Source organism: Acidobacteriota bacterium (genome assembly GCA_033549365.1).
GTDB lineage: Bacteria > Acidobacteriota > Aminicenantia > Aminicenantales > Saccharicenantaceae > JAWSUF01.
This window is the reverse complement of record JAWSUF010000002.1, coordinates 1-57,671: the sequence shown is the minus strand read 5'-3', so window position 1 is coordinate 57,671 and position 57,671 is coordinate 1. Positions and strand designations below refer to the sequence as shown.

The 57,671-nt window shown below is 59.3% G+C and carries 47 protein-coding genes and 1 riboswitch (1 of these 48 running past the window's edge); of the genes, 16 read left to right on the top strand and 31 right to left on the bottom strand.

Annotated elements, in window-relative coordinates:
• The 3 genes in view from SCM96_02995 to SCM96_02985 are tightly spaced (at most 5 nt apart) and all read left to right on the top strand, a layout consistent with a single transcriptional unit that may run on beyond the window.
• Positions 1–892 carry the 3' portion of a pitrilysin family protein gene (locus tag SCM96_02995; protein ID MDW7759588.1) on the top strand. The gene continues 449 nt to the left of window position 1, outside the view, so only the last 892 of its 1,341 coding nucleotides appear in the window; its start codon lies off the left edge, out of view; the stop codon is at positions 890–892.
• Positions 889–2,424, top strand: a complete 1,536-nt coding sequence (locus SCM96_02990; protein MDW7759587.1) for a pitrilysin family protein — start codon at positions 889–891, stop codon at positions 2,422–2,424. The genes SCM96_02995 and SCM96_02990 overlap by 4 nt, the downstream gene beginning before the upstream one ends.
• 5 nt (positions 2,425–2,429) lie before the next feature.
• The gene (locus SCM96_02985) at positions 2,430–4,454 is read left to right on the top strand and encodes a glycoside hydrolase family 172 protein (GenBank protein ID MDW7759586.1); all 2,025 of its coding nucleotides are present in this window, start codon (positions 2,430–2,432) and stop codon (positions 4,452–4,454) included.
• A gap of 271 nt (positions 4,455–4,725) precedes the next feature.
• Here SCM96_02985 and SCM96_02980 read toward each other — a convergent pair whose 3' ends face one another.
• Positions 4,726–6,171: a pyridoxal-dependent decarboxylase gene (locus tag SCM96_02980; GenBank protein ID MDW7759585.1), complete on the bottom strand. Its 1,446-nt coding sequence runs from the start codon at positions 6,169–6,171 to the stop codon at positions 4,726–4,728.
• Positions 6,172–6,686: 515 nt separating this feature from the next.
• A riboswitch (cobalamin riboswitch) is annotated at positions 6,687–6,883 on the top strand.
• Between the two features lie 67 nt (positions 6,884–6,950).
• On the opposite strand from SCM96_02980, the gene SCM96_02975 reads away from it, so the two are divergent.
• The 7 genes from SCM96_02975 (at position 6,951) to SCM96_02945 (ending at position 19,650) form a co-directional block, all read left to right on the top strand.
• Entirely contained in the window at positions 6,951–8,888 is a 1,938-nt protein-coding gene (locus SCM96_02975; GenBank protein ID MDW7759584.1) for a TonB-dependent receptor, read from the top strand.
• Between the two features lie 88 nt (positions 8,889–8,976).
• Positions 8,977–10,002 (top strand): DHH family phosphoesterase, encoded by a 1,026-nt coding sequence (locus SCM96_02970; protein MDW7759583.1) that lies wholly within the window; start codon positions 8,977–8,979, stop codon positions 10,000–10,002.
• Between the two features lie 33 nt (positions 10,003–10,035).
• Entirely contained in the window at positions 10,036–12,117 is a 2,082-nt protein-coding gene (locus SCM96_02965; GenBank protein ID MDW7759582.1) for an alkaline phosphatase family protein, read from the top strand.
• Positions 12,118–12,172: 55 nt separating this feature from the next.
• A complete protein-coding gene (locus SCM96_02960; GenBank protein ID MDW7759581.1) occupies positions 12,173–12,829 on the top strand; it encodes a GWxTD domain-containing protein in 657 nt (218 codons plus the stop codon).
• Between the two features lie 83 nt (positions 12,830–12,912).
• Positions 12,913–14,184: a Gfo/Idh/MocA family oxidoreductase gene (locus SCM96_02955; protein ID MDW7759580.1), complete on the top strand. Its 1,272-nt coding sequence runs from the start codon at positions 12,913–12,915 to the stop codon at positions 14,182–14,184.
• A 22-nt stretch (positions 14,185–14,206) separates the two neighbouring features.
• Positions 14,207–17,623, top strand: coding sequence for a family 16 glycoside hydrolase (locus SCM96_02950; GenBank protein ID MDW7759579.1), 3,417 nt, complete (start codon positions 14,207–14,209; stop codon positions 17,621–17,623).
• A complete protein-coding gene (locus SCM96_02945; protein MDW7759578.1) occupies positions 17,620–19,650 on the top strand; it encodes an MEDS domain-containing protein in 2,031 nt (676 codons plus the stop codon). Before SCM96_02950 ends, SCM96_02945 begins: the two co-directional genes overlap by 4 nt.
• Before the next feature lie 26 nt (positions 19,651–19,676).
• On the opposite strand, the gene SCM96_02940 is transcribed toward SCM96_02945, so the two are convergent.
• From SCM96_02940 to SCM96_02900, 9 genes are all read right to left on the bottom strand, one after another.
• Complete coding sequence (locus SCM96_02940; protein ID MDW7759577.1) at positions 19,677–21,488, bottom strand: M14 family metallopeptidase; 1,812 nt, start codon at positions 21,486–21,488, stop codon at positions 19,677–19,679.
• A 13-nt stretch (positions 21,489–21,501) separates the two neighbouring features.
• Positions 21,502–23,520, bottom strand: a complete 2,019-nt coding sequence (locus SCM96_02935) for a M14 family metallopeptidase (GenBank protein MDW7759576.1) — start codon at positions 23,518–23,520, stop codon at positions 21,502–21,504.
• 319 nt (positions 23,521–23,839) lie between these two features.
• Positions 23,840–25,963: a M28 family peptidase gene (locus SCM96_02930; protein ID MDW7759575.1), complete on the bottom strand. Its 2,124-nt coding sequence runs from the start codon at positions 25,961–25,963 to the stop codon at positions 23,840–23,842.
• Positions 25,964–25,991: 28 nt separating this feature from the next.
• Positions 25,992–27,239: a glycine C-acetyltransferase gene (gene kbl, locus SCM96_02925; GenBank protein ID MDW7759574.1), complete on the bottom strand. Its 1,248-nt coding sequence runs from the start codon at positions 27,237–27,239 to the stop codon at positions 25,992–25,994.
• 13 nt (positions 27,240–27,252) lie between these two features.
• Complete coding sequence (locus SCM96_02920; protein ID MDW7759573.1) at positions 27,253–27,507, bottom strand: acyl carrier protein; 255 nt, start codon at positions 27,505–27,507, stop codon at positions 27,253–27,255.
• 133 nt (positions 27,508–27,640) lie between these two features.
• Positions 27,641–29,344, bottom strand: coding sequence for an acetate--CoA ligase (acsA, locus tag SCM96_02915; GenBank protein ID MDW7759572.1), 1,704 nt, complete (start codon positions 29,342–29,344; stop codon positions 27,641–27,643).
• 14 nt (positions 29,345–29,358) lie between these two features.
• Positions 29,359–29,760 carry a holo-ACP synthase gene (locus tag SCM96_02910; GenBank protein MDW7759571.1) on the bottom strand — a complete coding sequence of 134 codons (402 nt, stop codon included), beginning with the start codon at positions 29,758–29,760 and terminating at the stop codon, positions 29,359–29,361.
• Positions 29,761–29,983: 223 nt separating this feature from the next.
• Positions 29,984–31,198 (bottom strand): glycine C-acetyltransferase, encoded by a 1,215-nt coding sequence (gene kbl, locus SCM96_02905; protein ID MDW7759570.1) that lies wholly within the window; start codon positions 31,196–31,198, stop codon positions 29,984–29,986.
• Between the two features lie 12 nt (positions 31,199–31,210).
• Entirely contained in the window at positions 31,211–31,978 is a 768-nt protein-coding gene (locus SCM96_02900; GenBank protein MDW7759569.1) for an SDR family oxidoreductase, read from the bottom strand.
• 226 nt (positions 31,979–32,204) lie between these two features.
• On the opposite strand from SCM96_02900, the gene SCM96_02895 reads away from it, so the two are divergent.
• Together SCM96_02895 and SCM96_02890 are read left to right on the top strand one after the other, a co-directional pair.
• Positions 32,205–32,507: a nucleotidyltransferase family protein gene (locus SCM96_02895; protein ID MDW7759568.1), complete on the top strand. Its 303-nt coding sequence runs from the start codon at positions 32,205–32,207 to the stop codon at positions 32,505–32,507.
• The gene (locus SCM96_02890; GenBank protein ID MDW7759567.1) at positions 32,494–32,832 is read left to right on the top strand and encodes a HepT-like ribonuclease domain-containing protein; all 339 of its coding nucleotides are present in this window, start codon (positions 32,494–32,496) and stop codon (positions 32,830–32,832) included. Before SCM96_02895 ends, SCM96_02890 begins: the two co-directional genes overlap by 14 nt.
• 107 nt (positions 32,833–32,939) lie before the next feature.
• On the opposite strand, the gene SCM96_02885 is transcribed toward SCM96_02890, so the two are convergent.
• The 4 genes from SCM96_02885 to SCM96_02870 form a co-directional block, all read right to left on the bottom strand.
• The gene (locus SCM96_02885) at positions 32,940–33,500 is read right to left on the bottom strand and encodes a manganese efflux pump MntP family protein (GenBank protein MDW7759566.1); all 561 of its coding nucleotides are present in this window, start codon (positions 33,498–33,500) and stop codon (positions 32,940–32,942) included.
• Positions 33,497–33,988: a PIN domain-containing protein gene (locus SCM96_02880; GenBank protein ID MDW7759565.1), complete on the bottom strand. Its 492-nt coding sequence runs from the start codon at positions 33,986–33,988 to the stop codon at positions 33,497–33,499. Before SCM96_02880 ends, SCM96_02885 begins: the two co-directional genes overlap by 4 nt.
• A complete protein-coding gene (locus tag SCM96_02875; GenBank protein ID MDW7759564.1) occupies positions 33,969–34,256 on the bottom strand; it encodes an AbrB/MazE/SpoVT family DNA-binding domain-containing protein in 288 nt (95 codons plus the stop codon). Before SCM96_02875 ends, SCM96_02880 begins: the two co-directional genes overlap by 20 nt.
• 297 nt (positions 34,257–34,553) lie before the next feature.
• Positions 34,554–35,570: an IS110 family transposase gene (locus tag SCM96_02870; protein ID MDW7759563.1), complete on the bottom strand. Its 1,017-nt coding sequence runs from the start codon at positions 35,568–35,570 to the stop codon at positions 34,554–34,556.
• A gap of 119 nt (positions 35,571–35,689) precedes the next feature.
• On the opposite strand from SCM96_02870, the gene uvrA reads away from it, so the two are divergent.
• Positions 35,690–38,410: an excinuclease ABC subunit UvrA gene (gene uvrA, locus SCM96_02865; protein ID MDW7759562.1), complete on the top strand. Its 2,721-nt coding sequence runs from the start codon at positions 35,690–35,692 to the stop codon at positions 38,408–38,410.
• A 666-nt stretch (positions 38,411–39,076) separates the two neighbouring features.
• The gene (locus tag SCM96_02860; GenBank protein ID MDW7759561.1) at positions 39,077–39,826 is read left to right on the top strand and encodes a SagB/ThcOx family dehydrogenase; all 750 of its coding nucleotides are present in this window, start codon (positions 39,077–39,079) and stop codon (positions 39,824–39,826) included.
• Here SCM96_02860 and SCM96_02855 read toward each other — a convergent pair.
• Positions 39,769–41,169 (bottom strand): ATP-binding protein, encoded by a 1,401-nt coding sequence (locus SCM96_02855; protein ID MDW7759560.1) that lies wholly within the window; start codon positions 41,167–41,169, stop codon positions 39,769–39,771. The two genes, SCM96_02860 and SCM96_02855, sit on opposite strands and share 58 nt — an antisense overlap.
• A 198-nt stretch (positions 41,170–41,367) precedes the next feature.
• Between SCM96_02855 and SCM96_02850 the strand changes: the two genes are divergently transcribed.
• A complete protein-coding gene (locus SCM96_02850; GenBank protein MDW7759559.1) occupies positions 41,368–42,339 on the top strand; it encodes a 4Fe-4S binding protein in 972 nt (323 codons plus the stop codon).
• 49 nt (positions 42,340–42,388) lie between these two features.
• Here SCM96_02850 and SCM96_02845 read toward each other — a convergent pair whose 3' ends face one another.
• From SCM96_02845 to SCM96_02780, 14 genes are all read right to left on the bottom strand, one after another.
• Positions 42,389–42,694 carry a DUF4143 domain-containing protein gene (locus tag SCM96_02845; GenBank protein MDW7759558.1) on the bottom strand — a complete coding sequence of 102 codons (306 nt, stop codon included), beginning with the start codon at positions 42,692–42,694 and terminating at the stop codon, positions 42,389–42,391.
• Between the two features lie 22 nt (positions 42,695–42,716).
• Complete coding sequence (locus tag SCM96_02840) at positions 42,717–43,700, bottom strand: 6-bladed beta-propeller (GenBank protein MDW7759557.1); 984 nt, start codon at positions 43,698–43,700, stop codon at positions 42,717–42,719.
• A gap of 244 nt (positions 43,701–43,944) precedes the next feature.
• Positions 43,945–44,142 (bottom strand): LapA family protein, encoded by a 198-nt coding sequence (locus tag SCM96_02835; protein ID MDW7759556.1) that lies wholly within the window; start codon positions 44,140–44,142, stop codon positions 43,945–43,947.
• Positions 44,143–44,233: 91 nt separating this feature from the next.
• Complete coding sequence (locus SCM96_02830) at positions 44,234–45,580, bottom strand: deoxyribodipyrimidine photo-lyase (GenBank protein MDW7759555.1); 1,347 nt, start codon at positions 45,578–45,580, stop codon at positions 44,234–44,236.
• Positions 45,581–45,710: 130 nt separating this feature from the next.
• On the bottom strand, positions 45,711–46,289 hold the full coding sequence (locus SCM96_02825; protein MDW7759554.1) for a Fe-Mn family superoxide dismutase: 579 nt from the start codon (positions 46,287–46,289) through the stop codon (positions 45,711–45,713).
• Between the two features lie 582 nt (positions 46,290–46,871).
• The gene (locus SCM96_02820) at positions 46,872–47,348 is read right to left on the bottom strand and encodes a TspO/MBR family protein (protein ID MDW7759553.1); all 477 of its coding nucleotides are present in this window, start codon (positions 47,346–47,348) and stop codon (positions 46,872–46,874) included.
• A 169-nt stretch (positions 47,349–47,517) separates the two neighbouring features.
• Positions 47,518–48,585, bottom strand: a complete 1,068-nt coding sequence (gene recA, locus SCM96_02815; protein ID MDW7759552.1) for a recombinase RecA — start codon at positions 48,583–48,585, stop codon at positions 47,518–47,520.
• A gap of 131 nt (positions 48,586–48,716) precedes the next feature.
• The gene (locus SCM96_02810) at positions 48,717–50,384 is read right to left on the bottom strand and encodes a formate--tetrahydrofolate ligase (GenBank protein ID MDW7759551.1); all 1,668 of its coding nucleotides are present in this window, start codon (positions 50,382–50,384) and stop codon (positions 48,717–48,719) included.
• A 43-nt stretch (positions 50,385–50,427) separates the two neighbouring features.
• Complete coding sequence (gene radC / locus SCM96_02805; protein ID MDW7759550.1) at positions 50,428–51,387, bottom strand: DNA repair protein RadC; 960 nt, start codon at positions 51,385–51,387, stop codon at positions 50,428–50,430.
• 89 nt (positions 51,388–51,476) lie between these two features.
• Entirely contained in the window at positions 51,477–51,677 is a 201-nt protein-coding gene (locus tag SCM96_02800) for a type II toxin-antitoxin system HicA family toxin (protein MDW7759549.1), read from the bottom strand.
• On the bottom strand, positions 51,670–51,894 hold the full coding sequence (locus tag SCM96_02795; GenBank protein ID MDW7759548.1) for a type II toxin-antitoxin system HicB family antitoxin: 225 nt from the start codon (positions 51,892–51,894) through the stop codon (positions 51,670–51,672). Before SCM96_02795 ends, SCM96_02800 begins: the two co-directional genes overlap by 8 nt.
• Before the next feature lie 30 nt (positions 51,895–51,924).
• Positions 51,925–52,293 carry a hypothetical protein gene (locus SCM96_02790; protein ID MDW7759547.1) on the bottom strand — a complete coding sequence of 123 codons (369 nt, stop codon included), beginning with the start codon at positions 52,291–52,293 and terminating at the stop codon, positions 51,925–51,927.
• 191 nt (positions 52,294–52,484) lie between these two features.
• Complete coding sequence (locus tag SCM96_02785; protein MDW7759546.1) at positions 52,485–53,729, bottom strand: 6-bladed beta-propeller; 1,245 nt, start codon at positions 53,727–53,729, stop codon at positions 52,485–52,487.
• A gap of 258 nt (positions 53,730–53,987) precedes the next feature.
• The gene (locus SCM96_02780) at positions 53,988–55,097 is read right to left on the bottom strand and encodes an ATP-binding protein (GenBank protein MDW7759545.1); all 1,110 of its coding nucleotides are present in this window, start codon (positions 55,095–55,097) and stop codon (positions 53,988–53,990) included.
• Between the two features lie 304 nt (positions 55,098–55,401).
• Here SCM96_02780 and SCM96_02775 point away from each other — a divergent pair, with 304 nt between their 5' ends.
• Entirely contained in the window at positions 55,402–56,601 is a 1,200-nt protein-coding gene (locus SCM96_02775; protein MDW7759544.1) for an ATP-binding protein, read from the top strand.
• Between the two features lie 192 nt (positions 56,602–56,793).
• Here the strand turns inward: SCM96_02775 and SCM96_02770 are convergent, their stop codons facing one another.
• The gene (locus SCM96_02770; GenBank protein MDW7759543.1) at positions 56,794–57,192 is read right to left on the bottom strand and encodes a PIN domain-containing protein; all 399 of its coding nucleotides are present in this window, start codon (positions 57,190–57,192) and stop codon (positions 56,794–56,796) included.
• A complete protein-coding gene (locus SCM96_02765) occupies positions 57,189–57,452 on the bottom strand; it encodes a CopG family transcriptional regulator (GenBank protein ID MDW7759542.1) in 264 nt (87 codons plus the stop codon). The genes SCM96_02770 and SCM96_02765 overlap by 4 nt, the downstream gene beginning before the upstream one ends.
• Between the last annotated feature and the right edge of the window lie 219 nt (positions 57,453–57,671).

The window sequence follows — 57,671 nt, the reverse complement described above, 5'->3', positions numbered from 1 at the left end:
GGCCCCCGTCATCGAGGGCGAATACTACGCCTCGGCCTCCAACCCCGACCGGCGGCTGTTCGAGCTGCTGCGCGACACGGCTTTTGAAAAGCACTCCTACAAGCACACGACGCTCGGTTACCTCCGGGACATCCTGGACATGCCGAACCAGTACGAATACAGCCGCCTCTTCAAACAGCGCTTCTACGCCCCCGACAACACGATTCTCCTCGTCGCCGGAGACTTCGATCATGCCCGGCTCATGGCGCTCGTCCGTGAACACTACGGCGCCTGGGAACCCTCGGGATATTCGCTCCAAACACCGGTCGAACCGCCCCAGACCAAAGCCAAGCGGGCGCATTACCCCTGGCCTTCGAAGACTCTTCCCCGCATGGCGATGGCCTATCGCGGACCCGCCTATACGACGGAATCCATCGACAAGGCCGCCCTCGACCTTCTGGCCGAAATCGCCTTCTCGTCTTCTTCGCCGCTTTACCAGCGGCTGGTCATCGAGGAGCAGAAGTGCGTCTCGCTCGGCGCCAGTTTCGCCGACCGGCGCGATCCCTATCTTCTCGTTCTCTCGTCCGTCCTGAGAAATGACGAGGATCTGCCCTATGTCGAAAAGGCCATCCTGGACGAGCTCGAACGCATCAAGACCGAACCCGTCGACGAGAAAAAACTGGCCGACGTCAAATCCAATCTCAAGTATTCCTTCGCCCGGGTTCTGGGTACGACGGACGGCATCGCCGGATCTCTGGCGCACTCTATCAATTTGGCCGCAGACCCGGGCACCGTGAACGCTCTCTACGGGCTCTATGAAAAGGTGACCCCGGCCGACATTCAGGAAGCGGCCCGGAAATACTTCGTTCCGGCCGCAAGCACGACGGTCACCCTGACAGGAGGAGGACAATGACAACCCTGATGCGATATGCCGGAGTCGGAATCGTCTGTCTGGGGCTCGCCATGTTCGTCACAGGCTGCGGCGGCAAAAAGACCGGCGGGCCGGTCGTCGAACTCCTGCCCATCGAGGGCAATCCGCTGGTCAGCCTGCGCATTGTTCTCAACGTCGGTTCGGCCCACGACCCGGCCGGAAAGGAAGGCCTGGCCCAACTCACCTTGAACCTCCTGGCCAACGGCGGAAGCCGCGACCTGACCTTCCAGGAGATCTCCGAACGCTTCTATCCCATGGCCGCACGGCTGGGGCTGCGGGTGGACAAGGAGATGTCGGCCTTTTCCGGAACCGTTCACGTCGACAATCTCGAAGCCTATTATGCCATTCTCCGCGGCATGCTTCTCGAACCGGGTTTCCGCGAGGAGGACTTCACCCGGATCAAGACCAACCAGGTGAACTTCCTCGAACGGACGCTGGTCAACAACATGGACGAGCAGTTCGGGAAGGAGATCCTGAACCTCATGCTCTACGAGGACCATCCCTACGGCCGGAACGAGGCCGGGACGGTGGAGAGCGTCTCGAACCTGACGTTGGACGACGTCCGGTCCTTCTACAAGGAGCATTTTCTGCGCGGGAATTTCACGATCGGTCTGGCGGGCGGTTATCCCGACGGATTTGTCGAAAAGGTGACCGCCGACTTCGCCGCCCTTCCCGAAGGGCGGACGCCCCAACTCGTTCTTCCGGAGACGCGGATGCCCTCCGGGCTCGAATTCATGATCGCCGAAAAACAGACTCCGGCGACGGCGATTTCCATGGGTTTTCCCGTCAAACTCACCCGGGCGGACAAGGACTTCTTCGCCCTGTGGATCGCCGGCGCCCACTTCGGCGAACATCGCCAGTCTCTCTCGCTTCTCTTCCAGAAGATCCGCGAGGAGCGCGGCCAAAACTACGGCAACTACGCCTACATCGAACACTTCATCCAGGGCCGCGACAAGTTCCCGGCGACGAATTACGCCCGGCAGCAACAGTATTTTTCGATTTGGATCCGGCCGCTGGCCAACTCCAACCGCCATTTTGTCGTCCGGCAGGCCTTGCGGGAGCTTCGCAAGCTGGTTGAGGAGGGCATTCCCGAAGAACGCTTCGAACTCACCCGGACATACCTTCTCAATTACACGCGGCTTTACGCCCAAACGCTGGATGAGAGAATCGGCTGGCAAATCGACTCCCGGCATTACGGCACCCGGGATTTTCTGGACGATGTCCAGAAACGGCTGCCGCGCATCAGCCGCGAGGATGTCAACCGGGCCATCCGGAAGCATTTGAATTTCGACAACGTCATGATCGCCGTGATCACCGAGGACGCCGAGTCTCTCCGCGACGCGCTCATCGCCGATACCCCCTCACCGATCTCCTACGCCAATCCGAACATGCCGGCGGAGATCCTGCAGGAAGACCTGGTCATCCAGTCCTATGCGCTCGGCGTGCGGCCCGAAACGGTACGGATCGCGCCGGCCACGGCCTTTTTCCGGAAAGCCGGCCTGCCTATGGAATAAGTTTGATGACAATGTTCAAGAGAGCCGCTGTGGCGGCGGCCGTCGTCACGGCTCTTGTCGGAGCAGACGCCGCATTGAACAGTCAGGACCTCCGCGGCAAACTCGGTGAGCCACAGAACTATCGGAGCCGGCGCATCTCTTCCCATGACCGAGCGGGCGGCAACCGGGACTCTCTTGTCATCGAACCCGGCCATACGGCCGTTCTGGCCGAGATCGAGGGCCCGGCCGCGATTCACCATATGTGGATGACCGCGGCCGCCGAGCCGTTTTACGGCCGGAAGCTCATCCTCCGCATTTATTGGGACGGCGAAGAGGCGCCGTCGGTCGAAGCTCCGCTGGGCGATTTCTTCGGTGTCGGACACGGACTCAACCGGAATCTGAAGTCGCTCCCCATCTCGAATTCTTCCGAGGGCCGGGCCCGCAACTGTTTCTGGTACATGCCCTTTCGCTGGTCATGCCGCGTGACCCTGACCAACGAGGGATCGCGGGCGGTCAACGCCTTCTACTATTACATCAATTACCGGGAGATCCCGGATCTTGAACCCGACGTCCCTTATTTCCACGCCCAGTACCGTCAGGAGATGCCTCCGGAAAAAGGCCGAAACTATCTCATCCTGGATGCCGTCGGCTCCGGCCATTACGCCGGCTGCGCCTTCAACGTCCTGCAGAGATCGATGGGCTGGTGGGGCGAGGGCGACGACATGATCTTCGTCGACGGCGAATCCGAACCCTCCCTGCACGGCACCGGATCCGAGGACTATTTCGGCGGCGCCTGGGGAATGAGCGAGGACGAAAGCCTGTTTTACGGCTGTCCCCTCCAGGAAGAGGATTTCCAGGCGGGCTCCAAGGCCTCGGTCTATCGGTTCCACATCGCCGATCCCATCCCTTTCCGCAAATCCATCCGGGTGACCATCGAACACGGCCACGCCAACGACCGGTTCGATTTTTTGTCCTCAGTCGCCTTCTGGTACCAGACCGAACCCCACAACCCCTACCCGCCGCTTCCTCCCGTCGATCGACGGCTGCCCTTCGCCATGGAGATCCCGACCGGGTTTGCCGTTCCCGAATGGATCCAGGAAGACGGCAACGCCACGATCTTCACCGATACCTCAACGGGAATCCGCGTCTCGGGGCCCGAACTCCGGCACGCCCTGACGTCTTTCTACAGCCCGCGGGGCGGGCGATATCCCATGATCGCAACTGAAAACGCGGTCGAGGGTACGGCGATCGATATCGCTTTCCCCATCGAAATCGCCGAAGCCTATGACCTTGACCTCTATCTTCTCAAGGGCCCGAGGGCCGGCAACCTGAAAATCCTCCACGTGCGCCTCGATGCGGAAACCGGCGAAGAGGAGACCACGGAGCCGGCCGCGTTTTCCGGCTATGCGACGGACAGCGAACTCGAAAAGGTGTCCCTGAAAAGCCGAATCCTCGAAGAGGGAATGAATACCCTCCGCTTTGTCGTCGCCGGGGAAAACCCCCGATCCCGGGCCTTTGACATCGGCTTTCTCGGTCTGGCCCGGACGCCCTCAAACCGCAGATTTATCATGGATTGGAACCTCGTCGCGCCGTTCGAAGCTCCCGATATGGACTCCCTGACCGTCGCTTTTCCACCGGAACAGGATGCCTCAACCGATGGAAGATATCGGGGAAAGAGCGGAGCCGAAATCCGCTGGCGGGCGGTCCGGGCTGAACGCGGAGGCTACGTCCGTCTGTCCGAGCTCGTGGAGCCCAACGAAAACGCCGTCGCCTACGGACTTGTCTGGGTCCGCTCGCCGGACGAGCGGACGGCACACGTGCTTCTGGGGAGCGATGACGGCGTCCGGCTTTGGATCAATGACGAACTCGTCCATACCAACCCCGTCTATCGGGCCGCCGAACCCGACCAGGATCATGTCGCCGTCAGGCTGAAGGAGGGGTGGAACAAGGTGCTGATCAAAGTGCTTCAGGGAGGGGGCGAGTGGGGCTATTATCTGCGCTTCGCCGACCCGAAGGGGGAGCTCGTCTGGAGCCTGACGCCGAAGCGCTGAACTTCTCTTTCTGTGCCCGCTCGACCCTCCGACGGCTTATCCGGGATTGTGCGCGGGCCGAGATTGCCGCAGCGATGAGGAGCGGACTGCGCAGGCGTAGTTGAGCTACGTCGAGCAGGCCGGGACGAAATCGATGTGGTGAGATCGGCACGCCTGAAAGGGAAAAAACGCATTGCAGAAAAGAAGCAAGAACCGGCGTTTTTTCCGCACAGTTCCGGATCCGGGATCCCCCCTGCGCCCGGCGGAAGCCGGAAGATCGATCGAGGCGCTGTTACAATTTGGAGGCGAGGAGTTTATCGGCTCCGGCGGAGATGATATCCCAGGCTTCAAGGACGTGGCGCTCTTTGGTCGTCCGCTGGCCGACGACGAGCCGCAGGGTATAAGCACCGCGAAGCGCGGTGTGAGTCAGGAAGACCCGGCCCGTGCTGTTGACCCGTTCGAGAAGCTCGGCGTTCAGGGCGTTCAGCGTTTCGGGTGGGCGGCCGGCGTTCAGCCGGAAGCAGACAAGGCTCAGGTCAGCAGGCGCCAGGAGTTCGAACCGGGAATCGTCATCGAGGCGGCTCTTGAACAGGCCGGCCAGCCGGATGTGCTCTCGAACCATGTCGCGGATCCCCTCGACGCCGTAGCTTCGGATGACGAACCAAAGTTTCAGGGCGCGGAAGCGGCGTCCGAGCTGAATACCCCAGTCGCGGTAATTCCGGACCACGGCATCCTTTCCCGTCTTGAGATATTCGGGGTGGATCTCGAAAGTCCGGATGAGAAGACCCGGGTCGCGGACGAAATAGACGGAACAGTCGAAGTTGGTCAGCATCCATTTGTGCGGGTTGAAAACGAAGGAATCGGCCGCCTCGATGCCTTTGAGAATCCGGCGCTTCTCCGGCAGAACGGCCGCCGTTCCCGCCCAGGCGGCGTCCACATGGAGCCAGAGACCCCGGCGGCGGCAGATCGCGCCGATTTCCGGTAAGGGATCGACGCCCCCCGACGAAGTCGTCCCCACCGTGGCGGAGACACAGGCCGGGACAAAGCCACGCTCCAGATCGGCGGCAACGGCCGCCTCGAGCTTGTCCGGAATCATGGCGAACCGCACATCAGTCGGGATGCGAACCAGGTTGTCCCTGCCGTAACCCGCAATCTTGACGGCCTTGTCGACGCTCGAATGAGCCTCCTCGGAGGCATAAACGCGGAGCGTCTGCCGAATGCCTCTCTCGTTCGATGAAAAATCCGTCGCCCGCTCCCGGGCCGTCAGCAGGGCGCACAATGTCGCCGTCGAGGCCGTGTCCTGGATCACCCCATTCCAGCTTTCGGGCAGTTCAAGCATGCCGCGCAGCCAGTTGCAGACGACCTCCTCGAGCTCGGCGGCCGCCGGCGATGTCAGCCAGACCATGCCCTGAACCCCGAGACCGGCGGTTAAAAACTCGGCCAGGACGGAAGCGGGACTGGTGTTGGCCGGAAAATAGGCGAACCAGCCGGGGTGCTGCCAGTGCGTGATCCCCGGAAGGATTGAGGATTGGAAATCCCGGAGAATCTCGTCCATGGGTTCGGCAAGATCCGGAGGCTCCCCGGGCAGTCGTTTTTTCACATCTCCGGGGCCCAAAGGCGACCGAACCGGGTATTTTTCGATATTTTGCATGTAATCGGCGATCCAATCGACGATTTCATGGCCGAAACTCCGGAATTCCTCGTTGGACAGTCCTATTTCTCCGGTTTTGTCGCTCATTTCCGTCTCCCTCGAAACCCGCCCAAATATACTCCCCCTGGGAAGAAATCTCAACCCAGACAGGGTTTTTCTGTCGAAAAAGCATCTTTTCAAAAAACAGGATTTTTCGCCTGGTTTTCAGGCTTTTTTCGCCTGAAAAGGATCGTTTCGATGTAAATTAAATTTTTTCAAAAAAAGTGTTGCGTTCCTGTTTTCTCCTGTGGTATAATAGTTATTGGTTGATCGGAGGGGTCAGAAAATAATCAAGCAAAGGGAAATTTTACCGTTCTGTATTTCTTCCCGGAAGAGCGCATCTCGAAATCTCTTTCCGCAAATCCGTAACATGCCCCGATTTCGCGCCGGTCGCGGTTTCGCATGGCTTCGGACCGCAACCTTTTTGGGGGTTCGCGCGTTTATTCTAGTGGAAAGCACGCAAAGATCGACATTGCGCTCCTTTTTTCCCCCAGAAAGCGCGGGCCCGGCCCGCGCTTTCTTTTTTAATTCTTGACATTGTCCTGCGCACGGCGTATATCTATTTCGTCCGGTCGGAACCGGGATCTTTGAACGACGCATAAGAGGCTTGAGCGGAGGGAAGCCCGTGAGAAACGGGCACAGCCCCCGCTACTGTAACCGGGGACGAATCCCAGACTGCGCCACTGTCCGGAAGGATGGGAAGGCCTGGGAGGAGAGCGATCCGGGAGTCAGGAGATCTCCCTCGAGCCTTTCTTCCCGTCTTCGGGTGGAAGACAGGGTCGTTTTTTTTTTGGCGGAGCGGGGGCAATCATCATAAGGAGATCGACATGAATCGCATGATGGCCGGCCTCGCCCTCGCCGCAATCGTCCTTTATCCGGCATTCGCCGCGGAAGACGCGGAAAAACAGCAAACCGTCAGTCACGAAATCGTTGTCACGGCGACACGCATTGAAACACCGCGCAAGGAAATCGCAAGCTCCGTCACCGTTCTTGCAGGCGCCGAACTCCGCCCTTCGGATTTCAAGGCCGTGATTGACGCCCTAGCGCCCTTTGCGGGAACCTCAATTCAGCGAAACGGGGGCCTCGGCGCCGTTTCCTCCATTTTTATACGCGGCGCCAACTCCGAACATACTCTTGTTCTTGTCGACGGCATCGAAGCCAACGACCCGGGAAGCCCTTCCCGCGCCTTCGATTTCGCCCACTTGACGCTCGATCTCGTCGACCGTATCGAAATCCTCCGCGGACCCCAGAGCACGCTCTTTGGCTCAGACGCGCTCGGCGGCGTCATCAACATCATGACCGCCCGTGGAAGCGGCAAACCCCGGACCGAGTTTTCCGGATCGGCGGGATCCTACGGCACTTGGGACAGCCGCCTGTCTTTTCGAGGATCTTCGGGGCAAACGCATTACGCCCTGAGCCTCTCAGCCCTGAAGAGCGACGGGATATCGGCCGCAAGCATCGCCTATCCCGGAAATACCGAAAGCGACGGCTACCGGAATCTGACCCTGGCCGGCCGGGCCGGCACATCTCTCCGGAAAAACATCGAGGCCGACCTGGTGTTTCGGGCCTCCGTCGCCCGAACCGAAATGGACAATTTCGGCGGGCCCTACGGCGACGACCCGAACAGCGTCCAGGACTTCGGATCCTTCTCCATCCGCGGAGAACTCCGGGGGCTGTTTGTCGAAAACCGGTGGGAACAGAAACTCGGCCTGTCCTTCGCCCGCTCGAAGCGCGAATATACAAACGACCCCGACGAGATTCACCCTTTCGACAGCGAACGCGGCCTCTATGAAGGAAGCCGGGTCAAGATCGACTGGCGGAACAATCTCTTTTTCCATTCCTCCCATACCTTGACGTTCGGCGCCGAAGCCGCATCGGAATTCGCCGAGTCGTCCTATGTCTCGGAAGGATTTTGGGGACCCTTTGTCAGCGAATTTCCCGGCAAGAGAGCCCGTTCGGCCGGAATTTATCTGCAGGACCAGGTCCGTTGGGGTGACCGGTTTTTCGCCACGGCGGGAGTCCGTCTTGACACCCACAGCCGGGCCGGGACCTCCGTGACCTACCGCCTCGCGCCGGCCTTCTTGATCGAATCAACGGGAACACGCCTGAAGGTCACTGTGGGATCCGGATTTAAATCTCCGTCGCTTTACCAGCTCTATGCCCCCGGAACCGCATGGGGCCCCATCGGCAACGCCGCCCTCGAACCCGAATCCTGTCTCGGCTGGGACGCCGGAATCGACCAGCGTCTCTTCGACGGCAAAGTCCTGTTCGAAGTTGTTCGTTTTCACAATGCCTTTCGCAATCTCATCCAGTTCGATTTCGGTCTCGGCTTCGTCAATATCGGCCGGGCCGTGACACAGGGAACGGAAATTTCGCTTGAAGCCCGTCCTGGCGACGGACTGTCGCTCCGCGCCTCCTACACCCGCCTTTCGGCTGAAGATACGGATACCAAAACGCCTCTTCTCCGGCGCCCGGCCGACAAATTCGGCGGCACCATTTTCTTCAGGTTTCTCGAAAAGGGCGAAGCCCGCCTTCAACTCACCCACACGGGAGAACGCCTGGATCGGGACTTCACCGTCTTTCCCTCCGCCGTCGTGACCCTTCCGGCCTATACCCTGCTCGACGCCTCCTTGTCCTTCCGAGCCGTCGGGGGCCTGACGCCGTTTCTCCGGATCGAGAACCTGCTCGACGCGCAATACGAAACCGTGTTCGGCTACGGGACCATGGGCCGCTCCTTTGCGGCCGGCTTCCGCTTGGGCCTCTGATCGGCAATCCGGCATTTTTTATCGTGACTAAAGCTTCCGCGTTTTTCGGCTTGAACATTCGCGCCGCCTCGGCTATGCTGAAAGCCGGATGGAAAACCTTCTCAAAGTCCTGAGAAAAGACCGGCCGGTCGCCGTCTTCGTTCACAACAATCCCGACCCCGACGCCCTGGCCTCCGCCTTCGGCCTGCGCATCCTCCTCAAAAAGCTCGGCTTCACCCGGGTTCGCGGGATCTATTTCAGCGGTCTCATCGGCCGGGCTGAAAACCGGGAAATGATTCGTCTCCTGAAGATCCACCTCACCCCGACAGAGCAGGCCCGCCGATACGAAAAATGGCAGGCCATCCTTGTCGACTGCCAGCCCTATACGGGAAACCTCATCCTGCCCGAAGGCTTGAAACCGACGGCCGTCATCGACCACCATCCCCTTCGGAAAAAGACGACACGGCTCCCTTTTTACGATGTCAGGCCGCAGTACGGAGCCTGTTCGACCATCATCGCCGAATACTTTCAAGCCGCCGGCGTCCCCGTGCCGGGCGACGCGGCCACGGCCTTCTGTTACGGCATCTCCAGCGAGACCCGACGTCTGGCCCGCGACGGGAGCGCCGCCGACAGGACGGCCTACCTTCACCTTCTCTCTTTGGCCAGCTTCAAGCGGCTTTCTCAAATCGAATATTCCCGTCTGTCACGGGAATTCATCGATCACCTCTCGAAAGTTCTCCTGAAGGCTTTTTACTGCAAGAATTTCGCGGGCGCTCTTCTGGACGATATTCCCTATCCCGATTTTCCCGCCGAGATGGCCGACTTTCTTCTGCGGATCCGCGGCATCACCTGGTCTCTCTGCCTCGGCCGGCATGGCGACACGCTTTATGTCTCCATCCGGAGCACGAACCCCCGGGCCGAGGCGTCGTCCCTCATCCGCCGTATCCTGCCGCGACAGGGCAAAAGCGGCGGCCACGGCATGGTCGCCGGCGGACAAGTGCGGATCGACTCCGCCGACCCGGCCCGGCTCATGGGTTTGAAACGTTCGATCCTCGACAAAATGCTCGACGCCGTCCGCTGCCGCGGCATCAAATTGACCCGCTTCGCAGGCGGGGATGACACCGATCCCGTCTGACGGGACCGGAGCCTTGCGAAAGGAGCCCGTCCCATGCGGCTGTCGAAAACGCAAAACGTCATGGCCGCGGCGCTGGGCGGCGCCTCAGCCGGATTCGTCTTCGCGGCCATTCCTCACACTCCGGTTTGGAAAGCGATCGAAATCGGTCACGCCCGGGCCTATGCCATTGAAGGCTTCGTCCTGCTCGCCGGCCGGCTTCTTCCCGGCGCGGTCTTGAATGCCATGGTTTCCCCTCTGGGAATTTTCGTATTTTTCATCATCCTCGGTATTCTGATGAGTCTTCCCGCCTCGCTGTTTGCCGGAAAAAAACAAACCGTTGCACGAATCCGTTTCACTTCGGGTGCGGCCTGGGCCTGGGCGGGATTCGCCTTTCTGTTTCTGGCTGCAACGGTCAAAACGCTCTTTTTCTATCCGGTCCAAACCATTATGTCTTTCCGGGGATTGATGTCTCTCGCCGCAGCCGCCGCCCTCGCCGCAGCCGTGGGCTTTCTGCTGAATCTCATTCTGAAAGCCGTCCGGCGGGCGGGCCCGGCCCTTGTCTTCGCGCCCGCGATCGTTGCGGCCGTGTTTCTCCTGCCGCTCGGCGGAAGCCGCGACGCCGCACCGGGGGACATTCGAAAGGTCCTTCTCGTCGGGATCGATGCCGCCACCTGGAACGTCCTCCTTCCTCTCATCGAGGAAGGCCGGCTGCCGCATTTCCGATCCTTCATGGAGGAGGGGAGCTATGGCCAGTTGAGATCCTACCTGCCGATCAGTTCTCCTCTCTTATGGACGACCCTTGCCACCGGAAAACGTCCGGCCGAACACGGCATCACGGGGTTCACCGTCCAAGCCCCCGAAACGGGCGCCGTTCTTCCCATTTCCGTGGGGACTCGAACCGCACCGGCCTTGTGGGATATCGCCGGAAATTCCGACAAGTCGGTCGGCGTCGTCAACTGGTACGGAGGATGGCCGGCCGAGGAAGTCAATGGAGTTTTCGTCTCGTCCCGGATCGGCTTGAGAACGATTCCTCTCCGGGTCCATCCTCCGGAAAGAACCGGCGAATTCGAGGAGTTGGCACCTGAAGAAGCCATTCTGGAGTCGGATCCGGTCTCCCGGCTGACATTCCATCTCTGGAACAAAGATCGCCCGGATCTTCTGATGGCGTTTTTTCCCCGCCTTGATTATCTTCAGCACCGTTACTGGAAATATCATGACCTCGCCCGCAACGGCCGCCTCAGCCGGCGTCTTCATCCCGGCACGCCCTCACGCGAAATCGAGAATCTCGGCGACGTCGTGCTTTCGGAATACCTCCGTCTCGACACCGTCCTGGGGAGACTGATCGAAACCTCCGGAAAGGATACCGCAATCGTCGTCGTTTCCGATCACGGCGCCGGTCCGGCCCAAGGTCCCCGGACCTTCAAAACCCAGCCTTTGCTCGAACGCCTCGGCTGGCTGCATCTCAAGCCCGGGACGAAGAACATCGATTGGAAGCGGACTCAAGTGTTCGACGGCAGCATGGACATCAATCCCAGCGGCCTGCCCCGGACGTTTCTTCTCAACAGCCGGCCCGAAGGGCCCTTCGGCGACGGGATGGAAGCCGGCGAAAGCCGCGCCTTCATCGCAGCGGCCTTGAATTCTCTCGATCATCTCCGAACGGCTTCGGGCCGCCGGGTGATCCCCCGCATCAAATCGGAAAAAGACACTGTGTCCGGAAAAACGAAAATCCTGGTTTGGATCAACCTGGACATCCCCGCCGACGACCCCGTGATTTTTTCCGATTCCTCCGTACCGGCCGGAGATCTTTTTCAACAACAGCGCCTGTCCGGCATGCACCGGCTGGAAGGGGTCATCCTGGCCCGGGGACCGGGCATCCGGAAGGGCTATCGGATCAAGGGCGCCTCGGTGATGGACATCGCTCCGACCGTCCTTCATCTTCTGGGGCTCCCGGCCGCCCGCGACATGGGCGGACGCATTCTGATCGAAATATTCGCGCCGGGATCCCCGGGCTCCCGCCCGTTGCGGCGCATCTCCACCTACCAGCCGGACGGACCCCGGCAACCCCTCCTCCCTGAAAAAACCGAGGCCGATGAAAAAATTCTCGAAGAGCTGCGCACTCTCGGCTATATCCGCTGAAATCAAGCCGTTGACAGGGGGTTTTTGCTGTGATACACAATCAGAGGAGGGTGTCATGTGGAAATCCATCTGCGTCAAGCTCGCCGTCGTTCTCTATGTCACGGCCGCGGCCGCATCCTGCGGGATCGGTCTGATGCCGTCCCAGGATGCCTGGTATGCCCGGCATTACTGGATCATGCAGGATTTCGAACGCGAAATCTACAGGGAGATCCCGAAAGCCGCCCGCCCGGAGTTCCAGGCTCTCTTCTGGGAGTTCCGGACTCATGAGGCAAAAAAGACTTTCGACGAGCGGCTCACCGCCGTGACCGCGGCCTTCAAGAATGAGAATTACCGCCAGCCCTGGAACACCGACCGGGCCCGTGTCTATCTTCTGAACGGGCGCCCGGCCGGCGTCGAAACCCGGCAGACCGATGACTGGTCGATGCGTTCGGCCTCCATTGCGGGCGGCGGCGGCGATTTCAGCGTGAACGATCGGACGAATGAAGACATCCAGGCGGTGACGGCGGAGATCTGGACTTATCCCTACGGACACCATATCGTCCAGTACGCTTTCACCTTTGTGAGGCCCAACGAATGGCGCATGTCTCCGGCGATTTTTGGAGACAATCGTTACGTCGGCGAACTGGAAACCCGCAACAAGGAAACCGTCTTCGGCATCACGGACATGCTCCGGTACCGGCAGCGGCTCCAGACACTCGGCAAGACGCCGTAACGGCTCGTCACAGGCCGGGACCCGCCGATGAGGCGGCGATAGAGGGGGTGCTATCGGAAGCGGATTCTGGTATAAAAGAGGGCATGGCACGTTCCGGAACAATGAGCCGCCGCCGGTTTCTCGGCGGCGCCGCGGCCGCCGCGGCCTCCCTGACCATTCTTCCCCGCCGGATTCTCGGCGGCCCGGGCTTTATCCCACCCAGTGACCGCCTGACCAAGGCCATCATCGGCGTCGGCGGCATGGGACGCGGGCATATCGCCTACAAAGGGGCCGAGCTTCTCGCCGTCTGCGATGTCGATGAGCGTCATCTGCGCCTGGCTCTTGAACTGTCCGGCCCCGGCGTCAAGGGCTATCGGGATTTCCGCGAAATCCTCGAACGGCCGGACATCGACATCGTCCATATCGCCACTCCGCCTCACTGGCACGGTCTGATGGCCGTGGCCGCCGCGGAGGCCGGAAAAGACATCTGGTGCGAAAAGCCGATGACCCGGACCATCGCGGAAGGCCGTGATATCGTCCGGGCCGTCGAACGCAACGGCAGGATATTCCGGGTCAACACCTGGTTCCGGTTCGAGGACGTCTTCTACGGATTCAGAACGACGGTCCGCCCCATCCGCAAACTCGTCCTGAGCGGAATGCTGGGCTGGCCCCTCAAGGCCACGATCAATGCCGCCACGGGATTCGACTGGAAGTTTTACTGGAGCGGACGGACAGGACTCGCGTCTCAACCCGTCCCTCCCGAACTCGATTACGACATGTGGCTCGGGCCGGCGCCGTGGAAGCCTTACCACGCCCACCGGGTTCACGGCACGTTCCGGGGATACTGGGATTATGACGGCGGAGGTCTCGGAGACATGGGCATGCACTATCTCGATCCCGTCCAATATCTTCTGGATAAGGACGAGACGAGTCCCGTATCCGTCGAAGTCGACGCCCCCCAGCAGCACCCTGACGCCTGCGGATCCTGGCGCCGAATCGAGTTGCGCTATGCCGACGGCTGCACCATCGTGCTGGACGGCGAAAACAGCGAAATCCAAGCGCCTTTTCTCGAAGGCCCGAATGGACGTCTCTATTCAGGTTTTCGATCCAACATCCCCCATCTGGCCAAACGGGTCGCCGAGCTGCCCGATCCCGAGCCGATGGAAACCGACTTCTCCCGCTGTGTCAGAACCCGGCGCAAGTTCGCCCTCAACGAGTCCAACGCCCATCGCTCCTGCACGCTGGTCAATATGGCCAAAATCGCCGTCCAGCTCGGACGGTCCCTGCGCTTCGACCCGGACACGGAGACGTTCATCGGAGACCGGGAAGCCGACCGCCTGGTCCGCCAGCCCATGCGGGCGCCCTGGCGGATATAAGGGGCGGAGAGAGAGAACACTCATGATTCACAGCGAACGCCGGCGGATCCAAGTTGTCGTGCTATCCATCTTTCTTGCCGTCTGTCTCCTGCCCGTTCTCGAAGCCGCAAAAGACATCGCCGGCCGCGTCGACACCTTCCTGGCCCGATACCCGGCTTCCTCCATCAGCGAACGGGACCTGTTGAGCCGGGAGATTCTGGATCTCGGCCCCAAAGCCCTTGACAATGTCATTTCACGCCTGCAGGAGCCTTTCATCGGGCCGGCCGTCGCCGCCGAATACGCGCTCAGCGGGCTTGCTCACACGGTGACACGGCCCGGAGCCGAGAAGGAGAGACGGGCTTTCATCCAGGCTCTTCACCGGGCTCTTCGGAAACCCGGTCCGGTCGAAGTCCGGAGTTTCCTCATCTCCCAGATCCGGCTCGCGGGCGGAGTCGAAAGCGTCAAGATTCTGGCTTCTTTTCTGGCGGACGACAGGCTTCGAGACCCCGCCGTCCGGGCCCTGGTCTCCATCGGAGGTTCTCGTGCCGAAACCGCCCTCCTTCGGGCCGTCGAAAAGGCGCCTGGGGCCGCCCGCATCGATTTGCTCAACGGACTGGCCGAGATGCCCGTCCGGAACGCCGAAAAGCAGCTCCTGGCCCTGGCTGCGAATCCGGATCCTGAAATCCGAAGTGCGGCCCGGCACGCTCTCGCCGCCTCCGGTGATCCCCGGGCGCTTGATGTCATCGGCCGGGTGAGCCTGACCGCTCCGGCTTCGGAAAGGGATTTCGCTCCTTCTCTCTATCTCCGGTATGCGGAACGGCTGGCCGAAAACGGCCGGCGCGAACTCAGTCTGAAAATCGCCCGCAAGATTCTCACCGCTTACACAACACCGAGGGAAAGCCGCGTCCGCTGCACCGCTCTGAGTCTTGTCGCCTCGATCCTGGGTGACGCCGTCCTGCCGGACCTGCTCGAAGCCGCGAAGGACCCTGATCCGCAATTTCGCGGACAGGCCCTCAGGCTGGCCGCGGATATCCGTGGCGAAGAGGCGACCCAGGCCTGGATCTCTCTGATGAAAGAGTCCTCCGCGGAAATCCGGGCGGGAATCATCGCCATGCTGGGCGAGCGCGGCGACCTGATCGCCTTCCCTCCCGTCCTCAAAGCCCTGGGAAGCGATCATTCCGAAGAACGCCGGGCCGCCGCCATGGCATCCGTTCGTCTCGGAGGCCCGGGGACCGTCCAGCATCTCTTTCCGCTTCTGGAAACGGCGGATGTCGAAGAGGCTGAAGATATCGCCGAGGCCCTGCTCCAGGCTCCCGCCGATTTTATCGTTCCCCTTGTCGTCCGGAACTACGAAGAGTCCTCCCCCGCGGGCCGGGCCGTTCTTCTCAACATTCTGGCCGCGCGCCGGGCTCATGACCACATCGAATTCGTCATTGAAAAAATCAGGGACGAAAACCCCGACATCAAACGCGCCGCGCTCGCGGCTCTCGAAACCATGGCCGCCCCACGGGATCTGCCCCGCCTTCTCGATCTCCTCCTCAACGCCTCGGAAGCCGCCGAGACGGTCTCGCTTCAAAACGCCGTCGTCGCGGCCGCAACAGGCCTCGAAGACCCCGAAAGCCGCGTCGAGCCGATTCTGCAATTCCTGAATCGTTCGACGGATCGCGAGAAAATCGTTTTTCTGCGCCCCCTGGGCCGCCTGGGCGGAAGAGCGGCCCTCGACGCCGTCGCCGCGGCGACGGGAAGCGGGGATATCCGTCTGCGCAGCGCCGCCGTGAGCGTCCTTGGACAATGGACGGACGCCTCGCCCGTCGACATTCTTAAGGAAATCGTTTTGTCTTCCGGCGACCGGAGGGTGAGAATTCCGGCCCTGGAAGGTTGTGTCCGTCTCGTCAATCGAAGCCGATGGAGCGCAACCGACCGCTTCGCCGCTCTCAAAACCCTTTACGATTTCCTGGAAAAGGAGGAAGACGGAAAAATCGTCGTCCGCGCTCTGGGCTCCGTCCGCTCGCCGGAGGCTTTTCGTCAGTTGACGGAGGCTCTCGAAAATCCGGTTCTGGCCCGGGAGACTGTTCACAGCCTTTTCCGGGCGATCGACGGCGCAACACCGGATGAATGGTGGCTTCGAACCCACGAAACCGTGGCGGCCGTCAAGAAAGCCCGGAATCTTTGCGTCGAACCGGAAGACCGGGCCCAAGCCGCCCGCCTTCTGGAAGAGGTTCTGGCCGCCATGGGATACCGGCCGTTGTTCAACGGACACGATCTTTCGGGCTGGCGCGGCCTGGCCGCCGATCCTCCGGTTGCGGCGAAGATGTCGGCCTCGGAACTCAAGGCGGCCGCAGGCAAGGCCGAAGAGGACATGCGCAACCATTGGAGTGTCTCGAACGGGATTCTGGTCTTCGACGGGAAAGGCCGCAATCTCAGCACGGAAAGGAATTTCGGCGATTTCGATCTTCTTGTCGACTGGAAGATCGCACCCGGGGGAGACAGCGGCATCTATCTCCGCGGGACGCCCCAAGTCCAGATTTGGGACGCCGCGGCGAATCCGGAAGGCAGCGGCGGCCTCTACAACAATCAACGCGGCCCCTCCAAACCCCTCAAACCGGCCGACAATCCGGTGGGGGAATGGAACGCCTTCCGCATCGTCATGATCGGAGAGAGGGTCTGGGTTTTCCTGAATGACGAACCTGTGGTGGACGGCGTCCTCATGGAAAACTATTGGGACGCGAAAAAACCAATCGCCTCATTCGGACCGATCGAGCTCCAGGCCCATGGAAACCCCCTTTGGTTCCGGGATATCTATATCCGCGAGATTCCCAGGGATAGGATCGGAACCGTCGCCCTGCCACACGCCGGAGAACTCGCCGAGGGATTCACGGCGATGTTCAACGGCCGGGATTTGACGGGCTGGACGGGCGACCTCAAGGGCTATGCGGCTGAAAACGGCAAGATCGTCGTCCGCCCCGAACAGGGAACGGGCAACCTTTACACGGCACGGGAGTATGCCGACTTCGTCCTGCGGTTCGAATTCAAATTGACGCCCACGGCCAACAACGGTCTCGGCGTGAGAACGCCCCTCCAGGGCGACGCCGCCTACGCCGGAATGGAAATCCAGATCCTGGACGACGGTTCGCCCGTCTACCGGAACCTCCGCCCTTACCAATATCACGGGTCGGTCTACGGCATCATTCCGGCCGCGAGGGGCGCGCTCAGACCCGCCGGGGAATGGAACACCCAGGAAGTTGTCATGAACGGGCGCCGGGTGACCGTCATCCTCAACGGCCGCATCATCGTGGACGCCGATCTGGATGAAGCGACGGCGGGCGGCCCCATGGACGGCCGGCCTCACCCCGGTCTCCGGAATCTCCGGGGCCATATCGGTTTCCTGGGTCACGGCTCCCGCGTGGAGTTCCGCAACATCCGCATCAAACCGCTTTCCGGAATGGATCCCCGCCCATGAGCGATCGGAATCTTTCCTATGTTTCCCTTCAGAAGGGGTTGGCGGAAGCGCTGGCTCATCTCAAGCCGTCCGACCATTTGTGTCTAATCCACGCAAACCGGGAAGAATGGAAAAACGCCGTCATTCCGTTTCTCCGCGACGGTCTCGGAAAAGGGGAAAAGTGCCTTTATATCGTCGCGGATCGGACGGTGGAGGAGATCATCCAAAATCTCGAGTCCGAGGGCCTCGATCCGAGGCTGGACATATCCAGGGGAGCCCTGAGCATCCTTGACCACAGCAAGACCTACACCCGCCGGGCGGCCTTCGACCCCGATATCATGATCGCCGATCTTGTCGAGGAAACTCAGAACGCCTTATCCCGGGGCTTCTCCGCCCTGAGAATCACGGGCGAGATGAGCTGGGCGCTCCAGGGACACCCGGGATCGGACCGGATCATGGAATATGAAGCGAAACTCAACCGGGATTTTTTCCCTCAGCGTGCCTGCCTGGCCCTCTGCCAATATGACAGATTGAAATGTCCTCCGGAGATCATCAAATCCGCCATTCTGACCCATCCCTACATCATCCATGAAAACCGCATCTCCAGGAATTTCTATTACATTCCCCCGGAGGAATTCCTCGACAAAAAACAGCCGGATCTTGTCGTGCGGCAATGGCTGGAAAACATCAAGCGCGAAAACCTGCATGAGGTCCGATATCAGGTCTTCCTGGAATCGACGTCCGATCCGGTCTTTTTGAAGGATGAGCGGTTTCGCTATATCATGGCCAACCGGGCCTTTCTGAATTTTCTCGGAAAACGGGAGGAGGAGGTGTTGGGCCGAAAGGATTCCGACCTCCTGCCTCCGAACATCGCCGCATCGTTCCGGTCGACGGACGAAAAGGTGCTGCAACATGACGGTCTTATCGGCCATGAGGAAGTCATCGACGGACGCATTTATGAATCGCGCCGGTTTCCCGTGCCCATGAGCAGAGGTCATGCGGGTATCGGCGGGATCCTGCGCGACGTCACGGACCGGAAGAACGCCGAGGCCACCGTTCGAAAGAGCGAGCGCAAGTACCGGGATTTTTTCAGAACCTCCCGGGATTGCATTTTCATCACCTCCCCCGAGGGGCGTTGGGTCGATTTCAACGATGCGGCCATGGAGCTTTTAGGTTACAATGAACGCGCCGAACTGGCCGCCGTGCCCATTCAGGATACCTACGCCGATCCTGGAGAAAGAAAACATCTCTTGGAGCTGCTGCAGGGGCGGGATTTTTTAAGAGATCATCCCCTCGATCTCAAGCGCCGGGATGGGACCGTCATTCATGTCCTGATCACCGTCGCGGTTCTCCGCGATGTCGAAGGCCGCATCGAATCCCTTCAAGGCACACTCCGGGACGTCACGGAACAGAAACGGGCCGAGGCGAAATTGAAAACGGCATTGAGGGAAAAGGAGATTCTTCTCCGGGAAATCCACCACCGCATCAAGAACAACATGCAGATCATTTCGAGCCTGCTCAGCCTGCAGGCTCGTACGGTTCCCAGTCCCGAGCTGAAAGAGATTCTGGCCGTCTTCCAGGGCCGTCTCAAATCCATGGCCCTCATCCACGAAAAGCTCTACCAATCGAAGGATTTCTCCGCCGTCGATTTCCGGAGTTATATCGAAGTCCTGACGGCCCACCTTTTTTCGCTGTCCGGTTCGGAGAGGCAGGGCATCCGGGCGGAACTCGACGTCGAGGACGTCCGGCTCGACATCAACCGGGCCATTCCCTGCGGCCTGATCATCAATGAGCTCGTGTCCAACGCCCTGGCCCACGCCTTTCCCGAGGGCCGGTCCGGGGCGGTGCGCATCGCCATGAAAGCGGAGGAGGGCGACCGGTTTGAATTGACGATCGCCGACAACGGATGCGGCCTTTCGGCAGGTGTGAATGTCGCTGATCCGGCCACGCTCGGCCTTCAGATCGTCCGGGATCTCGTGCAGCAGATCGACGGCACACTCTCGCACACCGCGTCGGATGCGGGGACCTTATTCACCATCCATTTCTAGTCTGATTATTCACAAAACGCCGAAATTCATTTCAGGGCGATCGTGGTTGAGGCCGCTCCCCCCTTGACGCTGTCGTAAGTAAAGGTTGCGCTGCCCGACCCCTTGACGACGTACATGACAGTCCGCGTCGTCCGGCCCGGATGCCCGTTGCGGACGACAATGCGCTTGAGGTCCTTCTGGTCGATGAGATCGACCGTCGAGGGCCGGACCTGATAGAGCGCCAGGTTGTCGATGAAGCCGGCCGCAACGACTTCCAGGTTTTTCCCTTCGAGACGCATCAGATCGGGGCGGACGACGTTGTTGCGGGCCGCTTTCTCCAGGATGGTCGGCGTGACCTTCGGATTCGAAACCTCGACGAAGACGCGGAAGACGCCGCCGCCGGATTTCTCGACCGAAGTCTCGCCGATCCGGATGAGCGGCATCTCGTCGGCCTGGTAGATCGTGAACGCGGCGTTTCTGTGGCACATCTCTTCGCTCATGAAACGCGGCGGAATCCGGCCGTGATATTTTTTCCAGGCTCCGCCGATCTCGATCCGGCCGAACTGCGGGTGGTCGAAAGGCTTCCAGTCGAGATACTGGTCGCCGAACTCCAGGTGGCGGTCGAAGAAGTCGCGGGCCACGGCCGGGGCGATGGGCGATTGCGGATCCTTCTGCTGGTCCTTGAGAGCCTGGCTCGTGAAATACTGTTCGCTGCTCCAGAGCTCGTTCGAAAAAGACAGGATCCCCAGGCCGTCGTTCGTCCAGTCGATGAATCCGCCGTGGACCGTGTAGAGCCCGGACCAGATGACGAGATACCGGTAAAAGGGCAGCATGCGCTCGCCGGTCCTGGCGAGTTCATCGTAGGCCTGGACGTCGCTGAAGGGATATTCTCCGGCGCCTTCCGCTCCCGGGCCGCGGAGGATCATTCCGCCCGAGTTGTGATAGGCCTGCAGCCCGGCAATGTTGGGGTGGGTCATCAGGAAGTCGTTGACCGCGCGGGTTTCGGGAAGCTGGAAGGGATAGTCCATGGCACCGCGCTGGATGTAGTCGGGCTGCCAGTCGCTCGCCCAGTTCCGGTTGGCGTCATAGCTTCCGGGACCGTCCTCGTCGACGAATCCGTCGCCGTCGTCGTCGAGGCCTTCCCAGCCGAGATGGATGTAGTCGCCCGTCTCGCCCGGCGGGACCGGTTCGATCATATTCGGGTTGGTGGGCGAAATCCGGTGCGTGCCCCGGCCGGGAACATGCTTCCGCATCTGTTCGATGAAGCCGTTGCCGTTGAGATCGTTCGGGCCGTCCTCGTCGAAGAGTCCGTCGCCGTCGTCATCGACCGGGACGTGGCCGGTACGGGCCGACCGGTTGGCCTCCGCCATGAAATATTGCCGGCCGTCGGGATTGACGGTCGGGATGATGTAGAAGACCCGTTCGTCGACGATCCGGGTGAGGTCGGGGATCCGGCCGTAGTTTTCCATCATGTACCAGATGGTATACAGGCAGACCTCGGCGCCCTGGATCTCGTTGCCGTGGATGTTGGCGTCGATGTACATGGCCGCCTTGCTCATCTCGGGGCCCGTGTCGGGATTGTTGACGACCATGAGGAGAATGTCGCGGCCCTGGTAACTCTTGCCGATCGATTTGACCGTCAGGAACTTGGGCCAGGCGGCCTGGAGGCGCCTCATGTCGGAGTAGAGCTCATCGACGTCTCGCCACCGATTGAAATCGATTTTCAACTTGAAGGGCGGATCGGACGCTTTCTGCCCCGGCGCGGAAACGGCGGCCGGACCGATGGAAAGGCTGAACAAGGCGGCCAGCCCCAGGATGACGATCGTTTTGAAAGAGGCGGTTTTCATTGCGGTTCTCATCGGGTTCCTCCCTTCATCTCAACACGACCGAGGCCGTGTCGGCTCCACCTTTCTGCGACACGACCCGGATCTCCACCTTGTCTCCGGGCTTGCCGCGGATGAGCCATTCGAATTTCGCCCGGCGGCCGGAGCCGTCGAGAGCCGATAGGAAGTTCGTCTTGGGGTTTCCGGCGATGACGTCGTCGGGCGGAACCTGGATCTGCACCATGATCGGCCGCGACCCCCGGGATGCGACACCCTGGGCCAGGGCCGTCGGCAGAAATCCGCTATTTTCGATCTCCGCCTTGATATGGAAGAATCCGCCGCCGTGGGCCGTCACATCGGTCGAGGCGAAACGGACCCTGGGGAAATGCGAAAGAAGGTGAAGCGCGAACTTGGCGTGCGCTTCTCCAAGACCGGGAAGAGCGGAGGCCGGAGGATTGGATAAGGCATGGGGCTTGAACCCCCCGATCTCGACTTCGCCGAGTTCCGGATGTTTGAATTTCGTCCAGGAAACGAATCCGTCGATGCCCTCGGCATCCATCCATTTGAGCATCTCCCGGTCGATTCCGGATGCGGCGGCGGGCGCGGCGGCGGTTTCGGCGCCGCGTCCGGCCATCATCTGGCGCATGAACTGGGCGCCGCCTCCCGCCGCGGCCATGGCCGGCCTTTCTGCGGCCGGAGTGGGCGTCCGGCCTGCGGCCTGCGGTGTGGCCGCGCGCTGAGGGGCCGGTGCGGGGATCCCCCAGCCCGGGGTCGAAAAGGACGGGACGCCGAACTGGAAGTAGCCGTATTGGAAAAAGGCGCCCTTGGCTTCCCGGACGGGGGGAAGACGGCGAATGCCGGTGAGTTCGACATAGGTCTCGCCGATCGCGCGGAAATATTCGATGTCGGCGGCGTTGACCGTGACGGCCGGATTTCGGGCGGGCATGCGCGGGCGTCCCGTCTGTTCAGGCTGTGCGGACCTCTGGAACAGCGCCAGCATGGAGGGATCGAAGAACCCGCCGCCGGCCATGCGTCCGAATCGCCCGAACGGGGATCCGGTCTGGAACATGCCGGTCTTCGCGGCATCGGTGACCGATTCTTCGGCGAACCGCAGAAGGTCGATTCCGCGCTCGGGCCCGAGACGGCCGGTGCGGTCGGGAGGAACGACGAGGTTGTCGCTTGCGCCGAATGTCAGGATCGCGGCGACGTTCCGGCGCGCGACGATCCAATCCATAAGGGCCTGGGATTCGGCCTCGCTGATCATGTGGGGACCGGCATCGGGCTGATAGTAAGGATAGGCATGGGTGAAATTGCGATTGATGTCCGTACCGCCCGGAGGATCCTCGGCGATGAAACCGTCGCCGTCCATGTCGCGGCCTTCCCAAAACACCTTGTAAACGCCCTTTTCGCCTTTCCCGGCCTCGGCCCGGCGCAGGAGCCGCGGCTCTTCGGGGTCGGCGATATAACGGCCGTCGGGCGACTCGACGCGCATGACGGTGATGACGCCGTCCTTGTTCAGATCTTCGGGACCGTCTTCGTCCGTTCGCCCGTCGTTGTCGAGATCCCGGGGAGAAAGGTTGGTTCGCCGGCCCGTCTTGACGGACGCAAACATGTCCTCGGCGCCGTCCGGATTCATTCGGGGCGCGATATAGACGGTCTGTTCATCAAGACATCGCTTGACTTCGGGGTCCCTGGCATAGTTTTCAAGGAGATGGCGGGCCAAGTGAAGGGCCAGGGCGCTGCCGACGATCTGGTCGGCTTCGAAGTTGGCCCCGACGAAAAGCGCCGGGCGTTGTCCGGGAGGAACTCCGGCGGCGTTGGCGATTTCCAGAAGCCAGATGTCGCGGCCTTCCCGGGTCTTTCCGATCGATTGGAGGCGGGCGAGGTTCTTGTGGCCGGATACGAGACCGCGGAGAGAAGCGGAGAGGGTCTCATGATTCATATATCCGGCCGTCTCATTCTTGGCCGCCGGGACGGCAGCCGGGACAGCCGACGAAGCCAGGAAAAAGACCGCCAGAACGGCCGCCGAAATCCCGGCCCGGTTCCTTGTTCGGAATCGATTGTTCACATCCACCTCCTGTTTCCGGGGCGCGCGGATCGCGGCTCCCGGTCGATATCAAAGATTTGTAAAAAACCCAGACACGTTCATGGGAAATAATGAATACCTGCATTTCCGGGAATAGCGGGAATATCCGAAGAAAGCCCTCGAGTCAAGGGGGCTGTGAAATCGCTCATAAGATATATTAGACGCATTTCAAACGTATTTCTTCCCTGTTCCTCAGATCTTCAGGTGCTTTTTTCGGTTTCGTTGAAAGCTTGTAACGCTGTTTTTCCAACCAAAAACACAGTTCTAAGCAATTTTTCAAACTGATGAATTTTCTTATCAACTATTCAATAAGGCCGGCGGCCTTGAGGATCTCCAGGTAATTGAAAATCGCCGGCAGGGTGGACTGACGCTCAAACTGGGCGTCGAGCATGTGCTTGATATCCAGGACACTGCGACGTCCGTTGATCAGAAGCTGAAGCTCGAACGTGTTGGCCAACCACAGATCGCCGCGGCCCATGATCGGATATTTGTCCCGTATTTCCTTGGGGACCTGGTTGATGTATTTGCGATATTCGGCATAGCCCTCGGCCGCCACTTTGGGTGTCGGGCGGGGCACGATGTTCGCCGCCTTTTTTTCGAGATCGGTCATGACGGGCCGCACGGGAGCGACACCGCGGTTTCGGGCCAGGGTTTCCATATGAACCTGAAGGGCATCGACATGAGCCTGCCCCAGGGCATCCACAGTCTTTTTCATCCGGTCGATCACGGCACCCACGGATTTTTTGTCCTGGGCCAGTTCGAGAATGGAGTCCAGCGTTTCTTTCTCGTTCATGACGGCGGCCCGGATCCGGGATCGGGCGGCCTTGTCGGCCGCGGCCAGGTCGGCCGCATCGGAAGAATTCAACGTCTCCATGGCCGCCATGAGCTGATGTCCCAGGCGCCGGGCGGCGTTGCTCGCCGTTTCGCCCGCGATGCGGGCGGCCATGGCATCATCGGCCGAAGCCACGATATAAGCGCCGGCGGCGCCGATCACGGCAACGCGCCGAAGCTGGGTCGGATCGGACTTGTCGGCCAGATCCCCCGACATGTGATACCACTGATCGGGCCAGGCGATCATCATGATTCCCGGAACCCGGACGGCCCAGTCGTTGAAGACCATGTGGTCGGAGGCGCCGTAATGGGTCTCGATGGAATAGTGGAATGGTTCGTCGGCGCCGAAGGGCGCGACGATGCGCCGCGGGACGCGATCGGGGGTGCTGCGGTTCTGAATGCGTTCGCGATTGCCTTCCCCGACGTAGCGATAGACGTTTTCCATGACGTCGTTGATATAGTGGGGATTGCCGTAAGTCGTGCGCATCAGGCAGAAGAACGAATTGTTCTTCGACAGCCACTCGCCGACCATGTCCATGTTGATGTTGCAGAGGGTCTTTTCCATGAGATCCCTGTTGGCCTGGACCCAGCGGCCGATCCCCGAGAATTCCGGACCCCAGATGAAGCGGATGCTCCGTCGCGGCCGGGGGATCCGCCCCTCTTCGATCAGGGTGTGGAGGACCCGGGCGCACTCGAGAATGGCGGCGCTTCCCGAGATGTTGTCGTTCGCCCCCTGCTTTTGATATCCCTCGAACAGGTGCGCCGAAAAAATGATTTCTCCGGCTTCAGGATCCGTGCCGGGGATTCGGCAGACGACGTTTTCCAGGTCGACGGTTTTCGTTTCCGCCTCGACTTGGGCATGGGCCACGATTTTTTCTCCGGCCAGAAGGCGGGCCTTGAGAATGGATCCTTCGCGGAAATTGAGATAGAAACCGAATTTGGGCGTTTCGGTCGACGTGTCCCGCCAACTGCGGATCCCGCTCCACGGGATCTGATGAACCGGGTCGAAGGTCGCTCGGGTCATGCTGATCGCGATGACGCCCACGGCGCCCTGGCGAAGGCAGGCTTCGGTATGGACTCCGGGCAGGCTGCCCTCCGTGACGACGATTTTTCCTTCGACGCCGGCCGCCTCGATCTCGGCTTTCGTTCCGCGGCCGACCCAGACCAGCTCGGCCTTCGCATCGGTGTTCGAACTCCAGGCGGCCAGTTGGGAGAGCTCGTCATGAATCGAGGCGATTTTCCGCCGGCCCGGAGAGACTTCCCAAAGATCGCCTCTCAGCGGCCGCCAGGAGGGCCCGCCGGGGAACACCGCGACTTCGACATCGGACAAACCATAGCTTTTGAGCTTGCGGAGGATGACCTGGGTTTCGAAAAAGTATCCGTCATATTCCTCATCCAGGCGTTCACGGTTGAAGGCGTTGATCTCGGCGATGGTTTTCCAGGCCGCCTCCCCCGACGTTTCGCCGACGATTTCGTCCATTTGGGCCTGGGGAAGGAAGGTCCAGTACAGCCACGGCGTATACTGGGCGGCCGCCGCCGCAATCAAAACCAAAAAAGCCGCCGCAAAAACCGGGATGCGAATTTTATGGGACATCATTTCTCCTTATTCGGAAGGGGACCGGCTACAGGCCGTACTTCGCGATGAGCTCCTGCTTCGTTTTGCCCAGGATGTCGAACCGCTTTCCGACCTTGATGAAGGCGTCAAGAGCCTTGTCGAGGTGGTGGATTTCGTGGCCGGCCGAGATCTGCGTCCGGATCCGGGCCTGGCCCTGCGGGACCACCGGGAAGAAAAAGCCGATGGCGTAAATGCCTTCGTCGTAGAGGGCCCGCGAGACGTCCTGGGAGAGCTTGGCGTTGAAGAGCATGACGGGGACGATGGGCGTGTCGCCGTCCTTGAGAATGAATCCGGCCTCGGTCAGCCCCTTCCGCCAGTAGGCGGTGTTCGTCTCCAGTTTGTCCCGCCGCTCGGTCGAGGCCGAGAGAATCTCGAGAACCTTCAGCACGCCGGCCACGACGACGGGGGCGATGGTGTTGGAGAAGAGATAGGGACGGGCCCGCTGGCGGCACATCTCGACAAGTTCGCGGCGGCCGCTGACGCAGCCCCCGGACGCTCCGCCGAGCGCCTTGCCGAAGGTCGTCGTGATGATGTCGATCTCGCCCATCACGCCGCACTTCTCGTGCGTCCCGCGGCCGGTCTTGCCGATGAATCCCGAAGCGTGGGAGTCGTCGACGAGCAGCATGGCGTCGTATTTGGCACAGAGCGCGACCATCTCGTCGAGCTTGGCCGTGTCGCCGTCCATGGAGAAGACGCCGTCCGTGATGACGAGCTTGAGACGGCGGTCGGCATGAAGCTGGAGCTTGGATTCGAGATGGGCCAGGTCGGAGTGTTTGAAGGTGTCGTGGATCGCGCTGCACAGCCGGATGCCGTCGATGAGCGAGGCATGGACCAGGCGGTCCGAAATCATGACGTCGTCCTTGGTCAAAACGGCCTCGAAGACGCCGGCATTGGCGTCCATGCAGGAGGGAAAAAGGAGCGTGTCCTCGGTCCCCAGGAACTCCGTCATCCGGGCTTCGAGTTCGCGGTGGATATCCTGCGTGCCGCAGATGAAACGCACGGACGACATGCCGTAGCCGCGCGAGTCCAGCCCTTCATGGGCGGCCTTGATCACGTCGGGGTGGCTCGACAGCCCGAGGTAGTTGTTGGCGCACATGTTGATGACTTTCCGGAGCGAGGCGCCGGCCGGATATTCGACCTCGATGTCGGCGGCCTGGGGCGAATGGATGAAACGCTCGACCTTGAAGATGCCCGCGTCCTGGAGCGCCTTGATCTGGTCCTGGTAGAGGGTGCGGATTTTTTCGGGAAAGGCCATGGGGGATCTCGGATCAGCCCTTTTTCTGAACGAACCGGGTGACGAGGTCGGCGATCTTGTCGACCGAGTCGAAGGCCTCGGGCGTGGCATCGTCGTCGGGGATCTGGATTTCGTACCGGTTCTCCAGGAACCGCTTCAGGGAGACCATGGAAAACGAGTCCACGATGCCGCCCGAAATGAGGGGGGTGTCGTAGGCCAGGGGGTCGCTGTCGTCCTCAAGGTATTCCTTGGTGACATAGTCAAGAATGATGTCCTTCAGTCCTTCCATAATCGATTCTCCTTCCAAATCAATATCATTGCTATTTAGCATCAATCATTCACGAGTTGAGACGGCTGCTCAGAAAACCTTCTGTCTGTGCTTGAGTCGGGTCATACATGGGCATTTTTATGAATGAATGATGCTAATCGTTTTCGAGGGTGGAGGTGTCGCCGATCTCCTCGCCCCATTCCCTGGCGTGGAGGATGCGTCGCATGATCTTGCCGCTGCGCGTCTTGGGCAGGGCGTCGACGAACTCGATCTCCTGCGGCATGGCCAGCGGCGAGAGCTTCTTGCGGATGAAGTTCATGATCTCCAGGTCGAGATCCTTGGAGGCCGTGAAGCCCGGTTTGAGAGCAACGAAGGCCTTGACGACCTCGAGATTGATCGGGTCGGGCTTGCTGACGACGGCGGATTCGGCGACGGCCGGATGCTCGAGCAGCGCGGACTCGACCTCGAAAGGGCTGACGAGATGGCCGCCGGTGTTGATGACGTCGTCGTCGCGGCCGACGAACCAGAAGTAGCCGTCGGCGTCGATCCGGGCCCGATCACCCGTGATGTACCAGCCGTTCCGGAATTTCTTGGCGAAGGCCTCCTCGTTTTTCCAGTAGCCGCGCATCATGGACGGCCAGCCCGGCTCCAGGGCGACAAGTCCGATTTTGCCGGGCTGGGCGTGGGGCCGTCCGGTGGCCGGATCGAGGACGGTTCCCCGAATGCCGGGAAACGGCTTGCCCATGGATCCCGGCCGGACTTCCATCCCCGGGTAGTTGGAGATGACGATGCAGCCGGTTTCGGTCTGCCAGAAGGTGTCGAGGAAGGGCAGGCCGAAGACCTTCTGGGACCAGACAACGGCTTCGGAATTCAGGGGTTCGCCGACGCTGGCCAGGTGGCGCAGGCAGGACATGTCGAACTTCGGGATGAGGGCGTCTCCCGCCTTCATGAGCGACCGGATGGCCGTCGGGGCCGAGTACCAGACCGAGATCCGGTGTTTTTCGATGAACTTGTACCAGGCCTCGGCCGAGAAACCGGCGTCCAGAACACACTGCGTGATCCCCAGGCTGAAGGGGGCGATGATGCCGTAAGAGGTCCCCGTAACCCAGCCGGGATCGGCCGTGCACCAGTAAATGTCGTCATCATGAAGGTCGAGAACCCACTTGGCCGTCAGGTATTGGGAGATGAGCGAGTAGTGGACGTGGTGGACGCCCTTGGGCTGACCCGTCGTTCCCGACGTGTAGTGCAGGACCGAGGGCGACTCGGCCTTGGTCGGGAAGATGTCCAGCTTTTCGATGGCCGGCGCCGTCTCCAGAGAAAAGGTGACTTCCCGGTCGCGCAGAGGCGCCTTGCCGTCGTGGTCGACGATGATGATGTGCTTGAGATGGGGCAGCTTGTCGAGGATCTTTCGGAGCTTGGGGGCGTGCTTGCGCTGGGTGATGACGGCCGTCGTTTCGGCGTTCGACAGGCGGACATAGAGCGACTCGTCGCCGAAGGCCGAAAACAGGGGCTGAACGATGGCCCCGATCTTCAGGACGCCCAGGAACCCCAGATAGAGTTCGGGGATGCGGTCGAGGAACAGGCAAATCCGGTCGCCGTCCGTAAGGCCCAGGCCGCGGAGAAAGGCGCCGATGGCGTTGGAGGCCAGCCGGATGTCGTTATAGGTGAAGCGCTTTTCGGCCCCGGAGTGGCCTTCCCAGATGAGGGCGGGCTTGTCGCCTTTGCCCATGGCGCAGATGCGGTCGGTGCAGTACCAGCCGATGTTGATGTCATCGCCCGGCTTGTAGCCGAGTTCCTGCTCGGAGATGGACCAGGAAAAATTCTCGAGGCGTTCTTCGTAGGATCCGATGTGTGACATGACACTCCTTGTGCCTATTCGGCAATTTTTTCGAGGACGACGACGGCCGCCGCCGTCTCCTTCAAATGAGACAGGGACACATGCATTCCCGCGATGCCGTTCGCCTCGCAGAAATCCCTGACTCGACCGTGAACGGCCAGGCCGGGACGTCCCCGCTCGTCATTGACGATTTCGATGTCCTCGAAGCGAAGGCCGTCCCGCCAGCCGGTGCCGAGAGCCTTGAGGAAGGCCTCTTTGGCGGCGAACCGGGCGGCAAAGTGCTCTTCGCTCCGTTTTTTCGATTCGCAATACGCGATTTCCCGCTCCGTGAACAGACGGGCTTTCAACCCCGCCGTCCGGGCGAGATTGCGGGCCATCCGCGGAACTTCGATTATATCCAGGCCGAGGCCGAAAATCAACGCGCGAGGTCCGTGCATCGCCGCCTATTATAAGGGATTGCGCCGGATTTATCGACACCCCGCATTGAGTCATCTATCACTCTTCCGCAGAGTCGGGACACTTCAAGGGGAGTGTCCTCTTCCCCTGACGGAGACAACGCCATTCTCTTTAATCTATCATCGTTTTTCTTAGGATGGCATTTTTGGCGCTAAAAAAGCTGCTCTAAGACTTTTTGTTCAGCTTGAAAAAATCACAAATGCTTTATTTACTGCGATTTCCCAAAGCCAAGCAACGTTCTCCAACAACGCGGAACTTGTCGACGGCGAAGGCGATCTGTTCCGGGCTGTGGGCGGCGCTGATCTGAACCCGGATCCGCGATTTCCCACGGGGAACGACCGGGAAATAGAAACCGATGACGTAGATTCCTTCCTTCAGGAGTTCGTCGGCAAAGCGCTGGGACAACGCGGCGTCGTTCGGCAAATGACCGAGGAGGATGGGAACAATGGGGTGGGTCCCGGGAATGATGCGGAAGCCGGCCGCCGTAATTTGCTCACGGAACATCCGGGTGTTTCTTTCGAGGCGATCCTTGAGTTCGGTCGACTCCCGGAGGATCTTGAGGACTTCGAGAGTGGCTCCGGTGATGGCCGGAGACAGCGAATTCGAGAAAATGTAGGGGCGCGACCTCTGGCGGAGAAACTCGATGATCTCTCTCCGGCCGGAGATGCAGCCGCCCGAGGCCCCGCCCAGGGCCTTGCCGAAGGTCGTCGTGATGATGTCCACGCGGCCCATGACCCCGCAGTGCTCGTGGGTACCGCGGCCCGTCGGGCCGACGATCCCGGTGGCGTGCGAGTCGTCGACCAGAACCAGGCTGTCGTAGCGATCGGCCAGGTCGCAGATCCGGTCCAGGCGGGCGATGATGCCGTCCATGGAGAAAACGCCGTCGGTCACGATGACCCGCACCCGGGCATCCCGGGCCTCCTTCAGGCGGGCTTCGAGTTCGTCCATGTCGTTGTTCCGGTAGATCAGGCGCCGGGCGCGGCAGAGACGGACGCCGTCGATGATCGAGGCGTGGTTGAGCTCATCCGAAATGAGGGCCGCGTTTTCGTCAAAGAGCGGCTCGAAGACGCCGCCGTTTGCATCGAATGCCGAAGAATAGAGAAGCGTGTCGTCCATGCCCAGGAATTCCGAAAGGGCCTTCTCCAAATCTTTATGGACCTGCTGGGTGCCGCAGATGAAGCGGACGGAGGCCATGCCGAAACCCCAGCGGAAAAAGGCATAGTTGGCGGCGGCCATGACCCGGGGCTCGTTGCAGAGACCGAGATAATTATTGGAGCAGAAGTTGAGGACTTCGAGTCCGCTTTCGGTCTTGATCTCAACGCCCTGGGTCGTCGTCAGAACCCGCTCTTCCTTGTAAAGACCCTCGGATTTAATGGTTTCAATCCGGTTTTTCAGCTCTCCCATGAATGTTTTCGACATGCTTCTTTCCCGCTACCGCCGGTGCGCCAGGCCGGCCGAGGCCTGATCCGTCGGCATGACGATCATCTGGCTGATGTTGACATGCGGCGGCCGGTCGGCGCACCAGACAACGGCATCGGCGATGTCGTCGGGCGAAAGCGGGGTCAGCCCCTGGTAGACTTTTTTCGCCCGTTCGCCGTCGCCGTGAAAGCGGACCAGGCTGAACTCGGTTTCAACCATCCCCGGATCGACCGATGAAACTCGGATGCCCGTCCCGCTGAGGTCCAGGCGCAGGGCCCGGCCGAGAGCGTTCACGGCAAACTTGCTCGCGCAGTAGACGTTGCCGCCGGGATAAACTTCGTGTCCGGCGATGGATCCGATGTTGACGACATGGCCGCGACCGCGCTCGACCATGCCGCGGATGACGGCGCGGCTGACATAGAGAAGCCCTTTGACGTTCGTGTCGATCATCTCTTCCCAGTCCCGGATCGATCCTTCATGGATCGGACTCAGGCCGCGGCTGAGTCCGGCGTTGTTGACCAGGATGTCGATATTTTTCCATTCGGAGGGAAGGACGGCGACGGCGGCATCGACGGCTTCCCGGTCCCGGACATCAAGAGCGAAAACATGAATATCGATTCCGGCGGATTTACGGAGTTCGGAAGCCAAGGCTTCGAGACGATCCAGACGCCGGGCGCTCGCCAGAATCCTCGCGCCCCGGGCGGCAAAGGCCCGGACACAGGACCGGCCGATCCCCGAACTCGACCCCGTGACATAAACAATTCGATCTTTAAACGACATGGCGGCCACCTCCGTTTTCAGCCTTACAGGATATCCCAGTCGACCGGGTGCAGGAAAGCCTGGAATTCAATTGATCATCCGCCTCATCATAACCCAAAACACCGCATTTCGCACGGATCCGGTTATCATGCCGGCTGCAACCCTGCATTCGAATTCTGAATCTGATTCTCCCTGGACCCCACCGGCATGATATAATGATGATCAATTGCAGGTCGGAGGCCGAACGATGCCCAACTTAGAGTTCGACAAAGCGAAGATCGCCGCATTTTGCCGTAGGAATCATATTCGGCGGCTTTCAATGTACGGATCAGCGTTGCGGGCGGATTTCCGCCCCGACAGCGACATCGATCTTCTGGTCGAATTTGATCCGGATCGCATCCCCGGCCTTTTCGGCATCTCCCGGATGGAGAGAGAATTATCGGCCCTGTTTGGAGGACGGAAAGTGGACCTGCGCACTCCTGAAGACTTAAGCCGATATTTTCGTCGTCAGGTCCTTGATGAGGCTGAGGTTCAGTATGCACAAGGATGACACGACGCGTTTGAGGCATATGCTGGATGCAGCCCGCGAAGCCATCAGCTTTGTCAAGGCTCGGACACGAGCCGATCTGGACATCGACCGCAAATTGGTTTTGGCATTGGTCAAATCCATTGAGATCATCGGCGAGGCGGCTTACAGAATGTCTAAAGCCGCGCGAAATCAATATTCAGACATTCCTTGGGATGACATTATCGGGATGCGTCACCGTCTTGTTCATGCCTATTTCGATATCAACTTGGATATCCTCTGGAGAACCGTTCAGGATGACCTTCCGCCGCTGATCGCCAAGCTGGAACGCACCATCCCGAGTCCTTGATCATCGGATTCGAGGATCGACAACCGTCCCAATGCTTGCTTTTTCAGAGAACTGATGTCTTTCAAATAACTCCTCAGGCTGGTCGAGCGGATGCTTAGATAATGCATTCAGAGGTGCTCGATCAGGATTTTGACGCCGATGGCGATCAGCACGAGGCCGCCGGAAAGTTCGGCCCGCTTTCCGGCCACGCGGCCGGCGACAGGTCCGAGAACGGCGCCGAGAACGGTGAAAAAGAAACAGACGACGCCGATGACGACGGCCGGAAAGAGGATGGGCTCGCCCATGACGCCGATCCCGAGTCCGACGGCCAGGGCGTCGATGCTCGTGGCCACGGAGAGAAGGAAAAGGGAGCCGCCGCGGGTCGGATCTGTCCGGCAGGCATCATCGCCTCCCTTTTTCCGGAAGGACTCGAAAATCATGCGGCCGCCGACGAAAAGAAGAAGCCCGAAAGCCGCCCAATGGTCCCATTTTTCGATGATATGAACGACGGATGATCCGGCCGCCCAGCCGACGATCGGCATGGCGAACTGGAAGAAGCCGAAGGCGGCGGCGAGCCGCAAAATCTGTCCGCGCTGAAGCCCGCCCCGTCCGCAGCTTGCACCCAGAGCGACGGCGAAGGCGTCCATGGCCAGGCCGACGGCGATCCCGAGAATCACGACAACGCTCATGGTTCACTTCCGTGCACGGCCCGCCATGATAGCATGAAGTTTTTGAGAATCTCCGGCAGAAGGTCGTCGAGAAAATCCGCGGGTGATGCGATCTTGAAGGAAAGGCGGCTTTTTTCAATCTTCAGGAGATGCTTGACGTCGCACGTGACAAGGATATCGGCTTTTCCGGAAATCGCGGAGGCAATGACCGGCAGGTCTTTTGCCGCCGTCAAGCCGACAAGAGGCGCAAGATCGCCTTCCGAAGGCAAGGCCACAATTTCGGGATTCATCAGCTTCAGAGCCGTGCGGAACGTTGAAAGCGCGGCCGGCAGCTTCACCCTGAGGGTTCTTTCGATTTCGCCGATGTTATAGGCTCCCGTCATTGGTTTGAGAGCGGGAAGATCGAGACTCAGGATGTCGAGAATGATACGTGGCGCACCCCGGTCGGAAAAAAGTCCCGACACGATGACGTTCGAGTCCAGAAAAATCCTAGTCTTTTTCCCTGGCATGGGATTCGTCGCGCATCCGGGCTCTTGCGTCGTCCAGGCCGTCAATCAGCTCTTTCAGGGACAGACCCGAAGTTTTGAGCATCCGCCGGAGCTCCCGGCGGGCGTCCTCGAGTTTCAGCGACCTGGGCGTCACCAGAAGAGAATCCCCGATCGGGATGAGGGTCACGCTCTGACCCTCCTCCATATAACCCGCTTCCCGGATTTTTTTAGGAATGGTCAATTGGCCCCGCGATTTGACCTCCGCGGCATAAGGCTTCGGTTCCGCCATGATGGATCTCCTCCGGATTGCTGATTTCAGAATAGCGGAATTCCGTCATTTCGTCAACAAACGCAGGAAGCACATCGGCCTTCTTTCTATGATGATGTGATGCAAATACTTTCTTGATCGCCTCCTTTCTTTTTCTTCTTTTTGCCTTCTCTTTAGGTCTTGTGGACCATCCTTCTATCCGTGCCCTTGGCTCGAAAGCCATGTCCGCACACACTCTAACGTCAGGTCCCGGCCCCTTAACCTATGAAACAATGCGACCTTCTCAAGTCCATTAAAGAATGCCTCAAGGCGACCGAGTTATCTCCGATAAGGAATGTAATTGCGTTGCTCCTTCCAAACCTTGTAGATAATGGTCAACAATCGCCTGGCCGTGGCCACTTTGGCTTTATTGGCGCCTTTTCTTCGGCACAGACGCTCGTAAAAGCCGCGCAGGTCAAAATCCGCCCGGATGGCCGGCCAGACCGCTTCCACCGCCGCCCAGCGCAACCAGCGATTCCCGGCCCGAATGATTTTGCCGTGATAGGTCTTATCCCCGGAGCTGTGGATCGAAGGAATGACCCCGGCGTAGGCATGAAGATGGGCCGCGTCGGAAAACCGGTTCAGGTCGGCGATCTCCACGGCCACCAGAACCGATAAATATTTTCCGAACCCGGGAATGGTTCGGATGAGCTGAGCTTCCCGGATCTCTTCATAGAGCTTTTCGACAAGCGCGGTCGATTCCGCGATCTTTGTCTCTAAATGCCGGTGCGTTTTCAGCAGCGCCAGCAGGAGTCTCATCTCCCCACGATCCAGATCCAGTCCCAGGAGCACCTTCTGACCTTTAGCGGAAAAAATATTGGTCTCCCGCGCAACTTCCCCCCGCACCTCTTCTTTCTGCTGAGCCAGAAACGCATAAACCCGGTTCTTCAGTGCCGTCATCGTGCGGACATAAAAAGCCCGCTGCCGCAAGACCCGCTGTGCTTGCCGGTTCTCCGGAGATCGCCGATAGACCTCCGGAATCATGTTCATCCGTAAAAGATGAGCCAGCACCTCGGAGTCGCGCTTGTCCGTCTTGATCTTCGCCCGAGCAATCGCCTTCACTTCATTCGGATGGGCGATTTTGACCGAAACCCCGATCTGCTCGAGAACATCCACCATCGTGTAGCTCGAACGGCCCGTCTCGATGACTGCTTCCAGCGCCTCCCCTCCTTCCAGGAACTTCTCGATCTCGGCCCGAAGGTTGGGAACCCGGGCCGATCGAAGTACCTGACCTTCCTTGTCCATCATCGTCATGTGGGAGTATTGACGATGATGGTCAATCCCGACATAATGCATCCGTGCACCTCCTAAAATAGAGTTTCCACCGGGGAGTCTATCAAACCCCCGGGGGAGGTGCATCACATCATCATGTTACCTATGAATAGATCGGGTATAATGGTTTTTCGAGATTTGCCATGACATCGAAAGAAACGATCGCGCTGCGGGGCGTCCGCGTCCACAACCTGAAGTCCGTCGACCTGGACATCCCGCTTTTCAAGCTCATCGTCGTTACGGGCGTCAGCGGCTCGGGCAAATCCTCCCTGGCCTTCGACACGCTTTACGCCGAGGGACAGCGCCGTTTCCTCGAATCCCTGTCCTCCTACGCCCGCCAGTTCCTCGAACGGATGGAAAAGCCCGACGCCGAATCCATCGAGGGCATTCCGCCGGCCGTGGCCATCCAGCAGAAGGCCTCGACCAAGAACCCCCGCTCGACCGTGGCGACAGTCACCGAAATCCACGATTATCTTCGGATTCTCTACGCCCGGGCGGGCGTCGTCCACTGCGTGTCCTGCGGCAAACCCCTTCAGCGCGACACAATCGACGCCATGGTCGAAACCCTCCTCGCCCTGCCTTACGGAACCCGGATTCTCATCGCCTTCGCCTGGCCGCGGGAAAACGGTCTGGCCAAGTTGAAAACGGACGGCTACCACCGGGCCGTTTCGAACGGCGACGTTCTCCCCGTCGAGGAGGCCTTCTCGCAAAATGCCGGCGCGGTCGACATTCTGGCCGACAAGCTGGCCGTCGACCCCGCGGAACGGGAGCGTCTCGCGGATTCCCTGGAGGCGGCCATGAAGCGCGGCGGCGGACGAGCCCGTGTGCTCGTCGAGGACGGCCGCGAGATCCTGTTTTCCGACCGGCTCGAATGCCGCACGTGCGGGATTTCGACCGAGGATCCCTATCCCAATCTCTTCTCCTTCAACAGCCCGCAGGGCGCCTGCTCCGAATGCAGCGGCTTCGGCGACCTGGCCGTCGTCGACCCGGCCAAAGTCGTCCCGGACCCGTCGAAATCCCTGGCCGACGGCGCCGTCGAACCCTGGACCAAACCGCTCTCACGCCCCTTCCAGCGGCGGCTCCTCAAGGAAGCGGCGGGCGCCGGCGTGCCGGTCGACATCCCATATCGCGATCTCACCCCCGACCAGCAGCGTTGGGTCTTCGAAGGCGGAAACGGCTATCGCGGCGTCAAGGGTTTTTTCGACCGGCTTCAGAGGAAAAAATACAAGGTCCAGGTCCGCGTCCTCCTCAGCCGCTATCGCTCCTACACGCCCTGCCCGTCATGCGGCGGCGTCCGCCTCAACCCGGAGGCCCGGGCCGTGCGGATCGGCGATCTTTCGATCGGCGATTTCCTGCGCCTGACCGTGCGCGAGGCCGCTGCATTCCTCGAAAAATACGAATCCGGGCTCAAGGACCATGAGCGGCCCGTGGCCGGCAAGCTCTCGACGGAGATCCGCAACCGCCTTCTCTTTCTTCTCGAAGTCGGCCTCGATTACCTCACCCTCGACCGCATGACTTTCACCCTGAGCGGCGGCGAGGCCCAGAGGATCAACCTGGCCGCGACGCTCAGCGCCTCGCTTGTCGGCACGCTGTTCGTCCTCGACGAGCCGAGCGTCGGCCTTCATCCCCGGGACAACGCCCGCCTCGTCGGCATCCTCAACTCGCTGAAGGACATCGGAAACACCGTTGTCGTCGTCGAACACGACCCCGACATCATCCGGGCCGCCGAATACATTATCGACCTCGGGCCGCGGGCCGGAGAGGCCGGAGGGCGCATCGTCTTTGCCGGTCCGGCGGATCGGTTCCTCAAGGATCGATCGTCCATCACGGCGGCCTACATTCGGGGAGAAAAGTCCATTCCCGTGCCGGACTCCCGCCGCCAGTCCCGCCGCGAGATCGTTGTTTCGGGCGCATCCAAACACAACCTCAAAAACATCGACGTCGCCCTCCCCCTCGGCGTCTTCACCTGCGTCACGGGCGTTTCCGGCTCGGGAAAAAGCACGCTGCTCTACGACGTTCTCTACAAGGGCCTAACCGGAACCTCCGACGGCGGATTTCGCGAAATCCGGGGCCGGGAATTTCTGGACAAGGTTCTCATCGTCGACCAGTCGCCGCTCGGCACGTCGCCCCGCTCCATCCCGGCGACTTACACCAAGGCCATGGACGGCATCCGCAGCCTTTTCAGCCGGACGCGCGAGGCCAAGGTCATGGGCTTCAGGCCGGGCTATTTCTCCTTTAACGCGGCGGGAGGCCGGTGCGAGCCCTGCGAAGGCGCCGGACGCCAGGTCGTCGAAATGCAGTTTCTCTCCGACGTCGTCCTGACCTGCGAGGCCTGCAAGGGAAAGCGTTTCAAGGACGAAATCCTCGACATCCGCTATGAAGGGAAAAACATCGACGACGTGCTGTCCATGACGGTCACGGACGCCCTTGACTTTTTCGCCGATCGGAAGGACATCGTCCGCAAGCTCTCGCCGTTGGCCGAGGTCGGGCTCGGCTACCTGAAGCTCGGCCAGCCGACGACGACCCTTTCGGGCGGCGAGCTTCAGCGCATCAAGCTCGCCCATCACCTCGTCCACGAGAAAGGCAAGCGCATCCTTTATCTTTTCGACGAGCCGACGATCGGCCTTCACCCCGACGACGTCTCGGTTCTTCTGGACTGTTTCCACAGACTTGTCGACGAGGGCCACACCGTGGCCGTGATAGAACACAACCTCGATGTCGTCAAGTGCGCCGATTACGTGATCGACCTCGGCCCGGAAGGCGGGGACAAGGGCGGCCGCGTCGTCGCCGCCGGCCCGCCGGAGGAGATCGTCCGCTCCCGCCGGTCCATCACCGCCCGCTACCTTAAACGTTATCTATCCTGATCTCAAGGGCGAGCCGATCTCAGCGCGTCGGTTTGGTTGCGACAATCTTGGCGCGCTCACAGTCCCGGAGCGGGAGCGGCCGGGTCGCCCGCAGCGACCATGGGAGGGTTTACCTTGCGTACTATCCGAAGAATCGGATGTCACAGTTATGGGTTCCTAGAAACATCCCAGTCCGATTAGCCTCCGGGTTCTTCAGAGACTCCAAACCCTTTTACGACCTTATGGAGGTGCCCCCATCATCTTAAAGCGTCCGTTTTCATATGTCTAGGGTGACGATAAGTCATGATGATTAGCCTTCACTCGCCGTTCCGGGAGGAGACCCGATCTTGGGCGCCGAGGATGTCTGAGCTTGAACAATCCTGCGGGTGGGATCGGGATGTGAGAAATACTCTGCAGATCGAAAGTCTGCCGTGCGAGTTCCGCAGGCGCCTCTCGGAACGGTGAGGGAACGGCGTTAAAAACCCGGACGGGAGCAAGGACGATCCGGCCGCGTCTTGCGAAGGGATCCCCCCGAGCCCGAAGAGCGGAAGCCGAACTTGAGATCGGGCTCGCTCTTTTCAAGCGTGCGGGTTCGTGATAACCTTTTTGAACTCAAGGAGAAGCAACCGGAGATGTTCGGCGAAATGATGGTCGATTACGCCTTGTCGGCCCGCCTGGGAGGAAATCATGGATGACATCGGCGAACGCTTTCAGCAGGAAACCAAATACCGGCGCGAGGCCATGGCCGGGCGAAAGCCCGCGGCCCTTCGTCCACCGCCCTTCCGAACGTTTCCCGATGCGCCGCGCATTTCCCTCGCTCCGCCCGAAACGAAGGGCGGACCCTCGTTGTGGGAAACGATGGCGGCGCGCCGCAGCGTCCGTGATTTCTCGGAGAAACCTCTTTCTTTGAGCGAAATGTCGCAGATTCTCTGGGCCGCGCAGGGCGTCACCGGGCGAACGGGCGGCTTCATTTTGAGAACAACGCCTTCGGCCGGTGCGCTCTATCCGGTTGAAACTTACGCCGCCGTCTTCAACGTCGAGGGTGTCGAACCCGGAATCTACCATCACGATGTTCACGGCGCGGCGCTGGAGCGCCTGCGGGAAGGGGATTTCCGCCGCGAAACCGCCCGGGCCGCCCTCCAGCAGGGCTTCGTCGCCGATTCGGCCTTCACGCTGATCTGGACGGCCGTTTTCGCACGGGCGGCCTGGAAATACGCGCAGCGCACATACCGTTACGTTTATCTCGACGCCGGGCATATCGCCCAGAATGCAGCCCTCGCCGCGACAGCCCTCGGCCTCGGCTCCTGCCAGATCTCGGCGCTCTTCGACGACGAGGTCAACGTCCTGGTCGGCGCCGACGGCATCGAGGAATCCGTCCTTTATATGACCTCCGTCGGTTGCTTGGCTTCCAGCCGGATGGTCTGCCCGACCATGTAAAGCGGCAAGGAAAGCAGTTCGAACCGCACACGTTCGGTCCGTCCGCCGGAAACGATTTTGTGTTCCACCGCCATTTTGGAAGGCGGAGAAAAATCGAATCGAGCAGCCGAGTTCTGTTTCTTTTCATGAATGAACTGATGCAAGGACTTCAAGCTGCCGGTTTTTCCGGCTTTGACTTCGATGGGCAGGATCCGGCCGCCGGCTTGGATCAGGAAATCGACTTCCGCATTGGCCATTCGTCCTTCTCGCAGCCAGTAATACAATTGGGGAGATTCATGAGGAAAGCCCATGGAGAGCAGGTGCTGCGCGATGAATTGTTCGGCCATCTTGCCCTTATTGATAAAGGGGACATCGTTTTCGAATCCGGAGACGGGCAGATGGTCGATGCCGCACATCCTGTTCATGAGCCCCACATCCAAAAAGTAGAGCTTGAAAACTTTGTCCTTCTTTCCCGCTCTGAGCGGGATGCCTGAAGCCGAAGAGTGATGAACCCGGCTGATGATTCCGGCTTTCGCCAGCAAATCGATCGCTTTTTTCGTTTCTCTGGACTGGGCTTCGCCGTCGATCTTTCGATAGATGACTTTTTCTCCAACGGCAAGCGGCGTGTGATCAAAAACCTTTTGAATTCTCAATAAATCGCCCCCCCGGGCATATTTCCCAAAATCGTCCCTGTAGGTTTCAAGCAACGAGCCGTGAACGCGAATCACATCCTCAAGGTGTTTCGAAGACAGGAATTCTTTTACGGCTTCGGGCATGCCGCCCACCAGCAGATAAGCCCGCAACAATTCCAGCAACCTCCGATGAGCGGATTGCGGAAAGGCGTTTGTGAAATCAAATGAGTTCAATAAGTCCAGAAGCTGGGTTTCCCGCCCGGCCAGCAGAAATTCCTCAAAGCTCATGGGCCCGAGAAACAGGTATTCCATACGTCCCACCGGCATGGCAAAGGAGTGATCCGAAAGCGTGAGTTCCAGAAGAGAGCCCGCTGCGATCACGGGGATTTGAGGAAAATCCTCGTAGAAATAGCGCAAAGCCTTGATGGCATGGGGCGCAGATTGAATTTCATCAAGAAAAATCAGGCTGTTTTCCTGATGGATTTTACCTTGCCCGGTGAAATATTCAATTTCCATCAGAATTTCTTTGACATCCAATCTCTTAAACACGTCATCAAACCTGGAGTAGCGTTCAAGATTAACTTCATAGAGGTTAAGACCATGCTTTGCGGCAAACAACCTGACCAGGGTGGATTTGCCGACTTGCCGGGCGCCTCTGATGACCAGGGGCTTTCTCCGGTCTTGTGAAAACCAATTTTCCAAATCGTTAATGGCGGTGCGTTCCAAATGCATTGCAATACCCCCTCTATTAAGTCAATGAATGCATAAAAGACACCCCTATAATAAGCATTTCAGGAATAAAAAACAACCTTTTATCGTTCGACCAGATTTATTTTCATTAAATCATGGAATTTCTGTGCTGGGCTGGACAAAAAATCCGGGAAATGCTATGAATTGCATCGGTTTAATCATCGAGAAGGAGTGACCGCCATGCCGTTTGCGCGCATTGCCCCCCGCCTATTATCGGGAATCGTCTTTTTCGCCGCCGCCGCGCCTCTTCTCGCCCAGCAGGGCGCGGGCCGCGGAGCACCGTCATTCTGGGACGCCCTGGTCAGGCCCCGGCCTCTGGCCATGCTGATCCTCGGCCTCCTGGCCATGGTCCTTCTCCTGACGAAGACCATGCGGAACGGCATCAAGGTTCCCTTCCTGCTGCTTTCGACCTTTCTGTTCGGCATCGCCGCCAATCTTCCCGTCGACGCCTTCAAGGTCTTCTCCATGCACCCCTCGCCCATCTGCGCCATCACCAAACCCCTGATTTTCGGGTTCCGAGTGCCGATGTTCGCCCTGGGCGCGGTGGTTCTTTTCCTGACGCTCGTCGGTCCCAAGCTTTTCTGCGGCTGGGTCTGTCCCGTCGGCGCCGCTCAGGAGCTCATCGCCATGCTGGCCGACAAGCTCCGCATCCGCCGCATCAAGTGGAACTTCACCTTCACCCAGGCCGTCCGCATCGCCATCTTCCTGCTCTTCGTTTTCCTCAGCATGACGGCCGTTCATCACGTCATCCGCGACGGAAACAAAGTCGCCGTTTCCATCTACGATTCGGTGAACGCCTTCGAAGGTTTCAAATTCGGACCCCAGCCGTCCTTTTGGGCCGGCCTGTTCCACTTTCTTCCTTTCTTGCTGACTATCGTCCTGGCCTTCAAGACTTACCGGCCTTACTGCTATCTCGTCTGCCCCATCGGGCTGTTCACGAACGCCCTGGAGCAGGTGTCGCTGTTCCGCGTCTCCCTCAATAAGTCCGCCTGCACCGACTGCAAGGATTGCGTGGAGAAATCCCCCTGTCCGACCGTTCCCGAAATCCTCAAGGGCTCCGTCCTGAGGCCGGACTGCTTCTCCTGCACCGTCTGCGTCAACTCCTGCCGGGACAACAAGGCCCTGTCGTTCGGAGTCAAGCGGGGCGGTTGACAGGCCCTGAATATTTAACATGTCAAGTTAAATATGCAGGGGTGAGGAGTTACGGAATTCCGACAAAACTCAGGTAATTGTCTCTGTTGACGACCTCGAATTCGGCATCAGGGTAGGCCTCCCGGAATTTCCCGGGTTCCCGCCCTTTTCCCGTCCACTTGAATTCGTAGGCGAAAAGGCGGCCTTCGCGCTCTTCGATCAGGTCGATCTCCCGGCCTTCCCATGTCCGCCAGAAATAGAAGTTGACGGGAACCGCTCGATAGGCCTGCCTCTTGATCCTTTCAAGGAGCATGAAATTCTCCCAGAGTCCGCCGATGCGGCTCACCGGCCTGAACAAAATCCTTGAATTCGGCATTTTTCACCGCTTTCCGGTGTCATCATCGTATTCCTGTTTTGATCTCCGTCCAGTTGGCGATTTGATATCGCACGACATTTTCGGCGCCGCTTTCCCTTTCCAGCGTATGGGAATACAGGACGCCGTCTTCAATGGCACATGTGTTGGGAGGCAGCCGTGTTGTATAGAGGAAATATCCCTCTTTGCTGAACACGTCGACCTCTTTGTTTTCCAAGTCAATCCATCCATATTGCCGAATGAGCTTCTCGGCTTTGTTGCGTTGAACGTATATTCTTCCCTCCGAATCCACCAAAATCGAGAAGAAATGAGGTTTTTCGGCGGGAACACCGAATTTTTTCAGGGATTCGATTTCATCAGCAGAAAATCGTGGGATCGGCGCGTCTTTTTGGACCCGAAACAAAATATCTCCCTCAAAATCAAAAACATGAAGAACGTAGTCTTTGGAATATCCATACAAAAACGTTTTTTGATCCAGCTTGGCGATGTGCAAAGAATGCTCATATCCTGTTTCGACATAGTGAACGCCTGTGCTGAGTTCTTTGGTATAGACATTGTAGGGATATTCCGCGTAAGTCTTCCCGATTTGCCCGTTTGCCGAGAGATAACAGAGACTGATCCCGTAAGAAAGTTGAGACTCGAGCTCTTTTTGAATGACACCCAAAAAGCCACCCTTTTGATCCAACGGGACGAAATCCCGAACCATCTGTATGGGTCTTGAGGCATTGAGATATTCCCCGTTTGCGGAAAAAGTCACGATCCCGGCCATGAGATCATACACATGGATATCGCCTGTCGCTCGGTCAACGGCGATTTTTACGGGAACCTGAAATTCTCCCGGCCCCTGCCCGAACCTTCCTATCGTCATACGGTAATTTCCGGAACGATCGAATTTCTGGATTCTGTGATTTCCGCGATCTAAAACATAGATGCTGCCCTGAGCGTCGATTCCTATTCCTTTGGTTCTGTAAAAGAGATCATCTTTGTTTTGTTCATCGCCGATCCTCAAATCCTCCACAAGAGACAACCGGAGTTCGCCGAAGAGCGGGATTCCTGGATTCCTGATTTCCTTGATTCCATCGGAAAAAATGACGGATCCCTGCCATTCCGATTCAATTTCCTTTTGAGACGTGCAACTGCCCAACAGGAGAAGAGCCGCAATGATCGATAAGGATCGATTAAACATCATCGGCTTTCAGCCGGGAACGAAGGCTCAGGCAAAAAGCTTCGCCGAACTCGTCCGCGGACTCTTTCTATACCTTTTCCCGCCGCACGGTTCCGAGAAGATAGCCGATGATGATTCCCGCCAGGACCATGACCGGGACGAGGATGACCTGGGAAATGCCGATCGTCCAGAAATAGATCTTGAACGTCACGATCTCCCTGTTCTGGAAAAACAGGACCACGACGAGAGCCGTCAACACAACGGCCAGGATGATTTTTGCTTTCATATCGCCCTCCTAAAGACGCGGGCCGCCTTCGACCCTCGGCATAACGCTTTATTAAAATCTTAATCTAAAATCGCAGTTGCGGCAATGAAACTCATGCGTCCCTTATCATCCGCACATAGCCGTCGGCGTCGAACTTGCGTTTCAGCCCGACAGCGTTCATGTAGCGGACGGTTCCGAAGATCGGACGCTCCCGCCACGGCCGGTCGTGCTTGCCGAAACACCAGGCGACGCCGGCGAAACTGTTGGGATCGCGCCCGTCGAGTTCGTATTTGTTGTTGAGCCGGATGGCCGCGGCAAAGGCCTCCTCAGGTGTCGCCGACCACTCGAGGATCTTCTTCCCCCAGTACATCCGCATGTAATTGTGCATCTTCCCCGTGAGCGTCATCTCCAACTGGGCGGCGTTCCAATAGGGGTCGTGCGTCTCCGCCCGCTCCAGCTTGTCCATTGCATAAACATATTCCCTCTTGTCGCCTTTATGCTTCTCAAGCGTCGCCCGGCACCAGTCCGGGAGCCCCCGATAGGAATCGTAGGCCGCATTGAAAAAGGCATAATTCATGCCGAGTTCCCGCCGGACGATGAGCTCCTCGAGAAACGACGCCTTGCCCGGACCCGGCGTCCGGGACACCGCCAGGGCCGCGGTCAGAGGTGAAATTTGTCCGAAGTGCAGATACGGACTCAACCCCGATTGAACATCGGCGTTGGGATCGTTTCTTTCTTCGGCATAGCGGGGAAGTTTCTTATCGATGAACGCCTTGAGCAAAGCCAGGGCTTTCGACGTCCCCCCGCGGATCGACGGCGCCGGTCCGACGCTGCGGTCGACGGAAAGCCCGGCCGACGTTTTTTCCGGATCCGAGATATCCAGGGATTCGAGACGCAATCCCAAAGAATCTTTCTTCAGGCCGGTCTTACGGAGTGGGACCAGGAATTCCGCGAGGCGGCGATGAATCCGCGGCCGCAGAACGGCGGCCGTGTAGGCCTCCTTCCCATAGGCCGTCTCGACGGGAACGACGACCTCGGATTCAACCTGAACCAGCGGGCAGGCCAGCGCCTTAGCGGCCCGGGTGCGCCATTCTCTTTCGATCCGTAGATAGCCTCGGTCGACGACGACGAGGCAGGCTCCCTCGGCCGCCTTCACCGCTTCCTCCCAGGGCGATCCCAGCCGGACAACCATGAGGATGCCGCGGTCGCGCAGAGCCTCGGCCGTCTCTTTCAGGCCCTCCAGCATGAAGGCGTAGGCGCGGACGGCGGCTTCAGGAAACGAAGGCCTCAACCCGAACAGAACGACGAGCGGCTTGTTGAGGTCGTTGGCCCGGTTTACGGCGTATTCCAGGGCGTGGTTGGTCTCCTCCCGCTGGGACGCCTGGATCCAATAGAGGACGAAATCGCCGTCGCGGAGCTCGGCGTTGTTGAGAAAGCGGACGCGTTCATGCTGGATCATGCCGCCCTCCCCCTTTCAATGGCTTTTTCTGCCGGCATCTGCCTTGTTGTTTTTCACGTTGATCGTCAACCCGGCTCTATGAACAGGAACGACGGCCTATCAACACCGACCCGCAAAAAAGCCGACCCGATCAGGGCAGCCGCGACTCGACGGCCTTCCAGTCGATGTTCTTGAAGAAGGCCTCGACGTAGTCCGCCTTTTTCAGCCCGTAGTCGATCATGAAGGCGTGCTCGAAGACGTCCAGAATGAGAAGCGGCCGGCAACCCGCCGGATGGGCGACGTCGTGCTCGTTGATCCAGGAGTTGAACATCCGGCCGGCCATGTCGTCATGATAGAGAATGACCCAGCCGATCCCCCGCATCCCGGCCGTGGCCCGAAAGTCCTTTTCCCAGTTCTCCACGCTTCCGAACCCCTTGGCCAGCGCCTGGGCCGCCTTGCCGTTCGTATCGAGCGCGGTCTTTCCGCCCAGGTTTTCGAAGTAGTACTCATGGAGCCGCATGCCGTTCCATTCCCAGCCCAGACGCCGCTTGAGCTCGGCATATGCGGGCTCGCCCGCCTTGCCGTCCTTCACCATCTGATCCAGCGTGTCGAGCACCTTGTTCGTGTTCGTCACGTAACCCTGGTAAAGCGTAAAGTGGTTCTTCAGCAGCGTCTCACTGAAGCCGGGCATCCCGATGAGGCCCGCGTAATCCTTGGCTTTGTAAGACATGGTTATGTCCTCCTTCTCTGTGATTTCCTTTCCCGGCAGGCGGAACCCGCCCGCCATGACGGCGGCGCCGCCGAGGCCCGCCACCGCCAAAAATTCTCTCCGCTTCAACACTGAATTCCTCCCTATTGGAGTATTTGCCGGCAATTTCCGGAAAGTCTTGTTTTCCTTATCTTTATCGGCTTCCGCTTTTCGGGCTCGGGCAAATCCCTTCGAAAGACGTGTCCGGGCCCCGGCCTTGCCCGTCCACCCCGGCTCCGAGACCGTACGCGTAAACTCCCGGTTTTTACTCTTGCTTCTTATCGGGAGTTTTCGCCCTTTGGGCATGCCGATCTCACCATTCCGACTTCGTCGCAACTTGCTCGACGTAGGCATGCTACGCCTTCGCAAGCTGCTTCCTCGCCGGAACGGCAATCTCGGCCTGCGTACGGTCCCGGTTCCCGGGTCTCGCTCTCCTCGACCTGCGGTCTCGGATCCGTGCCCGCTCGACCCTCCGACGGCTTTCTCCGGGATCCGCCCTGCGCCCCGCGGAAGCTTCCAAAATGATTGTAATCATTTAAAACTACGGCTTCCTGCATCTCTGGCTCAGTTCAACCTCCAAATGGCGAAATTCAGCGCAGCCGCGAAGGTAACCCACAAAATATAAGGTATCAAAAGCACCGCCGCGGCGGTCGAGATCGGTTTGAACAGGGCGATCGTCGCGGCGATGGCCGCCCACAGGACGACGATTTCGACGAACGCCGCGCCGGGCGACTTGAGTCCGAAAAACAACGCGGACCAAGTGATGTTGAGCACGAGCTGGACGGCGAACACCGCAAAAGCCGCACGAACCGCCGGGGTTTTGAAGCCCTCCCGGATCACCAGGAAAAGCGCCACCCCCATCATGATGTAGAGCACGGTCCAGACCGGCCCGAAGAGCCAGTCCGGCGGATTGAAGGCCGGCTTCCGGAGTTCCCGGAACCAGGTCGAAACCGAGGCCCTCGTGAAAAACGATCCGAGGAAACCGGCCGCCAGACAGGCGACAACGCAGACGGCCAATCGGAAATAGCCGGAAATCGTCATGTCACCTCCCACTCGCTCGAGAATCGCCCGGCCGGGCTCATACGCCGTCCACCGCGATCAGCGGCAAACCGTCCGCCCACAGGAGGCGGCCGCCTTCGCCGACCGGCGATTTATCGGGCATCCGCCTCAGCGATGCCCGCTGCAATCATCAATTCTCCGAGCGCCCGCCTCAACCCTTGGCGGGCTTTTCCATCACCGGTTTTTCCGGATCGGCTTTGGCCGCGTCCGGATCGATCTTGGCCCGGATGTCGGCCTCCAGCCGTGCGGCGAGTTCGGGATTTTCCTTGAGGAGCTTCTTGACGTTGTCGCGCCCCTGCCCGACCCTTTCGTTCCCGTAGGAATACCAGGTCCCGGACCTTTCCAACACACCATACTGCAGCCCGCAGTCCACCAGGTCGCCTTCCCGCGAGATGCCCTCGCCATAGATGATGTCGAACTGGGCATCGCGGAACGGAGGGGCCATCTTGTTTTTGACGATCTTGACCTTGACCCGGTTGCCGATGACGTTGTCGCCGTCCTTGAGCGTGGCCAGGCGCCGGACGTCGATGCGAAGCGACGAGTAGAACTTCAGGGCTCGCCCGCCCGTCGTCGTCTCCGGATTGCCGATAAAGACACCGATTTTCTCCCGGAGCTGGTTGATGAAAATGAAGCACGTCTTGGACCGGCTGACGATGGCCGTCAGCTTCCGGAGCGCCTGCGACATCAACCGCGCCTGAAGGCCCATGTGGGCGTCGCCCATGTCCCCCTCAAGCTCGGCTTTGGGCACCAGGGCGGCCACCGAGTCGACGACAATGACGTCGACGGCGCCGCTCCGGACCAGGACCTCGGCGATTTCGAGCGCCTGCTCACCGTAATCGGGTTGTGAGATCAGGAGGTTGTCGATGTCGATGCCGATCCGCGCGGCATAGGTCGGATCCATGGCGTGCTCGGCGTCGATGAAAGCCGCCTGGCCGCCCCGCTGCTGGGCCTCGGCGATGACATGGAGCGCGAGGGTTGTCTTGCCCGTGGCCTCGGGTCCGTAGATTTCAACCACCCGGCCCCGCGGAAACCCGCCGATGCCCAGGGCCTGGTCGAAGGAAATCGATCCCGTCGGGATGCTGTCCGCCTTGACGGCGGCTTCCTTCTGGCCCATTTTCATGATGGCGCCCTTGCCGAACTGCTTTTCGATCTGGGACAGGGCCGCGTCCATGGCCCGGGTCTTCGAGGTCTGCTTCTGATCGACGTCGTCTTCCTTCATGAGCGTCCTCCCTTTCTCTTTCTTCATATCTATCACATTCCTTTATTAGTGTAAACGCGGCAAAAAGCCGGCGACTCTCACCGGCCGGACGCCGCCGGGCGTCCTCCACGACTCACCCGGAGGGCCCCGCCTCAGGACACCCCGATGATCTCCCCGTCGTCCGTGACGTCGACGTGCTCCGCGGCCGGGACCTTCGGCAGCCCGGGCATGGTCATGATGTCGCCGCAGAGGACGACGACGAACCCCGCGCCGGCGCTCAGGAAGACGTCGGTCACGGTCAGCGTGAAATCCTTCGGCCGGTTGAGAAGCTTCGGGTCGTCGGACAGCGAATACTGGGTCTTGGCGACGCAGATCGGAAGCGTCCCGAAACCGGCCTTTTCGTACATCTCGAGCTTCTTCCGTGACCGGCCCTTGAAGATCGTATTCCCGGCGCCGTAAATCTCGCTCGCGATTGTCTCGACTTTTTGGACAAGCGGCATCTCGTCGGGATAGATAAGCCGGAAGTCACGCGGGTCGCTCTCGGCGGCCGCAAGAACCTCGCGGGCCAGATCCGCCCCTCCCGCACCGCCGCGGGCGAAAACGTCGCTCAGCGCAAACCGCATCTTGTCCGCCCGGCAGAGCGACGCGAATATCTCGATTTCGGACTTCGCGTCCGTCGGAAAGAGGTTCAGGGCGACGACGAAGGGCACACCGAACATCCGGAGATTTTCCGCGTGCTTTCTGACATTGTCGAAGCCCGTTTCGACGGCGCCGGGGTCTTCCTTGGCCGTGTCCGCCGCCTTGACGCCCGCCTGGAGCTTCAGCGACTGGAGCGTCGCCACGAGGACGCAGGCATCGGGCGGTGGCACAAGCCCCGTCCGGACGACGATGTCGAAGAACTTCTCGGCCCCCAGGTCGGAGGCGAATCCCGTCTCGGTGACGACGATATCGGCTGCGTCGAGCGCGACTCGCGTCGCGATCACCGAACTCGTGCCGTGGGCGATGTTGGCGAACGGCCCGCCGTGAATGAAGGCCGGCGTGCCCTCGAGGGTCTGGACGATGTTGGGCTTCAGCGCCTCGACGAGGAGGGCGGCCATGGCCCCGTGGGCGCGGACATCGGATGCGAAGATGGGATTGCCGTCGCGCGTGAACCCGAGGCAGATCCGGCCGAGCCGCGCCTTGAGATCGGGGAGGTCCCGCGCCAGGCAGAGAATGGCCATGACCTCGGAGGCCGTTGCGATGTCGAAGCCCGTCTCGCGCGGCACCTCGTTCGTCACCCCGCCGAGCCCGACGACGATCTTGCGGAGCGCCCGGTCGTTCATGTCCAGGACGCGCTTCCAGGTCACCGACGGTCCGGGCAGGAGGTCGCAGCCCTGGAAGTAGAGCTGGTTGTCGACCATGGCCGCAAGGAGATTGTGGGCGGTCGAGACGGCGTGGATGTCGCCCGTGAAATGGAGGTTGATGGCGTCGGCCGGCATGACCTGGGCCCGACCGCCTCCGGTCGCGCCGCCCTTCATGCCGAAGACGGGGCCCAGCGAAGGCTCGCGGATTGCGGCCGCGGCCTTCTTTCCCGCCGCCGTGAGGGCGTCGGCCAGGCCGATCGCCGTCGTCGTCTTGCCCTCGCCCGATTTTCCGGGCGTCGCCGCCGTAACCATGACCAGGCGTCCCGGGCGTTCCCGTTTGGGCGCCTCGCAGGGCAGGATCTTGGCGATGTGCTTCCCGTGAAGCTCCAGGCACTCCGGGCCCATGCCCAGTTTGGCGGCAATCTCCCCGATGGGCTTCATTTTCACGGAACGCGCGATGTCCTTGTCGTTCGTCATGGCGGCCTCCCTTGCCCCAGTTTACCCGCGCCGGCCGTTTTCTTCAACCTCCGCTTCCCGCCCTCTGGACACGCAGGAACTGGAACCCGTACTCCTCGATCAGGCCGTGGTCGGCGAAGCTGAAGTAGCGGTTGTTGCCGATCACGATGTGGTCGAGGACCTTGATCTGGAGGAGGCCGGCCGCGAAGACGAGGTCGCGCGTAATTTCGCGATCGCAGGACGACGGCTCCGGATCGCCCGACGGATGGTTGTGGACGAAGATGAGTCCCGTGGCCCGGGTGCGCAGGGCGTCCTCGATGACCTCGCGGGGGTAGACGGCGCTGGAGTTCACCGTGCCCTCGAAGAGCGTTTTTTCCTCGATGATCCGGTTTTTGGCGTCGAGGAACAGCACCTTGAAGAGCTCTTTGCGCTGGTCGCGCAGGCTGTGCGAGAGGTAGTCGAAGACGGCCCGCGACGACGGGCAGACCGGGCGGCTCATCATCCGGTCCTTGAGGAAGCGGCGCGAGACCTCGTGGATGAGCTTGATGCCGAAGACGTTCCGCGGCCCGATGCCCCGGATTTTCTGAAGCTCGTGGGAAGGCGCCTCGAGAACGCCCCGGAAGGACTTGAAAGTCCGGAGCGCCTCCCGGGCCGGTTCCCGGCAGTCCCGCCGGGGCGTCCCCAGGGCGAGGAGGAGCTCGATGACCTCGTAATCCAGGAAACCCGCCAGGCCGCCGCGAAGGAATTTCTCGCGAAGGCGGGAGCGGTGGCCTTCACGGTTGCGAGAGGAGTGGCTTTCAGCGAGGCGAGTTTCAGGCCCCGACCTACGCCCGAGAGAGTACGGACAGTCACTGCGCCCCGAACCGAGGGAGTTCCCGGGGACTTCGCCTCCCGGTCCGCCGTCGAGCGAAACGGGTTCGCTTCGCGGCGCGCATCGAGATTCACCGGATTCTCCGCCGCATATCTTGGGGTTCGCCCCGCTCCGGTCTGCGCTCGATTTGTCGATATCCGATTCGTTCGTCATTCGCTCCGCCGTCAATACCCGTATTGATATGACGGCGGAAGCCGCCGGTTTTTCGCACTTTTTCTAAAGGCCGGGTGGTAGCAGTCTTCTCAGCTACCGGGATCAAGTACCCCCATCAAATGTTTAACAATTTTCGGGTGAAGTGTTTTTCCTTGATGGAAAGGAATCACGAACCTGGCATTTCCCCTAACGTAAATCCGATGGCTTCCCCTGCTTCGCGCTAATAGAAATCCGGCTTTCAGCAAGAGAGCTTCGGCATCTTGAGCGGATAGGCGCGGCGTTTTAGGCAACGGAGATCTCTAATGATGTGGTCAGGATCTCTTTGCTCAAGCGTGCCCGGATCTCCTCTTTCGAGAGAGTTTCCAGATAAAGCTCGATCGCTTCTTTGATGTTGGCCAAGGCTTCCTCCAGGGAATCCCCTTGTGTCTGGCAGCCTTCGAGCTCAGGAGCGAAGGCATAGTAGCCATGGTCATCTTTTTCAATTACGACACTGACTTTGTAGGACATTTTTCAACTCCGATTTGTATTATACAACAATTATCGCCGCGGCCATGAAAACGCCGTTTCAGAGCCCCGATTCCGGGATTGCAGCTCTGGCGAACCGGAAGAAGTCACCGCCTTGTCCACCGGATGACGATATTCAAATTTCAATATTTCCGTATCCGACAGCCCATAAATTGCAGAGCCGTCATCGGAAACTCCGAATTGAAAAATGGGCTTATCCAATTCCAGTTTTTCTACAGGAATTCCCATTCGATTGAAAACATAAATGATGTCGCCGAATTCGCCCCTAATGTTTTCAGGATTATATTTGCAGATGCCTGAATAAAGCAGAAACAGCTTGTCCAGTCCTTCGTTATAGCGGATATCGATATATCCAAATCGCGTGTTCTTGTTGTAAGTCATCGTGTGGTGCTGCCCGGCGGAGAAGATCTCATAGGAAGGGAAAAATAGGGCTCGTCGACACCCGGACTCAAAAAAGAATTCCGGCTTGGATCGTGGCCAACCAGCAAGGACGCCGTTTCGTTCGCGGGTCTTTCGAATGTTCCGACATAGATCCTTCCCTCGCAGCCATTATGGAGGTCGAATGATTCCGCTCAGTAATTCACAATTTTGTATGTATACGCCTTTATGCATTTATAATCATCTTCAGTGACAACCGCATAAGCCAGCCCGTTTTTAAAAAAGACCTGAGCAGCCGGAAGATTCGATTGGAAACGGCCGATATAAATTCCCTGTTCATCGAACAAGTCGATCAGGGCATAGTCTCCTTCGATGGCATCCGCCACCACATACAGCCAGCCGTTGTCCATGACCGAAAACCACGTATAAGGCGGAAGAAATTTGGGGTATTCCATATGTTTCAGGACTTCCTCTTTGAAAGAATCTCCGGTCGGCAACCTTCTCAGCAGATCAATGCTCTGCACTTCAAAAAAATTATCTTTATGGGATTGTGTTACTTGAATCGGCTGGTATTCCCGGGTGATTCTCCTTTGGAGATCCCCTTCTTGGGAGTAGATCTTAATTTCATATGTCACAGCGTTTCCGGTATGGATTTTTCCTTCCTCGGTGATCTCCTGAAGAAAACGAGGTTTATAAGCGGAATCGCTCAATATCCCGGCAAAAAATTGGGCGCGGGTTTTTGTCTCACGCTGCCTGATTTCTTGTTTGACTTGTTCGAATTCCTTTAAAAGATGGAAATCCGTATCATATATCCCATAGATAAGCATATATATGACGACCTTGGGATCCTCAATTCTTTCTGTCTTTGATGTAAAATAGTTGCCGTTGGGCAGAATCGTAACATCACTTACATCCTGAGGCGCGTTTATCCCTTTGATAAACTCGCCGGATTTTGAAAAAAAGCTGATTTTTTGATTGGCGATATCACGGACATAAAGGTTTCCGGAGGAGTCGAATTTAGGTCCCCAGACATTTTGAAATTCTCCCGGACCCTGGCCCGGCCCACCTATGGCAAGCAGATATTTTCCGTCAGGGGAGAATTTGCGGATATGCTTCCGGTCCCAATCCGTAACGTAAAAGTTTCCGCCGTCATCCATGTTGACATAAAGACTTTGCCCGAATATATGGTTTTCATCCCCCTCGCTTACGCCGATGGTTATTTTTTCCTCAAAGACCAGCTTTTTTCTCCGGCCTGGTCTTGGGACAGGTGTTTTGGGATTATTCACGACCTCGGCTTTTTGCCGGATTGCGGCCTCAACCGATAATCCCTCAAAATCACGTTCCGTGGTTTTTTTCTCGCATGATAGAAATGCCGACATGGAAAATGTGCAAAGAAAGCAAATTGCAACATGATAAGAGGTTTTATTCTTCAGTCTCACATTCCACTCCTTGAATGGAAGTTATGCGACATCTGATGACCTGCACGCCGTGTCTCGTCCATTTTATGAGCAACTTTTCGAATAAGCAACATCTTTTCCGAATGCCCGATTTTTTAAAAAAAGTTGCATCCGGAATCGACCAAGATCCGGGAGGCAGGTCATTCAGACCACAAGGAGCGATGCGAAAACACGGATGTCTCCATGGATTCACTCAATCGGCAAGAAAGCAGTTAAGTATTTTCGGTTCGCCGGGGCCGGTCACTCCATGAGAGCTTGCGTCCCGACGACGCGGACCACGAGGCCTTTGATCCGCCGCTCATAAGGCTCGTCGACGCCCGGACACACAAGAAGATTCCTCCCGCGCGGATAGGCTTCGCGGAAGACGGCCAGCGATGCCGCATCGAAACGGTCGGGATTGATTTTGCATTCGACGGCGTCGACCTCCCGCCCGCGGCGGACGACAAAATCCACCTCCCGGCCGGATTTGTCTCTCCAGTGATGCAGCCCTTCACCGCCCGTCTTGGCTCTCAGGCTGTCGAGCACCAGGTGTTCCCACAGAAGACCCCGGTCATCGTCCCGGATGTCCGTCCATCCCCGGGCGTAGGCCACGAAACCGGTGTCGAATCCGTAAACCTTAGGCCGTTTCACGAGCTCCTGTCTTCCTCCGCCGTGAAAGGGAGATACGGCAATGACGGCGCAAGCGATGCTCAGGGCTTCCAGATAGGTCTTGACCGTCTGACGGCTGATGTCGCATTCCCGCGAGAGCGCCGAATAGTCCGCCAGACCGCCGCTTTGTCTGAGAAGAAGACGGAAAAGGTTGAGGAAGCCCGCCCGTTCGCGCACGGCAAAAAGCTCCTGAATATCTCTCGCATAGAAACTGTCCATCCACTCGGAAAACAGGGATTCGTCCTTTACCGGACTCAGAAGAAATTCAGGAAGTCCGCCGTAATGGAGCCGCTGGTCAAGGTCGGCGATCCCGAAGTCGTCCCGACATTCGCTCCAGAGCACAGGCGAAAGATGAATGACGACCTTCCGACCCGTCAACGTATCTCTGAACTTTCGCGTCGCAGCCAGAGTGGACGAACCTGTGGCCAGGATGCGAAGTTGCGGATAGACATCGGCTGCAATTTTCAGAATGCGGCTGGGATCGGGAAGCCGGTGGATCTCGTCTAAGACAACAACGGCTCCCTTCGTCTGGGCACCCAGGAAAAGCTCCGGGTCTTCCAAACGCCTCGCGTCGGAGGGGAGATCGCAGTTGAGATGGACGGTGTCCGCCAACATCCGCGCCAGAGTGGTTTTCCCGACTCGGCGGACTCCGGCCAGCCAAACGATCGGCCGCTTTTTCCAGGCCTCATGAATTCGCTTCACCCAAAAAGGACGCCCTAGCATGAAACTATAATTAACATATGGCCGTCTATTTGTCAAATACGTTTGCAAATATAAAGCTTGCCGAGCAACAATTCACATCCGTGCCGCCGTCAATCCCCCTTTGGCTGATCAGGAATTCCTAAAATCACACGGCTTTCGATTCCGGTTGATTCAGCCGCTTTTTATGGAGTTACAGCTCTCGCGGGGATAAACAAGAGACAGCGCCGGAAGAAAATGCTTGACAAAGGCACAAGAAGCTTGCAATATGAATATACAATATTCATATTGCAAGGCTTGATCCGTCATGATTCGACGAACTCTTGAAAAACGCCTGCGTAAGGCCGCCGGCCAGTTTCCCGTTGTGAGTGTGACCGGGCCTCGTCAGTCCGGCAAAACAACTCTTGTCAGATCCGTCTTTCCCGACTATCTCTACATATCCCTTGAACTCCCCGATGAGCGGCGTTTTGCCCTGGAGGATCCGCGCGGCTTCCTGGCTCGGTTCAAAGAACCGGTTATCCTCGACGAAGTCCAGAGAACCCCCGATCTTTTCTCCTATATCCAGGTCCTTGTCGACGAACGGCCCGATCGAACCGGCCGGTTCATCTTGACCGGGTCGCAGAATTTCCTCCTGATGCAGAGCATCTCCCAGTCGCTGGCCGGCCGTTGCGCCGTTCTCCACCTGCTGCCGTTTTCCCTGGCGGAATTGATGGATCGGGAACCCCTTGACCTGGAGTCCCAGACATCGATGAACTCCGTCCCACCTCGCTTCAGCCTGGAGGAGGCGCTCCATACCGGCTTTTATCCCCGAATCCACGATCGGGGGATTCCGGCGCGCGATTGGCTCCCGGACTATCACCAGACATACCTGGAACGGGACGTCCGGAACATCCTCAATGTCGGGGACATGGAAGCTTTCGGCAGATTCGTCCGCCTGTGCGCCGGGCGAAGCGGCGGCCTGCTCAACCTTTCCGGCCTCGGGTCCGATTGCGGCATCTCCCACGCGACCGCCCGGCGGTGGCTGTCCGTTCTCGAGGCGAGCTTCATCGTCATGCTCCTGCGGCCCCACCACGATAATTTCGGAAAACGCCAGGTCAAGAGCCCGAAATTATATTTCCTGGACACCGGTCTCCTGTGCTCGCTGCTCCAGATCGAATCGCCGGATCATCTCGCCCACCGGGCCGAGCGCGGCGCCGTTTTCGAAAGCTTTGTCGCCTCCGAACTCGTCAAGAATTTCCTGCATCGCGGACACAGGCCGGCCCTCGGATTCTGGCGGGATTCCGCCGGGCATGAGGTCGATTTCATCGTCGAGCTTGGAAACAGGCGGATTCCCATCGAGGCCAAATCCGCGAAGACCGCGGCCTCCGATTTCTTCGACATGCTGCATTTCTGGGGGAGACTCGCCGGTGACGACAAGGCATCCGCAACTCCAGGTGTTCTCATTTACGGCGGGGATCAAGTCTTCGTCCGGGCGGGCGTCAGGGTGGTTCCCTGGTTCGCTCTTTAGATTTTCGCTGCGCCGTTTCAGAGATCCGATTCCGGGATTGCGGCCAAGGCGGATAAGACTGTCTTAGGCTTCCAACAAGCGTCTCTGCAGCAGCGTCTGCATGTCGCGTCGGCCGTCGGCGATCAGCAGAATGTCGACGTTCTTCCTGCAGCGACGCCGGATGATCCGGGAAAAAGGATCCTGCCGCGCCGGCTAAGGGATGCGCGAAAAGCCCTGCTCGGTGAAGTGAGCGTCGAATGAGAGCGCTTTTGTGAGGCTCAGAGCGCGCATGACCTCGAAGCTCGTGCAGTCCGCCAGGCTGAGCGATTTCCGGGAAGCGGCCAGAAGCGCGCTCACGGCGCGGGCGTGAACGTCCTCCCCGATCCATTCGACGACGAGAAGAGGGACCATGTCGCTTTGAAACCCCCTGAGGGCGTCCAGCCCGAGGCGGCTTTGGATGAGGGCGAAGCTCTCGAGGAGGATGTAATTGGTTGTGACCAACGCATTCTCGGGCCTCAGGGCTTCGCTCCACGCCTCCTTCGCCTTCCTATGGTTGGAGTCGTCGGCGTCCAAGAGCGCATAGACCCCCGATGTGTCGACGAAAATATTCATCCGCCGAAATCTTCCGCCAGATACTTGTCGTGTCGCTTCGAGACGTCGCTCTTTCCCGACCGATACATCCCGGCCAGAGCCAGGGCCTTTTTGCGCCGTTCTTCGGCGTCGGGGAACGGTTTCGACCGCAAGACCGCGTCGACGCCCTGGCGGATGATTTCCGCCATGGACACCCCGCGCGCAGCCGCCAGCCTTTTCAATTCCCCCGCCTGGCTTTCCGTGAGCTGGATCTGCGTTCGGACCATGCCTGATGCTTTCATGATAACAATTTCATAATCATGATAACAAGCAGTCCGGCCCACGTCAACCTTCCTCACGCTGTTTGCGCTCCGAATCATTAGACGCTCGAAGCCCGGCCGATTTCTCTTTTTTCGTCATCGCGGCCATGAAAACGCCGTTTCAGACCCGACTTTCGCCATTATTCCATGAGCCTCCTATAACTTAAGCAAAATCAAAAACATACGCAGCTGCCAACGTAG

What these genes read in the sequence shown, in the direction of transcription:
- SCM96_02950 (MDW7759579.1), top strand. Translation starts at nt 14,207, where the DNA reads ATGATTCACAGCGAACGCCGGCGGATCCAAGTTGTCGTGCTATCCATC.
- SCM96_02850 (MDW7759559.1), top strand. Translation starts at nt 41,368, where the DNA reads ATGCCGTTTGCGCGCATTGCCCCCCGCCTATTATCGGGAATCGTCTTT.
- SCM96_02955 (MDW7759580.1), top strand. Translation starts at nt 12,913, where the DNA reads ATGGCACGTTCCGGAACAATGAGCCGCCGCCGGTTTCTCGGCGGCGCC.
- SCM96_02830 (MDW7759555.1), bottom strand. Translation starts at nt 45,580, where the DNA reads ATGATCCAGCATGAACGCGTCCGCTTTCTCAACAACGCCGAGCTCCGC.
- SCM96_02845 (MDW7759558.1), bottom strand. Translation starts at nt 42,694, where the DNA reads ATGCCGAATTCAAGGATTTTGTTCAGGCCGGTGAGCCGCATCGGCGGA.
- SCM96_02870 (MDW7759563.1), bottom strand. Translation starts at nt 35,570, where the DNA reads ATGCATTATGTCGGGATTGACCATCATCGTCAATACTCCCACATGACG.
- SCM96_02795 (MDW7759548.1), bottom strand. Translation starts at nt 51,894, where the DNA reads ATGTCCTACAAAGTCAGTGTCGTAATTGAAAAAGATGACCATGGCTAC.
- SCM96_02990 (MDW7759587.1), top strand. Translation starts at nt 889, where the DNA reads ATGACAACCCTGATGCGATATGCCGGAGTCGGAATCGTCTGTCTGGGG.
- SCM96_02985 (MDW7759586.1), top strand. Translation starts at nt 2,430, where the DNA reads ATGACAATGTTCAAGAGAGCCGCTGTGGCGGCGGCCGTCGTCACGGCT.
- SCM96_02860 (MDW7759561.1), top strand. Translation starts at nt 39,077, where the DNA reads ATGGATGACATCGGCGAACGCTTTCAGCAGGAAACCAAATACCGGCGC.
- SCM96_02945 (MDW7759578.1), top strand. Translation starts at nt 17,620, where the DNA reads ATGAGCGATCGGAATCTTTCCTATGTTTCCCTTCAGAAGGGGTTGGCG.
- SCM96_02975 (MDW7759584.1), top strand. Translation starts at nt 6,951, where the DNA reads ATGAATCGCATGATGGCCGGCCTCGCCCTCGCCGCAATCGTCCTTTAT.
- SCM96_02890 (MDW7759567.1), top strand. Translation starts at nt 32,494, where the DNA reads ATGCACAAGGATGACACGACGCGTTTGAGGCATATGCTGGATGCAGCC.
- SCM96_02790 (MDW7759547.1), bottom strand. Translation starts at nt 52,293, where the DNA reads ATGACTTACAACAAGAACACGCGATTTGGATATATCGATATCCGCTAT.
- uvrA (MDW7759562.1), top strand. Translation starts at nt 35,690, where the DNA reads ATGACATCGAAAGAAACGATCGCGCTGCGGGGCGTCCGCGTCCACAAC.
- SCM96_02970 (MDW7759583.1), top strand. Translation starts at nt 8,977, where the DNA reads ATGGAAAACCTTCTCAAAGTCCTGAGAAAAGACCGGCCGGTCGCCGTC.
- SCM96_02875 (MDW7759564.1), bottom strand. Translation starts at nt 34,256, where the DNA reads ATGGCGGAACCGAAGCCTTATGCCGCGGAGGTCAAATCGCGGGGCCAA.
- SCM96_02770 (MDW7759543.1), bottom strand. Translation starts at nt 57,192, where the DNA reads ATGAATATTTTCGTCGACACATCGGGGGTCTATGCGCTCTTGGACGCC.
- SCM96_02880 (MDW7759565.1), bottom strand. Translation starts at nt 33,988, where the DNA reads ATGCCAGGGAAAAAGACTAGGATTTTTCTGGACTCGAACGTCATCGTG.
- SCM96_02960 (MDW7759581.1), top strand. Translation starts at nt 12,173, where the DNA reads ATGTGGAAATCCATCTGCGTCAAGCTCGCCGTCGTTCTCTATGTCACG.
- SCM96_02895 (MDW7759568.1), top strand. Translation starts at nt 32,205, where the DNA reads ATGCCCAACTTAGAGTTCGACAAAGCGAAGATCGCCGCATTTTGCCGT.
- SCM96_02765 (MDW7759542.1), bottom strand. Translation starts at nt 57,452, where the DNA reads ATGAAAGCATCAGGCATGGTCCGAACGCAGATCCAGCTCACGGAAAGC.
- SCM96_02855 (MDW7759560.1), bottom strand. Translation starts at nt 41,169, where the DNA reads ATGCATTTGGAACGCACCGCCATTAACGATTTGGAAAATTGGTTTTCA.
- SCM96_02980 (MDW7759585.1), bottom strand. Translation starts at nt 6,171, where the DNA reads ATGAGCGACAAAACCGGAGAAATAGGACTGTCCAACGAGGAATTCCGG.
- kbl (MDW7759574.1), bottom strand. Translation starts at nt 27,239, where the DNA reads ATGGCCTTTCCCGAAAAAATCCGCACCCTCTACCAGGACCAGATCAAG.
- SCM96_02810 (MDW7759551.1), bottom strand. Translation starts at nt 50,384, where the DNA reads ATGACGAACGACAAGGACATCGCGCGTTCCGTGAAAATGAAGCCCATC.
- radC (MDW7759550.1), bottom strand. Translation starts at nt 51,387, where the DNA reads ATGACGAACGAATCGGATATCGACAAATCGAGCGCAGACCGGAGCGGG.
- SCM96_02910 (MDW7759571.1), bottom strand. Translation starts at nt 29,760, where the DNA reads ATGCACGGACCTCGCGCGTTGATTTTCGGCCTCGGCCTGGATATAATC.
- acsA (MDW7759572.1), bottom strand. Translation starts at nt 29,344, where the DNA reads ATGTCACACATCGGATCCTACGAAGAACGCCTCGAGAATTTTTCCTGG.
- SCM96_02920 (MDW7759573.1), bottom strand. Translation starts at nt 27,507, where the DNA reads ATGGAAGGACTGAAGGACATCATTCTTGACTATGTCACCAAGGAATAC.
- SCM96_02825 (MDW7759554.1), bottom strand. Translation starts at nt 46,289, where the DNA reads ATGTCTTACAAAGCCAAGGATTACGCGGGCCTCATCGGGATGCCCGGC.
- SCM96_02930 (MDW7759575.1), bottom strand. Translation starts at nt 25,963, where the DNA reads ATGTCCCATAAAATTCGCATCCCGGTTTTTGCGGCGGCTTTTTTGGTT.
- SCM96_02775 (MDW7759544.1), top strand. Translation starts at nt 55,402, where the DNA reads ATGATTCGACGAACTCTTGAAAAACGCCTGCGTAAGGCCGCCGGCCAG.
- SCM96_02835 (MDW7759556.1), bottom strand. Translation starts at nt 44,142, where the DNA reads ATGAAAGCAAAAATCATCCTGGCCGTTGTGTTGACGGCTCTCGTCGTG.
- SCM96_02885 (MDW7759566.1), bottom strand. Translation starts at nt 33,500, where the DNA reads ATGAGCGTTGTCGTGATTCTCGGGATCGCCGTCGGCCTGGCCATGGAC.
- SCM96_02820 (MDW7759553.1), bottom strand. Translation starts at nt 47,348, where the DNA reads ATGACGATTTCCGGCTATTTCCGATTGGCCGTCTGCGTTGTCGCCTGT.
- SCM96_02900 (MDW7759569.1), bottom strand. Translation starts at nt 31,978, where the DNA reads ATGTCGTTTAAAGATCGAATTGTTTATGTCACGGGGTCGAGTTCGGGG.
- kbl (MDW7759570.1), bottom strand. Translation starts at nt 31,198, where the DNA reads ATGTCGAAAACATTCATGGGAGAGCTGAAAAACCGGATTGAAACCATT.
- SCM96_02940 (MDW7759577.1), bottom strand. Translation starts at nt 21,488, where the DNA reads ATGAGAACCGCAATGAAAACCGCCTCTTTCAAAACGATCGTCATCCTG.
- recA (MDW7759552.1), bottom strand. Translation starts at nt 48,585, where the DNA reads ATGAAGGAAGACGACGTCGATCAGAAGCAGACCTCGAAGACCCGGGCC.
- SCM96_02965 (MDW7759582.1), top strand. Translation starts at nt 10,036, where the DNA reads ATGCGGCTGTCGAAAACGCAAAACGTCATGGCCGCGGCGCTGGGCGGC.